The sequence below is a fragment of the Cellvibrio sp. BR genome, assembly GCF_000263355.1.
Classification (GTDB): domain Bacteria; phylum Pseudomonadota; class Gammaproteobacteria; order Pseudomonadales; family Cellvibrionaceae; genus Cellvibrio.
In genome coordinates, this window is the sequence record NZ_JH668201.1 from 1,106,208 (window position 1) to 1,159,122 (window position 52,915).

47 protein-coding genes (1 of these 47 running past the window's edge) are annotated in these 52,915 nt (G+C 47.7%); 18 read left to right on the top strand and 29 right to left on the bottom strand.

Features of this window, described 5'->3' with window-relative positions; all coding sequences use genetic code 11:
- The 8 genes from O59_RS10080 to O59_RS10115 all read right to left on the bottom strand — a co-directional run.
- Positions 1 to 1,001, bottom strand: partial view of an efflux RND transporter periplasmic adaptor subunit gene (locus O59_RS10080; protein WP_157152527.1) — the 5' portion only. It extends 349 nt beyond the left edge of the window; the window shows 1,001 of its 1,350 coding nt (coding positions 1-1,001); it begins with the start codon at positions 999 to 1,001; the stop codon falls past the left edge of the window.
- Between the two features lie 178 nt (positions 1,002 to 1,179).
- Entirely contained in the window at positions 1,180 to 2,556 is a 1,377-nt protein-coding gene (locus tag O59_RS10085) for a sulfite reductase subunit alpha (RefSeq protein ID WP_007642217.1), read from the bottom strand.
- Between the two features lie 3 nt (positions 2,557 to 2,559).
- The gene (locus O59_RS10090; RefSeq protein WP_040391840.1) at positions 2,560 to 3,387 is read right to left on the bottom strand and encodes a DUF4198 domain-containing protein; all 828 of its coding nucleotides are present in this window, start codon (positions 3,385 to 3,387) and stop codon (positions 2,560 to 2,562) included.
- 58 nt (positions 3,388 to 3,445) lie between these two features.
- On the bottom strand, positions 3,446 to 3,958 hold the full coding sequence (locus O59_RS10095) for a DUF2271 domain-containing protein (protein WP_007642220.1): 513 nt from the start codon (positions 3,956 to 3,958) through the stop codon (positions 3,446 to 3,448).
- Between the two features lie 27 nt (positions 3,959 to 3,985).
- The gene (locus tag O59_RS10100) at positions 3,986 to 4,582 is read right to left on the bottom strand and encodes a PepSY-associated TM helix domain-containing protein (protein WP_007642222.1); all 597 of its coding nucleotides are present in this window, start codon (positions 4,580 to 4,582) and stop codon (positions 3,986 to 3,988) included.
- Positions 4,583 to 4,690: 108 nt separating this feature from the next.
- On the bottom strand, positions 4,691 to 7,111 hold the full coding sequence (locus O59_RS10105) for a TonB-dependent receptor domain-containing protein (RefSeq protein WP_198284776.1): 2,421 nt from the start codon (positions 7,109 to 7,111) through the stop codon (positions 4,691 to 4,693).
- Positions 7,112 to 7,228: 117 nt separating this feature from the next.
- Positions 7,229 to 7,912, bottom strand: a complete 684-nt coding sequence (locus O59_RS10110) for a Fe2+-dependent dioxygenase (RefSeq protein ID WP_007642226.1) — start codon at positions 7,910 to 7,912, stop codon at positions 7,229 to 7,231.
- A gap of 69 nt (positions 7,913 to 7,981) precedes the next feature.
- Entirely contained in the window at positions 7,982 to 10,354 is a 2,373-nt protein-coding gene (locus O59_RS10115) for a catecholate siderophore receptor Fiu (RefSeq protein WP_040391841.1), read from the bottom strand.
- A 233-nt stretch (positions 10,355 to 10,587) separates the two neighbouring features.
- On the opposite strand from O59_RS10115, the gene O59_RS10120 reads away from it, so the two are divergent.
- The 3 genes from O59_RS10120 to O59_RS10130 are packed head-to-tail and all read left to right on the top strand — an operon-like array spanning position 10,588 to position 13,320.
- Positions 10,588 to 11,400: an ABC transporter substrate-binding protein gene (locus O59_RS10120; protein ID WP_157152528.1), complete on the top strand. Its 813-nt coding sequence runs from the start codon at positions 10,588 to 10,590 to the stop codon at positions 11,398 to 11,400.
- 2 nt (positions 11,401 to 11,402) lie between these two features.
- A complete protein-coding gene (locus O59_RS10125) occupies positions 11,403 to 11,918 on the top strand; it encodes a hypothetical protein (protein ID WP_040391843.1) in 516 nt (171 codons plus the stop codon).
- 16 nt (positions 11,919 to 11,934) lie between these two features.
- Positions 11,935 to 13,320, top strand: coding sequence for an energy transducer TonB (locus tag O59_RS10130; RefSeq protein ID WP_040391845.1), 1,386 nt, complete (start codon positions 11,935 to 11,937; stop codon positions 13,318 to 13,320).
- A 91-nt stretch (positions 13,321 to 13,411) separates the two neighbouring features.
- On the opposite strand, the gene nfuA is transcribed toward O59_RS10130, so the two are convergent.
- Positions 13,412 to 13,999, bottom strand: a complete 588-nt coding sequence (gene nfuA / locus O59_RS10135; protein WP_007642242.1) for a Fe-S biogenesis protein NfuA — start codon at positions 13,997 to 13,999, stop codon at positions 13,412 to 13,414.
- A gap of 347 nt (positions 14,000 to 14,346) precedes the next feature.
- Between nfuA and metH the strand changes: the two genes are divergently transcribed.
- From metH to O59_RS10180, 9 genes are all read left to right on the top strand, one after another.
- Positions 14,347 to 18,069, top strand: a complete 3,723-nt coding sequence (metH, locus tag O59_RS10140) for a methionine synthase (protein WP_007642244.1) — start codon at positions 14,347 to 14,349, stop codon at positions 18,067 to 18,069.
- A 60-nt stretch (positions 18,070 to 18,129) separates the two neighbouring features.
- On the top strand, positions 18,130 to 18,819 hold the full coding sequence (locus O59_RS21010) for a hypothetical protein (protein WP_007642246.1): 690 nt from the start codon (positions 18,130 to 18,132) through the stop codon (positions 18,817 to 18,819).
- Positions 18,820 to 18,978: 159 nt separating this feature from the next.
- On the top strand, positions 18,979 to 19,200 hold the full coding sequence (locus O59_RS10150; protein ID WP_007642249.1) for a hypothetical protein: 222 nt from the start codon (positions 18,979 to 18,981) through the stop codon (positions 19,198 to 19,200).
- 42 nt (positions 19,201 to 19,242) lie between these two features.
- A complete protein-coding gene (locus O59_RS10155; RefSeq protein WP_007642252.1) occupies positions 19,243 to 19,746 on the top strand; it encodes a hypothetical protein in 504 nt (167 codons plus the stop codon).
- A gap of 327 nt (positions 19,747 to 20,073) precedes the next feature.
- Positions 20,074 to 20,661 (top strand): porin family protein, encoded by a 588-nt coding sequence (locus O59_RS10160; protein ID WP_040391847.1) that lies wholly within the window; start codon positions 20,074 to 20,076, stop codon positions 20,659 to 20,661.
- Positions 20,662 to 20,844: 183 nt separating this feature from the next.
- Positions 20,845 to 21,477, top strand: a complete 633-nt coding sequence (locus O59_RS10165; RefSeq protein ID WP_007642256.1) for a DUF2238 domain-containing protein — start codon at positions 20,845 to 20,847, stop codon at positions 21,475 to 21,477.
- 130 nt (positions 21,478 to 21,607) lie between these two features.
- Complete coding sequence (locus tag O59_RS10170; protein ID WP_040391848.1) at positions 21,608 to 21,964, top strand: helix-turn-helix transcriptional regulator; 357 nt, start codon at positions 21,608 to 21,610, stop codon at positions 21,962 to 21,964.
- A complete protein-coding gene (locus O59_RS10175; protein WP_007642259.1) occupies positions 21,964 to 23,277 on the top strand; it encodes a type II toxin-antitoxin system HipA family toxin in 1,314 nt (437 codons plus the stop codon). The genes O59_RS10170 and O59_RS10175 overlap by 1 nt, the downstream gene beginning before the upstream one ends.
- A gap of 67 nt (positions 23,278 to 23,344) precedes the next feature.
- Positions 23,345 to 24,541 (top strand): CvpA family protein, encoded by a 1,197-nt coding sequence (locus O59_RS10180; protein WP_007642261.1) that lies wholly within the window; start codon positions 23,345 to 23,347, stop codon positions 24,539 to 24,541.
- Here O59_RS10180 and lpxL read toward each other — a convergent pair.
- The 4 genes from lpxL to O59_RS10200 all read right to left on the bottom strand — a co-directional run bounded on the left by lpxL (position 24,535) and on the right by O59_RS10200 (position 27,590).
- On the bottom strand, positions 24,535 to 25,452 hold the full coding sequence (lpxL, locus tag O59_RS10185) for an LpxL/LpxP family Kdo(2)-lipid IV(A) lauroyl/palmitoleoyl acyltransferase (protein WP_007642263.1): 918 nt from the start codon (positions 25,450 to 25,452) through the stop codon (positions 24,535 to 24,537). The genes O59_RS10180 and lpxL overlap by 7 nt on opposite strands.
- 44 nt (positions 25,453 to 25,496) lie before the next feature.
- Positions 25,497 to 26,264 carry a YdiY family protein gene (locus O59_RS10190; RefSeq protein ID WP_007642265.1) on the bottom strand — a complete coding sequence of 256 codons (768 nt, stop codon included), beginning with the start codon at positions 26,262 to 26,264 and terminating at the stop codon, positions 25,497 to 25,499.
- 113 nt (positions 26,265 to 26,377) lie between these two features.
- Positions 26,378 to 26,602, bottom strand: coding sequence for a DUF2789 domain-containing protein (locus O59_RS10195; protein WP_007642266.1), 225 nt, complete (start codon positions 26,600 to 26,602; stop codon positions 26,378 to 26,380).
- 91 nt (positions 26,603 to 26,693) lie between these two features.
- Positions 26,694 to 27,590: an acyltransferase gene (locus tag O59_RS10200; RefSeq protein WP_007642267.1), complete on the bottom strand. Its 897-nt coding sequence runs from the start codon at positions 27,588 to 27,590 to the stop codon at positions 26,694 to 26,696.
- 93 nt (positions 27,591 to 27,683) lie between these two features.
- Here O59_RS10200 and lepB point away from each other — a divergent pair, with 93 nt between their 5' ends.
- Positions 27,684 to 28,313, top strand: a complete 630-nt coding sequence (lepB, locus tag O59_RS10205) for a signal peptidase I (RefSeq protein ID WP_007642268.1) — start codon at positions 27,684 to 27,686, stop codon at positions 28,311 to 28,313.
- 35 nt (positions 28,314 to 28,348) lie between these two features.
- Here lepB and O59_RS10210 read toward each other — a convergent pair whose 3' ends face one another.
- Together O59_RS10210 and fabV are read right to left on the bottom strand one after the other, a co-directional pair.
- Complete coding sequence (locus O59_RS10210) at positions 28,349 to 28,879, bottom strand: 5'-3'-deoxyribonucleotidase (protein WP_007642269.1); 531 nt, start codon at positions 28,877 to 28,879, stop codon at positions 28,349 to 28,351.
- Between the two features lie 100 nt (positions 28,880 to 28,979).
- The gene (gene fabV, locus O59_RS10215) at positions 28,980 to 30,155 is read right to left on the bottom strand and encodes an enoyl-ACP reductase FabV (RefSeq protein WP_007642270.1); all 1,176 of its coding nucleotides are present in this window, start codon (positions 30,153 to 30,155) and stop codon (positions 28,980 to 28,982) included.
- Between the two features lie 227 nt (positions 30,156 to 30,382).
- Between fabV and O59_RS10220 the strand changes: the two genes are divergently transcribed.
- The 3 genes from O59_RS10220 (at position 30,383) to mgrA (ending at position 32,572) form a co-directional block, all read left to right on the top strand.
- Complete coding sequence (locus tag O59_RS10220; RefSeq protein WP_007642271.1) at positions 30,383 to 30,796, top strand: MAPEG family protein; 414 nt, start codon at positions 30,383 to 30,385, stop codon at positions 30,794 to 30,796.
- A 108-nt stretch (positions 30,797 to 30,904) separates the two neighbouring features.
- A complete protein-coding gene (locus O59_RS10225; protein ID WP_007642273.1) occupies positions 30,905 to 31,342 on the top strand; it encodes a hypothetical protein in 438 nt (145 codons plus the stop codon).
- Positions 31,343 to 31,558: 216 nt separating this feature from the next.
- Entirely contained in the window at positions 31,559 to 32,572 is a 1,014-nt protein-coding gene (mgrA, locus tag O59_RS10230) for an L-glyceraldehyde 3-phosphate reductase (protein WP_007642275.1), read from the top strand.
- Between the two features lie 149 nt (positions 32,573 to 32,721).
- Here mgrA and O59_RS10235 read toward each other — a convergent pair whose 3' ends face one another.
- From O59_RS10235 to creB, 5 genes are all read right to left on the bottom strand, one after another.
- Positions 32,722 to 32,922, bottom strand: coding sequence for a hypothetical protein (locus tag O59_RS10235; protein WP_007642276.1), 201 nt, complete (start codon positions 32,920 to 32,922; stop codon positions 32,722 to 32,724).
- A gap of 1 nt (position 32,923) precedes the next feature.
- The gene (creD, locus tag O59_RS10240) at positions 32,924 to 34,297 is read right to left on the bottom strand and encodes a cell envelope integrity protein CreD (protein WP_007642277.1); all 1,374 of its coding nucleotides are present in this window, start codon (positions 34,295 to 34,297) and stop codon (positions 32,924 to 32,926) included.
- Between the two features lie 169 nt (positions 34,298 to 34,466).
- The gene (locus tag O59_RS10245; protein WP_007642278.1) at positions 34,467 to 35,069 is read right to left on the bottom strand and encodes a hypothetical protein; all 603 of its coding nucleotides are present in this window, start codon (positions 35,067 to 35,069) and stop codon (positions 34,467 to 34,469) included.
- 121 nt (positions 35,070 to 35,190) lie between these two features.
- Complete coding sequence (gene creC, locus O59_RS10250; RefSeq protein WP_007642280.1) at positions 35,191 to 36,684, bottom strand: two-component system sensor histidine kinase CreC; 1,494 nt, start codon at positions 36,682 to 36,684, stop codon at positions 35,191 to 35,193.
- Positions 36,684 to 37,394, bottom strand: coding sequence for a two-component system response regulator CreB (gene creB, locus O59_RS10255; protein WP_007642282.1), 711 nt, complete (start codon positions 37,392 to 37,394; stop codon positions 36,684 to 36,686). The genes creC and creB overlap by 1 nt, the downstream gene beginning before the upstream one ends.
- A 123-nt stretch (positions 37,395 to 37,517) precedes the next feature.
- On the opposite strand from creB, the gene O59_RS10260 reads away from it, so the two are divergent.
- The gene (locus O59_RS10260; protein ID WP_007642284.1) at positions 37,518 to 39,725 is read left to right on the top strand and encodes an FdhF/YdeP family oxidoreductase; all 2,208 of its coding nucleotides are present in this window, start codon (positions 37,518 to 37,520) and stop codon (positions 39,723 to 39,725) included.
- A gap of 4 nt (positions 39,726 to 39,729) precedes the next feature.
- On the opposite strand, the gene O59_RS10265 is transcribed toward O59_RS10260, so the two are convergent.
- On the bottom strand, positions 39,730 to 39,993 hold the full coding sequence (locus tag O59_RS10265; protein WP_040391850.1) for a hypothetical protein: 264 nt from the start codon (positions 39,991 to 39,993) through the stop codon (positions 39,730 to 39,732).
- Between the two features lie 348 nt (positions 39,994 to 40,341).
- Between O59_RS10265 and O59_RS10270 the strand changes: the two genes are divergently transcribed.
- A complete protein-coding gene (locus O59_RS10270) occupies positions 40,342 to 41,397 on the top strand; it encodes a TerC family protein (RefSeq protein WP_007642288.1) in 1,056 nt (351 codons plus the stop codon).
- A 47-nt stretch (positions 41,398 to 41,444) separates the two neighbouring features.
- Here O59_RS10270 and cysG read toward each other — a convergent pair whose 3' ends face one another.
- The 8 genes from cysG to O59_RS10310 all read right to left on the bottom strand — a co-directional run.
- Positions 41,445 to 42,830, bottom strand: coding sequence for a siroheme synthase CysG (gene cysG / locus O59_RS10275; protein WP_007642290.1), 1,386 nt, complete (start codon positions 42,828 to 42,830; stop codon positions 41,445 to 41,447).
- A 115-nt stretch (positions 42,831 to 42,945) separates the two neighbouring features.
- Positions 42,946 to 44,232, bottom strand: a complete 1,287-nt coding sequence (gene serS / locus O59_RS10280) for a serine--tRNA ligase (protein ID WP_007642292.1) — start codon at positions 44,230 to 44,232, stop codon at positions 42,946 to 42,948.
- Between the two features lie 47 nt (positions 44,233 to 44,279).
- Positions 44,280 to 44,654 (bottom strand): fluoride efflux transporter CrcB, encoded by a 375-nt coding sequence (crcB, locus tag O59_RS10285; RefSeq protein WP_007642295.1) that lies wholly within the window; start codon positions 44,652 to 44,654, stop codon positions 44,280 to 44,282.
- 1 nt (position 44,655) lies between these two features.
- Positions 44,656 to 46,008, bottom strand: a complete 1,353-nt coding sequence (locus O59_RS10290) for a replication-associated recombination protein A (protein ID WP_007642297.1) — start codon at positions 46,006 to 46,008, stop codon at positions 44,656 to 44,658.
- Between the two features lie 37 nt (positions 46,009 to 46,045).
- Positions 46,046 to 46,675 carry an outer membrane lipoprotein chaperone LolA gene (lolA, locus tag O59_RS10295; RefSeq protein WP_007642299.1) on the bottom strand — a complete coding sequence of 210 codons (630 nt, stop codon included), beginning with the start codon at positions 46,673 to 46,675 and terminating at the stop codon, positions 46,046 to 46,048.
- A 70-nt stretch (positions 46,676 to 46,745) separates the two neighbouring features.
- Positions 46,746 to 49,103, bottom strand: coding sequence for a DNA translocase FtsK (locus O59_RS10300; RefSeq protein WP_007642301.1), 2,358 nt, complete (start codon positions 49,101 to 49,103; stop codon positions 46,746 to 46,748).
- A 165-nt stretch (positions 49,104 to 49,268) separates the two neighbouring features.
- A complete protein-coding gene (locus O59_RS10305) occupies positions 49,269 to 50,777 on the bottom strand; it encodes a sensor domain-containing diguanylate cyclase (protein WP_007642304.1) in 1,509 nt (502 codons plus the stop codon).
- A 34-nt stretch (positions 50,778 to 50,811) separates the two neighbouring features.
- A partial coding sequence (locus tag O59_RS10310; protein ID WP_040391851.1) for a putative Ig domain-containing protein occupies positions 50,812 to 52,915 on the bottom strand: 2,104 nt, incomplete at its 5' end.

Genomic DNA, 52,915 nt, shown 5'->3' on the forward strand with positions numbered 1-52,915 from the left:
CCCCGCGGCGATATAAAACTCACCGCCGACATAGGTACTAACAACACATCTTTTGCTTGGGATTCAATAAAAAATACCTGCGTACTCATTTGTGTCATCAGCAAACGATTTTCATTGGGCACATCAAACAGTGCGTTATACAACACCACGTTATTGAGAATTTCCGGCGTCGGTTGAATGCGATCCAACTTGCTATACCAGCGGCGCCCCTGACTGCCGAGTGTGGTGAAATAAACCGGCATAGTTTTACGCAGTTTGCCGATGTCTGCTTCCGACACCTGCGTCTGCACGGTCATGGTTGAGAGATCGGCGATACGCATAATGGTGGGCGCCATTTGATTGGTATTCAATGTCTGCCCTTGGCGCGAGGTAATTGACACCACGGTGCCATCGATAGGTGCGTAAATGGTGGCATAAGTTAAATTAGCGGCTTCTACACGCAAGGTAGATTCCGTTTGTTCAATTTGCGCTTGTAAGGCTTTTAGTTGCGCCTGCGCCGATTTCAAATTGGCTTCTGCCGTTTGCAACGACTCGTTGGTGGTCGCATCTTCTTTGAAAAGATTTTTTTCGCGCTGGTATTTTATATTTGCCAGCGTTAATTGTGCTTCGCGATCCAGCAACTGCGCTTGCTGGGTGCGCAGTGAAGCGCGGGTTGCATCCACGCGCGCGGCATAAACCGTTGCATCGATTTCCGCCAATAGATCGCCGGCTTTTACTTCCGAACCCACATCAACATGCAATTTCTCCAACTGACCGGATACCTGCGCACCAACATCAACATAATCCTGCGGCTGCAAAGTACCGGTAGCAGTGACCAGGTTTTCAATATCACCGCGCGTTACCGCCTCTGTTGTATAAATGACCGCCTCGTCGTCGCTTGCCCACAGGCTACGCCACAAGCCAAACACCACTAGCAATATCAGTAAAAGTGCAACGGCAATATTGCGCCAGGAGTTAAATATTTTTTTAATTGAGGTTTTAACAAGGGAAGGTTTAGCCATGGAAAACAGCATCCGTTAAATGAGTAAGCGGCTTTATTGGTATGAAAACAAAAGGAAAATGCGTGTAAAAATAAAGGGAAATTATAACCTGCACGCACCGACAGAATAGCCGGCAAAGGGAGGGTTTAACAGTTGTTCCACAATCGTCACGGGTGATCGAACATGTTGTGAACAGTTGTTAATAAACGTCGCGACAGTAGCGCTGTTGATCTGCAAGCTGCTCTACTTGCGCGGCCCCCAGAATAGCCACCAAGGCTTCATCTACTGCTTGTGCCATGCCTTGTAAGCTGCCGCACACATAAATGGCTGCGCCCGCTGCAACCCACTCACGGATTGCCTCGGCATGATAAGGCAATAAATCTTGCACGTAACGCGTCTCACCAGACGCTGCGTCACGTGAAAAAACTTTGTTAACCCGGGTCAATAAACCAGTTTCCAACCAATGTTGAATGTCCGCACTGAAAAAATCATCGGCAAAGTGGCTGCGCTCACCAAAAAACAACCAGTGTTTACCGCGCGCGCGCGCCGGGTTGGCCAAATGCGAACGCAACCCGGCAATACCCGTTCCGTTACCAATTAAAATTAGCGGCACCTGTGCTGGCGGCGAATGAAAATGGGGATTAGAGCGCACACGTAAATGGATGATGCTATTTAATTCCGTCTGGGCGGTTAACCAACCCGACCCCAAACCTAACTCGCCACCGGGCGCACGTACCTGACGCACCAATAAATCGAGTGAGCCCTCACTGGGCACGGAAGCGATAGAATATTCGCGATGAGGCAAATCGGAAGAATTGCGCGGGCCTATCTCCACAATATCTCCCGCACACCATAACGCAGCACCGGATTGCGGTTGTGTCAACACAACTCCATTGGTAGGTTGTAATTGTAAATGATAGGCAGGCGCACCGGAGCTTGCAGGATTTATACATTCGCGCGCGATTAATCGCCATTCCTCGTAGGCCGGTTTACTCCAATCGCTAAAATAAGAATTGCCGGAAATTTGCCCCAAATAATATTGCCAATGGCGCAGTGCGCTTTCATCCAGCTTATCCACGCTAATCATGTCTGCCATTGCGTGGGCACCACAATGGTGGAGTGCATTATGCAGCTGCTGCGCAAAACCACAAAAATGCAGGTAACTGGAATCACCCAAGCCTAGGACCAGATATTCCAGTGAACTGAGCGCAGTGGGACTTAACGATTCAAGTGTGCGCGCCACAAAACGATTGCCGTTATCGGGCGCTTCACCCTCTCCGTAAGTGCTGGCAATAATTAATAACTGTTTTATACAGGTTAATTGTTCAACATTGAGTTGATTGAGTGTAATTAATTGAGTGTTTTTACCAGAAGCATTTAATTGCTGCGCCGTTTGCCGGGCGATACGCGCAGCGTTTCCGGTTTGGCTGGCGTAGGCAATTAGTATTACTGCATCATCGGACGAAGGAACAGCAAGCACCTGTTGTTGCTGTAGCTGACGGCGATGTTTTTGCCAGCAAAACCAACAGAACAACAGGTAAATAAAAACTAACGCACTTGCTGCTAAATAACGCACAACTTATTCCGGCAATACTTCAAAGGTAGCAACGTAACTGCCAGCGCGAACGGTGGCTGGTTTTTTGGCTTTATCATCGCGATAGTTGGCGCTTAACCAGTACATTCCCGCCTGCGGCCAGGTTACAGAAATATTGCCTTTTTTATCGGATTCCAATTCGATGGCGGCTTGATCATTGCGATAGCGCATACCACCAGGGATGATGGTGGCTTTTACGCCAGCAACGGGTTTGCCATCCATTTGAAATTGAAAGGTCGCCACTTCACCAGCAAACAAATCATTCGGGTGGGTTACTGGCACCAATTCCAAACCTTGCTTGGTCGCTTTTAATACTGACTCAGTTGGTGAGCCGGCGGTAACAAAAGTTTCCATGCGCCGCGAGAATTGCGACACTTCCAAGTTCTTGGCTTTTTTAGGCACCATTTTGTCAAAATCGGCGGGATTAGCGCGCTCACCACGACCTGGCCACATTTTGCGCTCACCGGTTTCTGTTTCCCAACGCGCCATTAAACCGCTGGATGCCACTGCAATTTTATAAGTACCTTTTTGCGGTAATTGCACATCAAACGTGCTGCGGTATTTTCCGGTCATCGCATTTTGTACTTGTAGTGTGGCACCATCTGGTGCAGTAACCACAACACCTTCTGCACGCATAGGTGCGTGATCGGCATGAAAAATATCGTTCGACACCGCGGCATCAATACTCACCCAGGCGTCATCACTGGAAAGCACAGTAGCGCTTGGCAATAACCATGCACGATGGGCTTGTGCTGATATCGGCAAGCAGAGAACGAGCGCAGTACAGAGCGTGGTTTTTAGTAAACGATTCATCATTATTCCTCTTAAAAAAATCCAGTTAATAAAGTCTCTGAAACAAAAACACTCAGAGTTAAGGCGTGATTTTTACTTCACCCAATTCTTTTTTTCCGGCAGCCGTTTGCACGCCAGCAATCGGCCAAGTGAAAGGCACTTTTACCAATTCACGACCACCCACTTCACGCGCTGCTTCCACCATAAGCACATAATTACCGGGTTTTAATGTGCCCAGAGGTGCGCTGCCTTCAGTAAAAGTCACGGAGTGTTTTCCCGGCGCGCGGGTTGCACCACTGACACCATCAACGGGCATGTCGGTATCGCGACCAATACGACGCCACCACTGGCGCATATCTTTAAGCCACTCTTCACCCTTATCACTTTTTTCACCGCGCGATTCCAACTGATACCACACCGCCAAATTAGTGCTCTCGCCTTTTTCATTCTCCAACCAAAGCGCCACATAGGGTTTGTGATACTCGGCAACGTCGAGTGCGGGAATCTCTACCGACACATTTAAATCTGCAGCCATTGCGGAGGAAATACTGACTACTGACAACAGCGAACTTAGTGCATAACGCAAACGCATAATTAACTCCCTCACTTCACATCACTTTTAATGGATAAATAATAAAATCAGCACCCAAGGTGCTACCAAACCCAAGCCCACCATCGGCCAGGTTGCGGGGCGGCCACTCGCGTAGCGTTTTAACAACAGCAAACCTGTTATACAAAAAATAATGCAGGCAATTGCGAAAAAATCGAGGAACCAGCTCCATATCACTGGCGTATTTCGCCCTTTGTGTAAATCATTGAAATAGGAAACCCAGCCGCGATCAGTAAGTTCATACAACAATTCACCGCTGCTTAAATCCATACTCAACCAGGCATCACCACCGGGGCGCGGTAGCGAGAGATAAATTTCGTCCTCACTCCACTCTGCTAATTGATTGCGAACTTCAATTTGCTGCGTATCCGCCAACCAAGCGCGCAGCGTTTTCGGCAAAGGTGCTTTTTCTGCGTCCGGCACAGAAATCGCGGACAGTATTTCAGCTGGTAACAATGCTTCTTTGGTGATGATTTCTGGTGTGGCTTTAATATCCGCCGCGTGATTCAACGTAATGCCGGTAATCGCAAATAGCAGCATGCCGATTAAACAAATCGCCGAGCTGATCCAATGCCATTCGCGCACACTACCTACATATTTTTTCATGCTGACTATTTTTGCCTTTCAACAATTGTGCTGTTCACGATTTGTCTTTTTCACATAGCCACCATTTACCCCCGCTGCAGCGAGGGTAAATGTGGAGTGAAAAACGGATTAAAATTTGACGTTCACACCCAACCAAATGTTGCGCGCTTTGTCTTTGTTGTTGTAATCATCAAAGAACAGTGCTTCATTGCGGCCTGAACCACCTACGTTGGTATCAACATAATCGCCATCGTTATTCAGATCGCGGAACTCCGTTTGATAGGTGGTGAAATCGCGATCCAACAAGTTGTTGATGCGCGCATTAAAGGTGACTGATTCACTGGCTTTATAGGACGCCCCCAAATGCAGCACTTCATAATCTTTAAAGTTCAGCTCTTCGCCGGTAATGGCGTGTATTGCACGATAGCGTTTGGAGCGTGCTTCTGCTGTGAGGAAAATGTTAAATACTTCGCTCACCTTCCAATCCAACGTAGTATTGGCCATGTGCTTGGCGCTGTTGCCCAACGGTAGACCTTTCTCCGCACCACTCTTTTGCTCACTATCGGTCAGGGTGTAATTGGCGCGCAGCGACCAATTGGCAGCTATTTGCCAGCGGCCAGCAAGCTCAGCACCTTCAATCACGACCTTATCAATATTGACGGTTTTATTGCTGGTGGCGTAACCCAAGTCGGTATAGTCACCGGTGTTTGAACACTCAATGCTGGTACCTGCACCGCAAGGCTGGGAATCGATTTTGTCTTCAAATTCGTTTTGGAAAAAAGTGATATTGAAGTTGTGCCCCTGCGGATGCTGCCAATAGGCTGCCACTTCAGTGGTCACACTGGTTTCTGGTTTCAAATCCGGATTGCCGTACATCGGAGAAACGCCCTGCCCACCAAAGCCGACAATACCGTCGTAAAGCTGGGTGGTTTTTGGTGTTTTAAAGCCGGTGCTAACACCACCTTTGAAAGTCCAAGCCTCACTCAGGGTGTAGACACCGTAGAGGCGAGGACTCAATTGATCACCAAAGACTTCGTGATCGTCATGGCGCAAACCGGCCGTCAAGGCAAAGGGCTCAGTGATGTACCAGGTATCCTCAGCAAACAGGGAGACCATATTGTGCTCTTGCACGCCGCCCGGTGTGCCGGCTTCCATCCCAAATACACCGTCCTCCAGCTCACCTTGAATAATCTGCGTGCCCACCACCACAACATGCTGGCCAGCCAGTTCAAATGGCATATCCAACTTGGCATCCAATGTGTACTGATTGCTTTGCAACACACGCTCGGGGCGTGGCAGGAAAGTCGCTTCGGCCAGTGCGCGGCGCTCTGCAGTGGTCATGCCAGCGTAAACGCCGGTGCCATCCCACATGGCTTGCAATTGGTTGCGCTCGGCTACGGTAAACGGCAGGGTGCGCCCCATGTTGTCGGTTTCAACATAGGCGAGGGAGACAAAACTATTGCCTACATCCCACTTACCCTCATGAGTAAGCGACCATGTATCGCGAGTGAATTCCTGAGTGGCGCTGTAACCCACTTGCGGCGCTACGCGGGTAGTGCCATTAACGTTGGCAGTACGCCATACGGAGGTGATGCTATCAACAGTGCCTACTGGATATACATAGGCGCCAGTGTCATCTAAACGCGGGGTATTGTCATACTCCTGAGTGGAGCTATCAACATCCAACCACAGGGTTTGATTGTCGGTAGGTGTCCAAGAGAGGCGTAGCCCCACAGCCTTATTTTCGTTATCGACGGTTTTGCCACCGCCACCAAAACTCAGAGAACGGCTACGCTCTAAACCGGCCGGATCAGTAATACTGTCATAGGCAGGGTTAGATGCGAGGCGGTTATAAAAGCTGCCGCGCAGACTCAACCCCAGTTTGCCGGGAACCAGCGGCCCCATCACATTAAAATCGGTGGTGATGTCATCACCAAAGGCATCATTGGTTTCAATGGTACGACTGTGGCTGACTGAACCCTGCCATTTATCAGTCACTTTTTTAGTGATGATATTGATCACCCCACCCATGGCATCGGCGCCATAAAGCGTGGAGGCTGGGCCGCGAATGACCTCAACCCGTTCGATAGCATCCAGCGGTGGTACATGACCGAACTGATTGCCGCCAAAGCTATTAGGGTAAATATCACCGTGGTTATTTTGACGTTTACCATCAACCAGAATGAGCGTGTAATCCGAGCCCATCCCACGCATGGAAATAGTGCCCTGCCCGGTTTTGTCGCGAGTTTCACCGACATCCACACCCTCCAGATCGCGCACCGCATCCAATAAGGTAGTGTACGGGCGCTCGGCCAACTCTTCGGCAGTAACAACGGAAATACTGGATGGTGCATCGGTAATTTTCTGCTCATAACCAGCGGCAGAAACCACGACTTTTTGCAGTATCGGTGCCGCCGCTGTAGCGGCTTGTGCTGTGCTGCTGGTTTGGGCAAAGGCATGAGTGGATGCGACAAATGCACCCAACACCACCATTGATGATGCGGTTAATGGAAGGGAGAAACGACTAGCCTTGTTGTTTTTGGGGTACATCTGCAATCCACCTTATCAATAAAAATACGCAAAGAGTAATAATGCGCGCATGGTATCGATAAGTATTTGCATTTGCAATGATAACAATTCCTATTTAGTGAAATTAAATATGATTACTCAGACATCACCCCACTGGCGCAACAAGTTGTGATAATGCCCCGTCAAACCCAGTATTTCGGCGCTATCACCCACCGTTTGGCGCAGCGACTGGATGTTGCAATCCAACTCATGCAGCAAATTACGCTGCCAATCGTCGCGCACCATGCTTTGCGTCCAGAAGAAACTGCACACCCGCTCGCCTTGGGTGACGGGGGCTACCTGGTGCAAGCTGGTGGAGGGATACAAAATCAAATCACCTGCGGGCAATTTCACTTCGTGACTGCCGTAGGTGTCTTGCACGATTAACTCGCCACCCTCGTACTCGTCTGGCTCGGATAAAAACAAGGTGGATGACACATCGGTACGCAAGCTGAGGTTAGTGCCCGGCACTAAACGAATCGCACCATCCACATGAAAACCGTAATGTTCGCCACCGGCGTACGCATTAAATAGTGGTGGCACGATTCGCAATGGCAACGCGGCCGACATAAACAGTGGGTTGGCGTAAAGCGCCGTTAAAATCATTTCGCCCAACGCGCGCGCGACGGGGCCATCCACCGGCAATTGGCGATTGCGTTTAACCTGAGCCCCCTGCTGCCCTACTGTGGCTTTGCCATCCACCCACTGCGCTTCCTGTAAGCGGGCGCGGCACTCGGCAACTTGTTGTTTGGTTAATACTTCTGGAATGTGGATTAGCATCATATCCCCCGCATGCGCCCAATAAATAAAGGGCGCGATAAATCGCGCCCTTACAAATGACCAAACAATTAATTAGAAGCTGAAATTCACACCCAAACGTGCCGACAAAGGCGCCCCAGGATAATAGCGTGAACCACCATTATTCAGGCTGGCCACATAATCCTCATCGGTAATATTGAGCAGATTAAGTTGCACACTCAGGTTTTGGTTAATCGGATAGGACGCCATAGCATCAAATACCCAATAATCACCAAATTCGTACATAGAGCGGGTGCTCAGGGCAGTTGTATTCACCACACTGGAGCTGACCATAGTATCCACGTAGCGTGCACCGCCACCAATCAACAAGCCGCTGTCAAAGGTATAGCTGTTCCAGAGGGTAAATGTAGTTTTTGGCGACCATTGGATAGCACCACCCTCGTTATTGCCAGAGGCTTCATTGGCCGGGGTATTCGGGTTATCCACCGTGCGGTTACCGCGCGTGATTTCGTTGTCCATAAACGCAAGACCAGCGCTGATTTGCCACTTGTCGGTCAATGAACCCACCGCACCAAACTCCACACCTTCCACTTGCTTTTCACCCAAAGCAACGGAAGAGCCGTCGGGGTTAGTGGCGATTTCGTTTTCATTGGTACTGCGGAACAGGGCTGCCGTCAGGAACAGTTTGTTATCCAGCACATTCCATTTAGTGCCCAGCTCGGCGTTAGTACCCTTTTGTGGATCGAGATTAGGGTTATTAATGTTGTTCGCAGCATTGGTAGTGTTGAGCGCAAAGTTCGCTCCACCCGGTGGCAACTCGGACGTGGCGTAGCTGACATACACAGAGCCATTAGCCGCGGGCTTATACACGCCACCCAATTTCCAGCCAAACAATTCATCGGTGAGATGCGCATCGCTCGCAAGCAATGTACCCACTGGAATAGTTTGCACCGCTGGTGCAGTCACGGCCGCCTGACGGGTGATCACGTCAGTCTTGGTATGGAAGCGATCTGCGCGAACACCGGCGCTTAACTCCCATTGATCATTCAGCGTCACTGTGTCCTGCGCATAGAAGGCGTAGGTAGTGGTTTCACCATCGGTTTTAGCACCGGTGCGCAACACCGGCTGGAACACATCGCCCGTGCTTGGATTGTAGAGGTTGGCATTAGCCTGCTGCACAGTGGTCGATGAAGTCGAAGCGGTAAATGGAAGGCCCAAGGTGTAGTTCAGTTGACTCTCATAGGTGAATTCAACACCGGATACCAAATCGTGTTTGATACCACCCGCCTCAAATGAGGCAGACAAATTAGTCTGATTGGTGAGGATCTGGTTAGTTTGATCCTTACCCTGACGCGAGCGGGAAATTGTCCAGGACGCTGGCTCACTCGGGGTTGTAAAAGTGACCGCATTCACCCCCGTCAAGAGTTGATCCTGATTGGTTCGACCATAGCGCGAAGTATTGCGCAAGGTAACACCCTCGGCCAAATCCTGTTCGATGCGCACTGTCACCATACTGGCTTTGACATCGTTAAAGTCATTGGTAGAGCCGTAGAAATTTTCAGTATCAACACGTTCGGGAGTTTGACCGGCCAGTACACCAGTCGCAAAAATCGCGTTGTAATAACCATCCAATCCGATAGTAGGCACACCACCATCCGGCACACCGGATTGCTCCACTGCAAGAACATTAATGTAGGTGCGAGTATCGGTTCCCAACCCCAACCCGAGAGAGGCGGCAAAACCTTGGGCATTGTTTTCAACCTGGTCACGGCCATCAACACCGGCGTCTTGCTTCATCAGGTTAACGCGTAATGCTGAAGTCGTAGACAGGGTTTTATTCACATCGACAGTTGCACGCTTGTAATCACCGGTACCGCCAGTCACGCTGCCGCTGATGGCATCCTCCTGATTGGCCAGCTTGCTGCTGAGGTTTACATAACCGGACGCTGCACCACGGCCGTTATCCACCCCTGCCGGGCCTTTCGCAATTTCCACTTGTTCAGTATTAAAGGTATCGCGGCTGATGCTACCTAAATCGCGTATACCATCCACAAAAATACTGCCCTGAGTATCAAACCCGCGCATAAAAATAGAATCGCCGGTAGAGGTATTACCGTTTTCACCCATCAACATAGTGATACCGGGCGTGTTGCGCAGTGCTTCACTTAGGGTGGTCGCGGCCTGTTGCTGGAACAATTCCTTTTTTACTACCGCGATGGTTTGTGGAGTATCCACCAATGGCTGGGTAAATTTAGGGGAGCTTACCTGCTCGGCCTTGTAGCTCTCTATCGCCTCTGCTTCAACTCTTACGGTATTCAACTTCTTGGTTGTTTTTGCTGCCTCTTGCGCCACAACCCCAGACGAAGCCAGCAGCAATGCAGAAGACAGTGCCGTTGCCCCAAGCTGTAACGCCTTCACGTGCTTTTTGGACACTATAGGTAAGTGAGTAGATTTTCCGATGGTCATGACAAGCCCTTGTAATAGAAATAAACGGAGCGCCTAGCGCTCGCGCATACTAACGAGAATCATTATCGATAACAATGATAATAATTCTTGTTTCTTTTTGTTAATTTTACTTATTACGGCTTTTTTACACGCCACTCAGGAGGGAGGTCATTTGACTTATTGACATATAACTAAAAGCGATTAACCTTCATTATGTATATTACAATATGCACCAATATTGGAGCTATTAACCCATGCACGTCCCCTATCGCCCCGTCTTGCTCGTGCTGTATTGCCTGACCGCGTTATTGGTCGCGGCGAGCAGCGGAAGCAATGCGGAACAAAAGGCCCCGGTGACAGGGGCAGCGGGTGCAGCCGCATCCGTGGATGGTGTACACCTACGCCTCGGCGCCGAAAACTCCTGGCCACCTTATAGTGATGAACAGGGGCAAGGCATTTCTACCGATCTCATCAAAGCCGCCTTTGCCAATCGTGGAGTAGTACTCAGCTTCCAGGTACTGCCCTATGCGCGCGTCCTGCACGATTTGGCCTCCGGTAAAATTGATGGCGGTTTTAACGTAAGTCGCCAAGCCACCACCGAAAACAAATATATTTTTGGTGAGGTGCCGCTACTCAGCGTCAAGGCTTATTGGTTTTTTATGGCAGGCACTCACAGCAACATCAAATCTTTTAATGATCTGCCGGATAATTTTCGCGTTGGCGTAATCCGCGACTACGAATACGGGGATGATTACGAAATTCATCGCCACCGGTTTAACGAGATACGAGTATCCCAACAGTCGCAAATTATTCGCATGCTAAAACAAGGGCGTATCGATGCAGGAATCATGTTTGAACGCGAAGCCGAATTTGCCATGCGACAAATGCAACTCAAAAGCAGCGTGTTTGATAAACGTTTTTTAAATCACGAGGGCGATGTATACGTCGCCTTCTCACACAAAAGCCCCAGGGCACGGTGGATGGCACAAGAGTTGGACAAAGGGCTGTTGATGCTCAAGGAGACGGGGGAGTATGATCGCATGCTCGCTAATAAAAACAGGGACTAACTATGCCAAGAACGCTACTCAAATCGCTCGTGCTAGGTGCAATTTGCCTGCAACTGCTCGCCTGCACAACCTCCTCTCCACAAACCACAAACATAACCACGCCTATCCACACTTCGGGTTGGGAAACAGCATTACCTGGAGAGCAAGGCAGTGCCATCATTACTTTCAGCCTGCCCCAATACGCCACTGCAGAAATACACTTACTTAAAGGCAAATCCGAACGTACAAATCCCCCCATTGCACGTATTAGTTTGACCAATGAAAATTGCACTGTTGGTCATCTGGCTTCTCTAAGCACATTTAATAACTCCATAGAAAAGATCCGCTATTTTGAGAAAGAAACTCTCTGGAATAGCACTCATCGCCTTACGCTGTCGTGGGATAACCAACGTCACTTGAGTGTTCAACTAAATGACGAAACAATTGACTCATCACTTGAGCGCAAGATTGATAGGCTGCGCCTTAGCAGCTCACACCAACCTATTTACATAGAACATATCGAATTCATAACAAAATAACAGCAAGGAGGCTCATATGCTTATCTCAAACAAAATCAAACTGATGGTTGCAGTAACACTCGCCTTTTGGAGCCATTTCATCCATGCCGATTTTGAGCTTGGAATGAATTATTACAATGCCGGTAATTTTGAAAATGCTTACAAGGAATTTTATGAAGCTGCGCGCTATGGTGATCACGATGCGCAAAATAATATTGGAGTTATGTATTACCGTGGTGAATACCAGCCCAAAAATATTACCCTGTCATATGCATGGATGGCACTCGCCGCGCAAAATGAGCCCGCAACGGACACGGCGTTGCATAATAAAATTCTGGCAAAAATGACAGAAGCCGAACAAAAAATTGCCAAAGAAGAATTTCAAAAACTATTAGCAGAGTATGGCGACGCTGCTATCGAAGAAAAATTAACACCGGCATTTTCTGGTACTTCGCTTGACGTGAAAAGCCAGCGTGCGATCAAACGGGTTCCGCCCAGATACCCGGATGCCATGCTCCAACAACGTGCCTCTGGTTTTGTGGACATGGTTTTTACCATCGACAAACATGGTTTTACCCGCGACCACACACCAACTTATTCCGTTTCAACATCATTTACAAAAGCAGCAATCACTGCCTTGCGTCAATTTCAATTTGAGCCCATGAAAGTGAATGGAAAACCGGTGGATGTTAATGGCATGCGCATGCGTTTTACATTTGAAATACAAGGGAATAGCTATAGCAAAAGTAAACTCGATAAAACTATCGTCGATATGCGTGAAAAAGCAGAATCCGGGAGTGATAAAGACAAACTGGGTTACGCGTATTTTTTAGAGCTACTTCCCTCTTTCGCCAGCGACTACAAAATTGATGACAACCCCAATAAATGGTATGTGGAGGCCGCCAATCAAGGCAATGGTGTAGCGAGCTACTTCCTCGGACGCAATATTCTCTATGGCAATATGTGCACCCAAGACTCAGCGCAAAGTATGGGATGGTTGTTAAAAGCAGCTAAATCCGGGGTTGTGGATGCGCAATATATGCTAGCAATAGAGTCCTTCAGCGGAGCTCGCTTTGAAAAAAATGAAGATAAAGCTTTTTATTGGCTAACACGCTCCGCGACCACTAGCCCTTATGCAAAATTACGCTATGCATGGATACTCGCAACCCACCCTAACACCAAGCGCCGCGATGGAAAACTGGCAAACCAGTACCTATCCCAAATTGCTAAAAACCATCTGGATCGCCAAACCTATTTACGAACCCATGCCGCTGTCGCCGCCGAAAATGGCGATTTCCGAAAAGCGATTAAATGGCAGAAACAAGCATTGAAGGATGCGCAAGAGCTGGATCTACCCGACGAGTATCTCCAACAACAACTCGCCAGTTATTCCGCGCAAAAGCCGTGGCGAGAAGAAATTTAATCGCTAATAAATCAATTACACAGAGAATAAAAAAATCCCGCTCCGGAACACCGCAGCGGGATTTTTTATGCCCTTAACAATACGCAATGAATTACATATACGCGTTGGAGCGATCCGTATGGTCAGTCACATCGCGAATGCCTTTCAACTCGGGCAACTTGTCCATCAACTGCACTTCAATACCCTGCTTGAGGGTAATTGCCACTGAGCCACAACCCTGACAACCGCCGCCAAACTTTAATACGGCAATCATATCTTCAGTGATTTCCACCAAACTCACGTTGCCACCATGGGAAGCGAGACTGGGGTTTACATCGTTGTAAAGCACGTAGTTGATGCGGTCTTCCAGTGGGCTATCGTCGGTCACGCGCGGCATTTTGGAATTGGGAGCACGAATAGTGAGCTGGCCACCCATGCGATCAGGGGAGTAGTCCACCTTGGCATCTTCCAAAAATGGCAGGCTGCGCTCTTCAAAGTGAGCGTTAAAACCCTTGAGTGGCACAATCACATCACCTTCTTTTTCCTCGCCGGGGCGACAATAGGCAATGCAGGTTTCCGCATTGGGTGTACCTGGGTTGGCCACAAACATACGAATGCCTATGCCGTCGTTGTCTTTTTGCTTGTCGAGCAGTTCTTTCAAGTAGTCTTGAGCGGATTCGGTGATATCGACGTTGACCATATAAACCTTTCTACAGAATCTGTGGGAGTCACCACTACATACGCTTAAACGTATATAAAAGGACAAATAATACCCGATTAAATTACTCAGGTATTCTACTGCAAAGTCGCGGCACAGGCACTAGCCAAGCCTGAAAAGAAGCCGCTAAATTTTTATCGGCGCCATAGCCAAACCCTACAACACCCCTTAATGCTGCACAGAAGCAGGCCAAAACGGGCGCCCTTTGGCTGCTTTTCTGCTAGAATTCGCGCCAATTTTCTATATCAATCTTTTTTGATATTGCTTCAGCAATTCTTATTCTATTCAAGCCTTTTAGCGAAAGGTTTCACATGACAGACAGGTTTCCCATGACTGCACCAGCCGCCCTGCAAGCCCGCATTGACTCACTGCACACCGCCATTAAAGAACGCATCCTGATTCTGGATGGCGGCATGGGCACCATGATCCAAAGCTATAAGCTGCAGGAGGCGGATTATCGCGGCGCGCGTTTTGCCGATTACCACATGGATATCGCCGGCAATAACGATTTGCTCAGCATTACCAAACCGGAAGTCATCCGCGAAATTCAACGCGCTTACCTGGAAGCCGGTGCCGATATTCTGGAAACCAACACCTTTAACTCCACGCGCATCTCCATGGCCGACTACGACATGGAAGACCTGAGCCATGAGCTCAACTTTGCCTCTGCGCGTTTGGCGAGAGAACTGTGCGATGAAATGACCGCGAAAAATCCGGCCAAGCCGCGCTTTGTTGCCGGTGTACTCGGGCCAACCAGCCGCACCTGTTCTATTTCGCCCGATGTAAATGATCCCGGTGCACGCAATGTGACTTTTGATCAATTAGTAGAAAACTATCTGGAATCTATGGATGGTTTGGTCAAAGGCGGCGCCGATATTATTTTGATCGAAACTATTTTCGATACGCTCAACGCTAAAGCCGCGGTGTTCGCGGTAAAACAATATTTTGACAATGTCGGTTTTGAATTGCCGATTATGATTTCCGGCACAATTACCGATGCCTCTGGCCGAACGCTGTCCGGCCAAACGACTGAAGCATTTTACAATTCACTCGCACACGCCCGCCCACTCAGCATGGGTTTGAACTGTGCACTGGGCGCAAAAGAATTGCGTCAGTACGTGCAAGAACTTTCACGTGTCGCCAACTGTTTTGTGAGCGCGCACCCCAACGCCGGTTTGCCCAATGAATTTGGTGAGTACGACCAAACCGCGCAAGAGATGGTCGATATTGTTGAAGAATTTGCCGCAAGCGGATTTCTAAATATTATCGGCGGCTGCTGCGGCACCACACCGGCACACATCAAAGCACTTGCGGATGTGATGAGCAAATATGCTCCGCGAAAAATTCCCGAAATCGAACCAGCATGTCGCCTGTCCGGTTTAGAACCCTTCAACATCACCAAAGATTCGTTATTCGTAAATGTCGGCGAACGCTGTAACGTTACCGGTTCTGCACGCTTCAAAAAATTAATTGTGGAAGAAGATTATTCCACCGCACTCGAAGTGGCACTGGAGCAAGTGGAAAACGGTGCGCAGGTAATCGACATCAACATGGATGAAGGCATGCTCGATGCTGAAAAAGCCATGGTACGCTTTTTGAATTTAATTGCCGGTGAACCGGATATCGCCCGTGTACCGATTATGGTGGACTCGTCCAAATGGGATGTTATCGAAGCCGGTTTGAAATGTATTCAAGGTAAACCGATTGTAAACTCCATCAGTTTGAAAGAAGGCGAAGAAGAGTTTCTGCAAAAAGCCAAACTCTGTATGCGCTACGGTGCCGCGGTAGTCGTAATGGCATTTGATGAAACCGGCCAAGCCGATACTATGGCGCGCAAAAAAGAAATTTGTGAACGCTCCTATCGCACATTGGTCGATAAACTGGATTTTCCACCGGAAGATATTATTTTCGACCCGAACATTTTTGCGGTCGCAACCGGTATTGAAGAACACAACAATTACGCGGTAGATTTTATTGAAGCCACACGTTGGATTCGCACCAACCTGCCTCACGCGGGCGTAAGCGGTGGTGTGTCCAACGTGTCCTTCTCGTTCCGTGGCAACAACCCGGTGCGCGAAGCCATCCACTCGGTCTTTTTATACCACGCGATTAAAGCCGGTATGAACATGGGGATCGTCAACGCCAGCCAGTTAGCTGTGTATGACGATTTGCCGCAAGAATTAAAAGATAAAGTGGAAGATGTCATTCTCAACCGTCACGGAAACGGTACCGAAGCATTGCTCGATATCGCTGAAAAATATCGCGGTGATGGCTCTACCGGCGACGTAAAAGAAGACGCCGAATGGCGCTCACTGCCGATTGCAAAACGTATCGAACACTCGCTGGTAAAAGGGATTTCAACCCATATCGTTGAAGACACTGAAGAAGCGCGCCAACACTATCCACGTCCACTCGATGTAATCGAAGGCCCACTCATGGACGGCATGAATGTGGTGGGTGATTTATTCGGTGCCGGTAAAATGTTTTTGCCGCAGGTAGTGAAATCCGCACGCGTAATGAAGCAGTCAGTAGCTTATTTGCAGCCATTTATTGAAGCCGAAAAAACCGAAGCCTCAAAACCCAACGGCAAAATTCTGATGGCGACAGTTAAAGGCGATGTACACGACATCGGCAAAAATATTGTCGGCGTGGTATTGCAGTGCAATAACTTTGAAGTGGTTGACCTTGGGGTAATGGTGCCCTGCGATAAAATTATCGACACCGCCATCGAGCAAAACTGCGACATTATCGGACTCTCGGGTTTGATCACACCGTCGCTGGATGAAATGGTGTTTGTCGGCCGCGAAATGGAACGCCGTGGTATTAATAAGCCGCTGATGATCGGCGGCGCAACCACCTCCAAAGCGCATACCGCGGTAAAAATTGATCCGGTGTTTAAACTCAATCAAGTGGTCTACGTTGCGGATGCCTCACGCGCTGTAGGTGTGGCCAGCACATTACTGTCCGACGAATTGCGCCCCAAATTCATGGAAGACCTCAAGCAAGAATACATAGATGTACGCGAGCGCAACGCTAACCGCAAACCACGCGGCACAGTGCGCTCCTACCCCGAAGCTATCGCCAAAGGTTTAAAACTGGATTGGGATAATTACACCCCTCCCGCCCCCGCATTTACCGGCGTAAAAGTATTTGAAGATTATGATTTAAATACGCTGGTTGATTTTATCGATTGGACTCCTTTTTTTATCAGCTGGGATCTCGCCGGAAAATATCCAAAAATTCTGGAAGATGAAATCGTCGGCGAAGCTGCACGCAATTTATTTGCCGATGCACAACAGATGCTGCATAAATTGATCGATGAAAAACTTATCCGCGCCAACGGCGTGATCGGCTTCTGGCCAGCGAATACGGTCAACAGCGATGACATCGCCGTATATGATGCGGATGGAAAGCAAATAAATACTTTGCACCACATCCGCCAGCAGCATTTAAAACAAGGCATGGAATCGCGCCCGCATTATTCACTCGCGGATTTTGTTGCACCGAAAGAAACCGGCAAACAGGATTACATCGGCGGCTTTGCGGTCACTACCGGCATAGGCGCAGAAGAACTCGCCAAGCAATACCAGGACGCGGGCGACGACTACAACAGCATCATGGTAAAAGCCCTCGCCGACCGTTTGGCTGAAGCCTTTGCAGAACACATGCATCAACGCGTGCGCAAAGAATTTTGGGGCTACGACCGTGATGAAAATCTGTCGAATGAAGATTTAATCAAAGAACAATACAAAGGCATCCGCCCTGCTCCCGGTTATCCAGCCTGTCCGGATCACACTGAAAAAACACAGTTGTTCGCATTGCTGGATGGCGAGAAAAATACTGGTATTACCCTGACTGAGCATTTCGCGATGTTGCCGACCGCTGCCGTTTCCGGCTGGTACTTTGCGCATCCGCAAGCAGAGTATTTTAATACAGGGAAGATTGAGAAAGATCAGGTGGAGAGTTTGGCGCAGCGCAAGGGGGTTAGTGTGCAGGAGATTGAGCGGTGGATGAGCCCGGTGTTGGCTTATGAGCCGGGGATTACCGAGTAAATTGGATTTGTAGGGCAGGTTCGCGGAGCAACCCGCCGCATCACAATTAGAGGAAAGCAGATGATTCCAAAACCTTTAAGCCATGATGAGTATACAATTGGTGATTCTGCTAGCTGGGTGAAGATCGAATACGAGTCATTCATCGATCCTGCGAAATACCTATCCTTTTCAAAAAAGGATCTTGAGATTGAAAAATCTGAGAGGACATTTATAAACGCGATATCTAACGCTAAAAGAGCGCTTCACCTTCAAGTCGAAACAATATCTAAAGCCTTTGGTTTCAAATCTAGAAAATCTAAAAACAATGTCAACTTCCATGATCATCTTGAATATTGTGAAAAATGTGGAGTACTGACACCAAAAATTCTTAAATCTATAAACAAGATAAGAAATGCCGTAGAACACGACTATTACATACCAACAGAAGTAGAAACCGAAGAGTTTATAGACATTATTGAACTTTTTTTAGCTGCGACTGACAAGTATGTCTGCCAATTTCCCGAAAGCCTTGATATAGCAGTGAGCAGCGCATCAAAAAATAACCATCCAGCTTTAGATAAAATATCTTTGGAACCATACACTGGAGAAATTAAGCTACAACTATGCATTTTCGAACCAAGTGACGAGGACTTACAAAGTATTGAGTCTTATAAAATATATTTAGAAAAAAATTGTCTAACAATTCCATCAAGTAATGAAGAATATTTTTTATGGATTAAATTATTAATTAGCAAATTTAGAGAATGGTAGTGGTTAGAACGAGAAATAATATCCAGCATCACACTCTCCCCCTGCCGAGCATATCTACCCAACCTACCAAACGAAAAATAATTTATTGTTTTTCCAACCCGACAATTCGCTGTTGCGGTTCGTTCCTCACCGGCAACCTACCCGCACAAGGAAAACGCCATGACCAATCAAACAAATGACGAGCTGATTCAAGCGTTAAAAATTGCCTTTTGTTATATGCCAAAAGCTATAGAGGTGAACAAGTACGAATACGGTGATAGATACCAAACCGTGCTCGACCATATTCAAACGGTGCGAGAGACTTTACTCATTAATGAGATAGACCCAGAAGAAGTGTATGGTGAAATTAATCCCGACAGCACACCGAACTCTTCTTATTAAGCGTTGCGTAAAAACAATACGCAGCCGGTTAAATAACCACCTATGAAAATGATTGGACTTGGATCGCACCACAGCAGCATTAAATTTTATATCGCCAATCGCCCACCGATTGATGATTATCCGGTAATGGATGAATTGCGTGGCTTGGCGATGGGCGAGCTTACACATATTGTAAAAAACACCAGCAACCACTGGCGCAAGGTGTTTAATGTTTACGCCAAGCTACTGTTTGATTGGTACCAGTTGCAGCAACAGAAAAATTTACCCGATACCTGGCAAGCTTATCGTGACCTTGAATTATTTCAGGCACACTCACAAGAGGCACTGTTGTTTAGTGCACCGCAGTTTGAATCGGATGGAAACTCCATCCATATCATTGCCGGTAAAACCTACGCGGCACAGTTAGCATTGCCACCACTGGTTTGGCTGGATGCTTATTTTGCGATTAATAAAGAACAGCGCGTGATTGTTGCACCTTACCCGGATTATCGTCAGCTTTCCAATGAGCGAATTGCGCGCCTGCTTGAGCTGATGCGATTCAGTTGAAATATAGAGCGAAATCCCCACCTCCCCTTCCATATCATGCTTTTCAATCACTCTTTTAAATCAAGCGCCTTTTCGATTTTAAGTTAATTTTTTGAATCTGAATGTACGTTAAATAACATAATAAAAAATATAAATTTCACCAAAAAACCATGGTTGTAAATTTTACTTTTTTTGTAAAAAAATAATTAGAATCCAATAAAAATTAATTTTAATAACTCAACAAAATCGCTTAAAAGCTACGCAATAACTAACTTCAAGCTGATTGGCACAAGCATTGCTCCATCTACTCTGTAGGTTCAGTCAATCACAGAAAATGGAGATTTAATTATGTTTACTAAAACATCTGCCATCCTAAGTATTGCTATGATTTCATCAGCAGCCGTAGCGCAATCAGACACCCAGGAAAACAACAACTGGCGCTTGCATCCGGAATTTTCTATTGGTGCCGGCTACGGCCTTACCAAATTAAAAGATGATGAATTTAAAGAAGATGAGGCCGCTAAAAAAATATTTGCCTTGGTAAAATTTAATGAATACATCGGAGTGGAGGCCTCTTATATTGACTTTGATGAAGCCGGAAATGATGTATTAACTCTGGATGCGGACGGTAGATCACTAGCCGTTATTTTTGAAGCCCCGTTCAGCGAGTCATTTTCTCTTTACGCCAAGGGCGGGCAATTATGGTGGGATGCAGATGCTGCAATAACACCAATTAATGCCAGCGACAATTACGATGGCGATGAGGCGTTTTGGGGTGGTGGTGCAAAAATTCGCTTATCTGAAAACCTTGATTTGCGCATCGAATATGAACGCTTTGATTTCAATATCTCGCGGGACGAAATCGATGTATTGCAACAAGACGACATTGATATGGATGTGGATTTTGCCAGTGTAAATCTGCAGTTTACTTTTTAACGCATCACTCCTCCGATAAACGCAAACCTTATTAGCGGGAGCCTTGTGCTCTCGCTACTATGCCTGTTCTATCCAGTCCCCTTTTACCAGCAAACGAACACCAACCTCAGCACCAAAAACCCTGTTTATAACGTAATATGGCCGTCATTTACGCAACCATTACATTATTATCAGGGACACAAAATGCGCCAAACCCCATTATCACTGCTGGTATTTATGCTTATCGCCACAGGCATAGCTTTAATTGCCTCCGGCTGGCAACCCTATGACCGCGCCACCTGGTTAATGGAGGTGATGCCGGTATTAATCGCGATTCCAATTTTGTGGGCAACGTATAAAAAATTCCCGCTTACCACCCTGCTCTACTGGTGTATTTTTTTGCACGGTTTGATTTTAATTCTGGGCGGGGCTTACACCTATGCGCGGGTTCCAGTGGGTTTTATGGTGCAAGACTGGTTTGAATTGTCACGCAACCCCTACGACAAACTTGGCCACTTTTTTCAGGGCTTTGCCCCCGCATTAATTGCGCGGGAAATTCTTATCCGCCACCAGATTGTCAAAGGCGCCAAAATGCTCGCCTTTATTATCGTGTGTATTGTGCTGGCAATTAGTGCCACTTATGAGCTGATCGAGTGGGCCGCTGCGCTGATTATGGGGCAAGGCGCGGATGAGTTTTTGGGCACCCAGGGCGACCAGTGGGATACCCAATCGGATATGTTTTTTGCCCTTATCGGAGCAATCAGTGCTTTGCTACTACTATCGCACTGGCACGACATCCAACTTCAACAGATTAAACAAAAACTTAAAGGGTATTAAAATACCTATAAAAAGAAAAAATCGCATTAAAAGATATTTATTTACCTGAAATTTGCAAAATAACATTAATGAGTATAAATTTACTCTTAATTGATTATTTTCACCTATTAGGGGTAGATAAATATCTATTATGAACTATCACTCAATGACCAATAGTGCCATTGCTACCGAGCTAGGCGAACGCCTTGAACGTTTGCGGCTGGCGCAAAACCTGACCCAACAAATGCTGGCAGATGAAATAGGCATTACTGCCAAAAGTTATCGCCAATTGGTGGCTGGCGGCGGCAAGCTGGAAAATATGATTGCCGCCTTACGCGCGCTCAATGCCTTGGAGCAACTGGATAACTTCCTACCCGATACCCCACCCAGCCCACTCGAACAATTAAAACTGCGCGGTAAACAGCGCCAGCGCGCACGGACTAGTAACTATAAAGCAGCCGAGGCGCGCACTGCCGAGGGCATAAAAGAACCGGGGTTGGACTGGTAATGCTAAACCTCGCTGAAGTGTGGCTATGGGACAAATTGGTCGGCGCCCTTGCCTGGGCACCCGACACCGCAACCGCGACCTTTGAATATACGCCCGAATGGATAAAAACCGGGGTGCAAATCGCCCCACTGCACATGCCTAGCCACGCGGACGGCACACATATTTTTCACTTTCCCCAACTCAACCGCGACACCTATAAAGGGCTGCCCGCGTGTTTTGCAGATACCTTGCCCGACGATTTTGGCAACGCGGTAATCAATGCCTGGCTCGCACGCAACGGCCGGGACGCGCAGAGTTTTAATCCACTCGAGCGCCTGCTTTACAGTGGCAACCGCGGTATGGGGGCGCTGGAATACGCGCCTGCCCTGCGGCAAACTCAACAGACCAATAGCAAGCTGGAGCTGGAATCGCTGATCGCTATGGCGCAACAAGTACTGGATCAACGTGTCGGCCTAAACGGTTCGCTCCAACACAGGGGGAATGACGATCTCACAGCGATACTGCAAGTGGGTACATCCGCCGGTGGCGCGCGCGCCAAGGCCTTGGTTGCGCTCAATAAAACGCGCACTGAAATCCGCTCAGGGCAAGTAGATGCACCTGAGGGCTTTAAACATTATCTGTTGAAATTTGATGGAGTCATTGAACAAGGCAATAGCCGCGAAACCTTTGGCGACCCACAGGGTTTTGGCCGTATGGAATACGCCTATTATTTAATGGCAAAAGCGGCGGGCATTCGTATGGCGCCTTGCGAATTATTAATGGATGGTGAGCGCGCGCATTTTCTGACGCAGCGCTTTGATCGCATTGGCAATCACAAGGTTCACTATCAATCACTTTGTGCCATGGATCACGCCGATTTTAAAAAGCCGGGCTATTACAGCTATGAACAACTATTTGCCGTAGCGCGCCAACTGCGTTTAACGCGCGCTGAGGCGGTGGAAATTTATCGCCGCATGGTATTTAACATAGTGGCGCGCAACCATGACGATCACAGTAAAAATATCGGTTTTATTCTGCCCGGCCCGCGCATGCAGTGGCAATTAGCGCCCGCGTTTGACATAGCCTACAGCTACAAACCCGGCTCACCCTGGGTGAATTCGCACCAACTGAATTTAAATGGTAAACGCGATAATTTTACCCGCCGTGATTTATTAAGTGCTGCAACCTTAATTAGTAATTTCACCAAAGAAGCAAAACTGATTATTGAAGAGGTGCTTGATGTTGTCGGCCAGTGGCCAACCTATGCAAGCACGGCGGGTGTATCGCCGGAGTTTACACGCGAGATAAATAACAACTTACGCCTTTCGCTTTAAACACTGAGTTACCAACAGTCGATAGCCAAACAAGTCACCACAACTTTTATTGAATAAGGAATTGGCAATGCAAATCACCACCCTGGTATTTTTTGCGCTACTTATTTTTTTCACCTGGCGCGGTTATCAAAAAGGGTTTATTGGCTCTATTACGCGCATATTGAGTTGGATAGTCGCCTACCCTGCCGCACTTATTTTTACTCCAACGGTTGCTACATTGTTAATGCAACACACGGCATTAACGGGTTTGATTGTTTATTTTATTGCCGGTGCAGGGATTTTTTTGCTGGTCAGTTTTATTGTTTCATTATTGCTAAGCGGCGTTGGAAAATTGGTACCGGAAAACCATGTTACTAATACCGGCTCAAAAATAGGCGGTGCAGGTGTGGGTGTACTGGTAGGTGCACTGGCCGGTTTACTCGCGGTTTATGTGTTAGGGCTAGTCTTAACACCGAAGCAAAATACCATCACCGAAAACCTCACTACCGACACAACAACCAACGCTCCGCTCACCCATACCCCTGCTAACAGTTCAACGAATCCCCCCATTCCAACGCTACGCAATTTACAAAGCGCTAACGATTCATTTATTGAAGCAAGCGCTAAAAAATTAATGGGCGCCGCCGCCGCAACCGCGGTGGATTTGGCGGTGGAAGATAAAACCGCCAGCCAGGTCGCCAAAGCCTTTGTACAAGACCCACAAACCATGCTTGGCCATGTGCAGCAGATGACCAACAGCGGCCAAATGCAAACGCTGATGGCCGATGAAAAAATCCAATCGCTACTCACCACGGGCGACACTCATGCACTAATGCGCGACCCGGAATTTAAAGCCTTAATTGATAACCCAAGCATGCAGGCGCTAATGGCGCAAGCTGATGTGAACACCGATGCGGGCGCGCAGGCAGCGGCAGAAAAAATGGTTTTTGCGTGGAATCGAGTGCAGATAATTAAACATGACCCGCGGGTGATTGCGATAGTGACCGACCCGGAGTTTCAACAGCAATTAAATTCACCCAATAAATTGCCACTGATGCTGAACCCAAAATTAAACCAGCTCACGCAGATTATTTTTAGTCAGGAAACTATCGCGGCAAATGGTACGAATAATTACGAGGTGATAGAGGTAAAACAAAACAATACCGGCAACCAAACAACGCAGGAAACACCGAGAACACCTACCCAAATTTATCGCTGGACCGATGAAAAGGGGCAAGTGCATTATTCTGACCAGCCAACAAACCCGGCTGCAAAACCTCAGTAAACTTTTGCCAAGCCCTCGGGCCGCGTTTTGAAACGCGGCTGGGCCCACAAATACTGCTCCGGTGCTTTTAGGATTTCCTGCTCTACAAATTCATTTACCCGGCGCGCATCCGCCAATTCATCCCCTGTGGGGTAGTTTTCAAAGGGCGGGTGAACCACCACATCATAACCACTGCCATCGGCACGGCGGTATTGGGAGAAAGGGATAATTTTAGCGCGCCCCATGCGAGCAAATGTTGCCGTGGCAGTCACGGTCGCGGCGGGCACACCAAAAAAAGGCACAAATACTGACACTTTTGCACCCAGGTCGCGGTCAGGGGCATACCAAATCATTCGCCCTTTGCGCAGCTGTGTCACCATTCCGCGCACGTTGTCACGGCTAAGGGCAATACCTTCTTTTACATAGGCTTCACGACGCTTTTTTTGCACATAATCAAACACTTTGTTTTTATGCGGGCTGTACATCCCATCATAATTTATACACGCCCCCAGCATCGCACTGCCTATATCCAGTGTGGTGAAATGTAAACTAAGCAAGAGCGCGCCCTCGCCATCTGCCTTGGCTTTTTCAATGTGCTCAAGCCCGGTGATGGAGAATAATTTACGCAACCGCGGTTTTGACCAAAAATAACCAATCCCGGTCTCAAAAGCTGCCATCGCAGTGGATTGCAAATTGGCATTTAATAATTGGTCAATTTCCGCGGTTGTTTTTTCCGGAAAACAAAGTTGCAAATTAGTGCGCGCCATTTTCACCCGCTTTTTATTCAGGTGAAGCAAAGGTGCCGCGCGGCGAGCCAACGCCATCTGCCAGGAATAAGGTAATTGCGCAATCAAAAACCAAACCCCAAAACCAATCCAGGTAGGCCAATGACGAGGAGCCAGTAAAGCACGATCAAATTGCGATGAAGCCATAGTGATAAATAATCTAGATTGAAGTAGCCAATATCGGCAATAACTTAAAAGCTATAAACCAGATTGATAAAGGTGGTGGTGTCGGTTTTTTCTTTACCGTCTGCCACATCCGAGTCATTCGCAATCGCCACGCCCACTTTCATTTTCATGTGCGCATTAATACTTGTTGCCAGCGAGGTTTCGCTTTGGGTACGAGTATTGTCTGCACCGGATTCAACGCTAATTAATTGTTTGAAGGTGGCGTTGTCGCTAATTTTCCATTCCAGTGCGGTAGCTGCACGCAACATCGCACCACTTTCATCGGTGATGGTATCCGGCAACAAAGGATCCGTGCTTTCGGTCACTTTTTCACCTTCAAAATAACCAGGACCCGCTTCTATAAACCAGTTAAACGTGGGGCTGTAGTACAACCAGTTACCATAACCCAAAGCCAGGGTTGCATAAGTACGATAAGCACCAAACTTATCTTCGGTGTAGGAGCCATAACTAAATAAATAAGACTCTTCCACTCCAATCAAATAAGCAAACTTGGCAGAACCAAAATATTTTTCCGCCGTTTTCTCTCTCTGACTGGTGTTGTCGTCTTGTTTGACACTGTCCTCTTTGAACAGTGAATTAAAAATGTATTGGTTTTCCCATTTCTCCAAATTCTGCTTGGCATCCACTTTAAATTGGAGACTGGTGGTGTCGGTATTACCCGAAGTAGCGATAGCACCTATATCCACTTCTACTTCCCAAGGTTTTTTTGCATCCTCGGCAAAACTGGCAGTGGCACATGTGGTGAGAACAAAAGCAGCGGTCAATTTATACATAGTCAATCCTGTTACCTCTATCTAGGGAGGTGGAACCATAACATAGAAAAGCTGACTCCCAAATGAAAACGACCGGCCAATGGCCGGTCGTTTCTGTTAGGGGTGATAAGCGCTTAGTCGCGCAACAAACAGTTCAGCTCATCCACAACTTCAGCCCAATCAGAGTACTCCTGTCGAGCCTCACGCAGGAATGCCGCTTGTTCGGCAGTCCAAAAGGTGGCGCTCGCCAAGGGTTCGGCTTGCGGTAGCGGGCGATGCTTTTCAATAAAAGCCTCTATCGCGGCGGGAGAGTTGGGTAGACCTAATTTGGCAAAAAGATCATTCAGCGTGTAGAACATGCGGCCCTCCTGTCGATGTTATGGAACAATTCCACTCAAATATTCCACCACTAGGATAGCGGCAAGACAAGCAGTCTCCTAGCTTAATTTTCTATCGCCTTTTTTCCTCGGCCATCATTGCATGCAGTAGCTCGTCTTTTTCCTGCCAGAGTTGGTTGACCCAGAGCTGAAAACGCGCGCGAAACGCAGCATCCTCACTGTAATCCCCAATAAGTTCAGGTGGGATGGGCAATTGGCGAATGTGTACACGAATACGCTTCACCCGCCCACAGGCGTATTCCCAGTAAGTGGGAATCCCCTCCGGGTAATAGATGGTGACGTCCAACAAGCGATGCAACTGCCCACCCATGGCAGCGAGCGTAAAGGCCAAACCACCAGCTTTAGGCGGCAATAAGTGGCGATAAGGCGACTGCAACTGGTTATGTTTGGTCTCTGTAAAACGCGTGCCTTCCAGAAAATTAATAATCGTGACCGGGTGATGGCGAAAACGCTCGCAGGCCTTGCGCGTCTGCTCTATATCCTTCCCCTTGAGTTCAGGGTGTCGCTCAAGCTTGGCTTTGGAGTAGCGACGCATGGAGGGGAAATCCAGCCCCCAGAGCGCCAACCCCAATACCGGCACCCATAACAAGCTGCGCTTGAAAAAGAACTTTACCCCGGGAATACGCGCATTAAAGGCACGCACCAATACCAGAATATCGGGCCAGGACTGATGGTTGGCAATCAACATATACCATTCGGCACGGCTCAAATTGCCCAGCCCTTCCACTTCCACCTGAGTGGGCAAGGTATGCTCTTGCTGCCAGGTATTAAAGGTAATCCACAGGTTGGAGGCCGAATCCAACAGTCGGTCAATCGCGCGCCGCAAGGCGGTTACAGGAATCAATAATTTCACCAGCCCCAGCACCACTACCGGAACAGAAATCATAATAATGGTGATGGAGAAAATCGCAGTGACTAGCACCGCGCGCAGATGATTGAATAATTGCATATTACCAACCTGTGAACTTGCCTGAGACCCTAGTGTCATAAAAGCTGCGCATTTTTGTGCATTACCCACACAGGATCAAGAGAGGGACAATGAATGAAACGTTTTTGGATGGAAAACCGTTCACTGTTTATATTTTTAACACTGATGTTTTGCTTCCGCAGTGCTGTCGCTGATTGGAATCATGTACCCAGCGGTTCAATGAAACCCACAATTATTGAAGGCGATCGCATAGGCCTGAATAAGATGGCTTACGATCTACGCGTCCCTTTCACCCATATTTCACTTTATAAAATAACTGATCCACAACGCGGGGACATTGCAATATTTGATTCAAAGGTCGCCAATAAACGCTTGGTTAAACGCGTGATTGGCATACCCGGTGATACAGTCGCAATGCAGAACAATCGCCTTTATATCAATGGCGAAGCAATTACCTACACGCCCGCTGCTAATGGCGACTGGCTGGAACACTTACAGGGCAAAAACCATATAGTTCGAATTGACCCGAATACAAAAACCTATGCGAATTTTGCTCCGGTAAAAGTACCCGCAGACCATTATTTGATGCTTGGCGATAACCGCGATAATAGCGCCGACTCGCGCGTAATAGGTTTTGTGCCACGTAGCGAATTTGTCGGCCGTTCCCGCAGCGTTATTATGTCCTTCGATTATGAAGACAATTTTTTACCGCGCGCAGACCGTTTTTTTCATAGACTTGAATAGCCACTGAACGCTAGCGCACTTATTGCCACAAGAAATTAGCGTAAAAAATAATTGCGCACATCCAACCAATCATTCATACGCACCGCTGCAGCCTCCTCCATATTATGCGCTGCAGAAAACAGTAGGCCCTGCCCCACAAAACCTTCAAAGTGACGCGAGCTGTCATCAATTAAATAATCTGCTTGCACCACATTTTTCTTACCGCAAAAAATAAAATTCATGGGCGACAAAAATGGCAAATGTTTTACCAACCACTGGTATTTGGGTGTAAAGGATGTGGGATGCTCCATAGCGGCGGTGGCGATGACTATTTCATAGTGTTCATGCAACTCCCGAATCACCTCGATTGCATTTTCATAAGGAGGGATATCCTCAAAAAACGCCGGAATATCAGGGTAAGCTCTCACTCGCGCGACATGGGCTTCAGGCACAGCCTTATAAATCTTGGTTGCATATAAATCAGCCTTGGTTAGCTTTTGCTGAAACTCGCTGTTGTACCAATCAAGGTGACGGGCCAAGGTGTCGCAGATGGTTTCATCCATATCAATGGCAATACGTTTACGCATTTTTGCTCCCGAAACAATAGACCTACAAAACAATATACCGAAAACAATAGCTTGATAAAAAAATCCCCCGCCAAGGCGAGGGATTTTAGTGCAATCAACCTTAGAAGTTAGTTGGCACTAGAGGTGTCGTTTCTGCATCGTAGTCCACACCGTCGATACCGAAACCAAACAGACGCAAGAACTCGGCCTTGTAGCCTTCAAAGTCAGTCAGTTCAAACAGGTTTTCTTCAGTGACTAAATCCCACAGCTCTTCCACTTTGGTTTGCACCGATGGGTCTAATTCCAACTCGTCAACGCGGTAACGATTGGCATCGTCCAGACGCGGGGTGGCGGAGTACAGACACTCTTTAAACAAACGTTGGATCTGCTCGATACAACCTTCGTGAGTGCCCTGTGCTTTCATCACTTTAAACAGGATTGCCAAATACAGCGGCATTACTGGAATCGCAGAGCTCGCTTGAGTCACAACGGCTTTTAATACGGCAACACGTGCATTGCCACCGTGTTTTGCGCTCAGGGTTTTTGCCGCGCGATCCAAATCTTCTTTGGCTTTACCAATAGTCGCTTTACCGTAAATTGGCCAGGTTAATTTGTCGCCAAGGTAGGTGTAGGCAACGGTTTGGAAATTGTCAGCGAGCAGATCTGCGCCTTTGAGTGCATCGATCCACATTTCCCAGTCTTCACCGCCCATTACCTTAACGGTATTGGCGATCTCTTCGTCGGAGGCCGGCTCGATAGTGACATCAGAAATTTTCAGCGTGTCAGTATTGAGGTTTTTAGAGGTGTACTCCTTACCGATGGGTTTTAAGACCGAGTTAAACACTTCGCCTGTTTTAGGGTCGGTACGGCGTGGTGACGCAAGGCTGTAAATCACCAAATCCACTTTTCCCATGCTGTTTTTCAGCTCAGCAATAACTTTGTCTTTACAGGCATCGGAAAAGGCATCGCCATTAATAGTGTGGGCGTACAAACCTTCGGCTTTGGCTGCATCGTGAAATGCAGAGGTGTTGTAATAACCAGCGGTTGCCGTTTTAGCTTCCGACGGCTCTTTCTCAAAACACACACCCAAGGTATCTGCACCACCGCCAAAGGCGGCAGTAATCCGTGAAGCCAAACCAAAACCGGTTGAACAACCCAGCACCAGCACCTTTTTTGGCGCACCGGCAACGGGGCCTTTGGCTTTGGTGAAAGCGATTTGCTCTTGAACATTGGCAGCACAACCCTGTGGATGCGCATTGGTACAAATAAAACCGCGGACTTTTGGCTTGATAATCATGAATCTACCTTGTGGTGATGTTTATGAATTAGCGGGTGAATCAAACGGAAATGAGCACCAGAGGTGGCTCGCAAAGGCGGCCATTATAGTGCCAGAAAGCGCGAATGTCCCCTGCACCCGCTGCAACTCATCAGCAAGTCCAGAGCTACTCGCTCAAGCCGCAACAAATCTGCACAGGATTTGAACTATAGTTGAATCAATTCCCCACAGGATCAAGGAGCAATTTCATGATTTACCCCATGTTCGCCATGGTTTTACTGACTTTTTTGGTCGCCTTTCGCTTGCTTTTTTTGCGCCTCAAGGCAATTAAAACAGGCAGCGTTAAGCTGAGCCAATTTCGCCTGAATACCGGTGAGATGCCCGATGAAATAGCCCAAACCGCACGTAACTACAGCAATCTATTTGAAATACCCGTACTTTTTTACGCAGCGGGCGCCACCGCGATCGCCATGGGAACAGAAAGTACAGCCATGATGGTCGCCGCCTGGTTGTTTGTGTTCGCGCGCACAGCCCATAGCATCATCCACTTAACGATCAACGATGTAATCAACCGCTTTCGTACCTATGCCTTCGGTAATCTCTGTGTATTGGCGATTTGGGGTATATTGCTAATTGATCATGCCACTCACTATGTGGGGTAAATTGCACCAATAGCAGCACTTTTGTGTCGCCATATGCGCTGGCGCACCGAATTAACACCATTGAGAGGCTAAGCTAAACGCTGTTTTACTACCCAGAGGTACTACATTGTGAACAAAAAAATTATCGCCAGTTTATTACTCAGCTTGAGTGCCCTACCGGGCTTGCCCGCCATGGCCGACGATCTGGGCATTAATGTGATATTGGAAGGTGAAGTTGCCCCCGGCGTTTATGGCCGGGTCGAATTGGGCAATGACTCGCGCCCGAACATTTACTACCGCGAGCCCATGATCATCGTCAGCGATTCAAAATATGCACGTAGCCGACCTGTGTATTTACATGTCCCACCGGGCCATGCAAAAAATTGGGGTAAACATTGCAGTAAATATCGTGCATGCGACCGTCCGGTGTATTTTGTGCGTTCAGCAGAATATGACGAGCACTACAGTGACGATCATGGTCATGATGAACACAAGCATGAAAAAAATGATCGCCCAGGCAAGGGCAAGGGACAAGGAAACGGCAAAGGAAAAGGCAACAATCACTAAATACTGTGTTTTCACCACCCAGACAATTGCAGCACAACCTTTGCGCTGCTTGATCCCCGCCAGAGTGCGGGGATTTTTTTATCTGCTGCAAAAAAACCAGCCACCTTTCTTTACACTCCCGCCACACGGATTTACTGCTTTTCAGGTAAAATCCGGTAATAAATTTAATGCTTATCGGTTTCACTCTCCAACACTACATATTCGGCAGGAATACGCATGATTACCCACGAACCCAATCCGCTTTACGTTGCCCACCCCGATCGTTACAAAACCATGAAATATCAACGCTGCGGCAAAAGCGGCCTGCGCTTATCGCGCTTATCGCTGGGTTTATGGCAAAACTTTGGCGCGGTGGATTCACAAGCCAACGCGCGTAACATGCTGCGCCGTGCGTTTGATTTAGGCATTACCCATTTTGATTTGGCAAATAATTACGGCCCGAATTTCGGCTCGGCGGAATCCACTTTTGGCAATATTTTTAAACAGGATTTTGCGCACTACCGCGATGAATTAATTATCTCCAGCAAAGCGGGTTACGACATGTGGCCAGGCCCTTATGGCATTGGTGGTTCACGCAAATATTTGGTGAGCAGTTGCGATCAAAGCCTGAAGCGTACAGGTTTGGATTATTTTGATATTTTTTATCATCACTGCATGGACCCGGAAACACCGCTGGAAGAAACCATGCAAGCGCTGGATTATATTGTGCGTTCAGGTCGCGCACTTTATGTTGGTATTTCCAATTACCAACCCGAGCAGACCAAAGAAGCTGCACGTATTTTGCGCGCATTGGGCACACCACTACTCATTCATCAACCGCGTTACAACATGTTTGATCGCTGGATTGAAAATGGTTTAACCGACGTTTTGAAAGAGGAAGGTATTGGCTCGATCGTATTCTCCCCACTTGCACAAGGTGTGTTAACCAACAAATATTTGAATGGTATTCCCGCCGATTCACGCGCAGCGCGCCCTGAATTAATCTACCTGAACAACAAAGACATCACACCGGAAAAATTACAAAAAGTACAAGCCTTGAATGCGATTGCAGAATCACGCGGTCAATCACTGGCACAAATGGCCATCGCCTGGACTTTGCATAATGATGCGGTGACCACCTGTTTGATTGGCGCCAGCCGCCCCGCGCAAATTGATGACTCGGTTGCTGCCTTAAACAACCTTGATTTCAGTGCAGATGAGCTTGCAAAAATTGAAACCATTTTAAAATAAACCGCACCGTAGGTTGGGTTAGAGGCGAGCAGCGCGAGCCTCGTAACCCAACAGCAGTGTCGCCGCCCACCGAATGTTGGGTTACGCGACTCGTTAAACTCGCCGCTAACCCAACCTACGATTTAACAACCAACATTCCATTTATGCTATCAACTAATAACCCGCGCATAATTCTCCTTCAATTGTTTCTGCGGATACTTCAACGCATAAACCTCTGACCCCATCAACAACACCACAGCAAACAAAATTATCCGCGCTCGCCAGCCCCGGCTCCACAAACAATAAGTGAATAACACTGCTAACAATACGGGCAGCCCCACAATCAAAAACGATGCAATAAGCTCAATCATTTTAGTGTTCCTTCACTGTCGCACTGGCGGCTTTACTACTAGCGCCCAATGAATACCAATCCACCTTGCGTGTAAGCAACATAAATGCGCCAAGCACAACAAACAATAACAATGCGCCCATTAACAATGCGTAATCCTCCGCGCTTAACAGGCCATATAACAACAGGTATAAAAACCCCAAGCCCAAGCTAAATCCCGCACCGCGTATAAAACTTTGCAGCACATAGGACACGTAAAAACCAATCAGCACCACGCAGGCAAATGAGGAAATAGCGTAAGCCGCAACAAAAGCGATATGTTCAGATAACGCCAGCAGCAATAAGTAGAAAAATGCCAATGCCAACCCCACCAAACCGTATTGAACCGGGTGAACCTGCAAGCGTTTTAACACTTCAAATAAAAAGAAACTGGCAAAGGTGAGCGCAATAAATAACAACGCATATTTAATCGCCCGATCACTTTTTACATACAAATTGACCGGTTCAACCAAGCTCACACCAAATTGCCGCTGTTGGTATTGATCACACTGTGTGGTGCGAATACAGGCAGTAAAATATTCTGCAAAATTGGTGGAAAAATAGGATGTCTGCCAACGCGCAGTAAATCCGGTGTTATCAATACTGCGCTCCGCCGGTAAAAAATCGCCCAGAAAACGCGGGTGCGGCCAATCGGAGTGCAATTCAACATGGGTTTCCTTACCCAAGGGCGCTATGTTGAATTGCTCCGTGCCTTGCAACATCAACTTGAAAGAAAAAGGTACTGACTGCGCTTGTGAATGGATATCTGAAAAAACAGTTGGCGATAACCGTGCATGCACACCATCACCCAGAATTTTTAGTTGCGAGCCAGGTTCAAAGTCATAGGTTTGCTGATTCAGCTGTAACTGCAGGGAATTTTTAATGCCGCGGATATCGCTAATACCCACCGCCACAAAGGGACTGTTAAAGGTGTAATCAGCGAGATTGGTTTTAATGCCGTAATTGAGCGGCAAGGTAAAGTACCCGTCGATACTATTGTCTGCATGGTAAAGCCGCGCAGTGTAAATACCCAACTGGCGCGACTCGGTAGTCATATCACCACTCAAACGAAAGCGGTCAGGTAAAAAGTAGAGATTGTCTTCAATTACCCGCTCATGAAATACTTTTTCCTTAGCCTCATTCAGCGTCCAATAGCGCTCCTTTTTAGAATATGGGACAACTAATACGGGGCCCACCAGAGTTTGGCTATAGGCTGAGCTGCGCGCTATATCGCGCACAACTTGCTCGCTGTACTCCCGCCGCTCATCAATGGAGTTGCCAATCATTACCAGTGGAATAAGTAACAACAACATTAAACAGCCAATAGCTAAAAATTTGAACAATAGTGAACGATTCATGGTGATCTCCTTGGATTAATTAGGGATCACTATGCCGATGCTACATGGATTCTTTATGGAGAGTTGGCGGTGCTGTATGGAGATTGTGTGAATTTTTCGAGGATATTGTGCGAAGCTGACGAGCGCCCTGCCCTTTGCACAACTGCAGAGCGCTTGTAGTAACAGTAAACTACCGGCGGTTAAATACCACCTGATTTTTGCTCGGGAAAATAGTGCGAAATTTTTTCATAAATTCATCATTAAACTTGCGCATCCGTTTGGATAATAACAAATTACCCGAGGTAAAACTGGCAGTACAAAGCTCCAAAGTCTGGTTACACAGGTTTTTAGTATTCATTGGGTATGCAAAAAAATAATCCGCAAAGTGTTGTTCAAATTTGTCCATCTGCGCGGGTGATACACGTAAATTCTCATTGTTGACTGCGGCACCAAACAGCATATACACCGGAGTTTCAGAGTTGACGACGGGACGCCCGTTAATCCGCACACTGACTAAATCAACATTAAATACCATGCGCTGTTTAAAGTAAGACACCACAAAACGCCCTTCCGTTTTTTTTGCTTCCTCCGTGTAACGAAAGCTATACCAGCCCTGATTACCCGCCTTGGTAATGCTTAACTGCTTGCTGCCATCTTCACTTAACCAGTCACCGGCTACTGGGCGGGGAGTATCCGGCACATTGGCGCTAGCAAGTGGTTTGGACAAAAGATCTTTACAGGCAGTGAGCGACAAGAGAACAACACAACACAAAAGCTTGAGCGGCGACAGCATTCTTTTAACTCCAGCGATAATCGGTATTTTAGTAGGCACTTACAGAGCCATTTTTTAAAACCCGGAGCTTATTTTTTTACCGTCGCCAGAGCTGTAAATAATTGTACTTTCAGGCAGCCTTTCACACACCAGGGAATTCCAATATCACACTTACACCAGTTGTGGCTAGCGAGTGCGCATGCGGGACATTGGGGGATAAATCCTGAAGCCGGGTGTTCATAATCGATAATTTTCCAGCGTGTAAGTCCATTACCTCCTGCACAAAACTCAACCCCAATCCGGTACTTTTTTTGCCCGTTTGCGGGCGCGGCAGTGAAAAGAATCGCTCGGTTAAACGCGCAAAAGCAAATTCGGGGATTGACTCACCCTGATTGAAAATAGATACCTGTAAATGTTCGCCTTGTTTAATTGTCTGCATAAAAATAATGCCACCATGAGGTGTAAAATCAAGTGCGTTTTCAAGCAAGTTATTGAATGCTTGATGCAATAAAAACACTTCACCAACCACCACTGCAGAGGGCGTATAGTCTTTGTGGATTTGAATCGACTGTTGGGCAATACGCGCTATCTGGTTATCCAGCAACTCATCGCACAGTCTATTAAGATCGATAGATTTTGGATCATGCAGGCTCTGCTGCTGTTCAACCAAAGCAAGGTTCAATAATCGCTCGATTAGATGTTGCAAACGCAGACTTTCAGTATCGATATTGACGATAAAGCGCTGCCGCTGTTGCTGGTTTTCAGGTGTTTGCAACAGCGGTGTCTGCAATAATTCAGCGGCTGCACGAATACCCGCCAGCGGGCTTTTTAATTCGTGTGCCAATGTTTGTACATAGCGCTCAATATAGGCTTTACCATCCAACTCGCTGCGCATGGATTCTAACGCCTGCGCAAGTTGGCGCAATTCACCGCTGGCAATTTTGCTTTCAGGAATTATTGCGCGCTCGCCCTGGCTAACACTCACCGCATACTCGCGCAACTTGCGCAGTTCGCGGCTCAACCACCAGGAAAATACTGCACCGCTGAGCAAGCCCAGCAAAATTAAACTGCCCCCCAAAATACCCAAACGCTGTTGGGTGCGATCAATAAAGGGTTGCACACTGCGGTTCGGTTTGGCTACCGACACCACACCGATAATGTCATCGCCATTTTTAATGGGCGCGGCCACATACATAATGCTGGAACTTTCATCGCCCTCCTGCTCATGGGAAGAACGCGCACCGTACTTACCTTGCAAGGTTAAATACACGTCATTCCAGCGCGAGTAATCTTGCCCTACCGCAATGTTATTGGAATCCAACAACACTATGCCATTGCGGTCAGTAACATAAATACGGTGGTTCACCGCAAATTTATTCACGCCCCAAATGTTGGCATTGGGCGTTCGCTGACCATAGGCACGAAAAATATCCGCATAAAAATCTTTATTGATTTGATTATTTAACATTGGTTCGCGCAAGAATTCCGCCAGCAAATTGGCAGTATCAACCAGTGTTTCCTCGGTTGATTGGCGCACGCCCGGGCGAATTTCTTCCATCACCGTGCGCAATACAAAGTAACTGCACAGCGCCACAAACAGCATGTAAATAATAAATATGCGTAAACTCAGCGACATCAATGAGCTTCCGGTTGATAGCAATAACCAAAACCACGTTGGGTTTTAATGGGCTCTGCAGCAGGGTTTACACTGCGTAGTTTGGCTCGCAGGCTTTTTATATGGCTATCGATACTGCGATCGTAACCTGCATCCACCGTAACACCCACCGCTGTGAGCAACTGTTCGCGGCTAAATACCCGCCCCGGCTGCGCCAACAGGGTTTCCAACAAACAAAATTCAAAGCGGGTTAGTTGTAACAATTGTTGGTGGTAGTGAATAGTTTTACGTTCATGATCTATCGTGAATTCAGCTGAAGTCGAGGTGCGGGCCGAACTAACCGCAACCGTCGGCACCTCCTGCTGCGGCACGCGTGTGCGCTTTAAAATAGCTTTAACGCGGGCAGCCACTTCCCGCGGGCTGAAAGGTTTTACCACATAATCATCTGCACCAATTTCAAGCCCCACTACCCGATCCAGTTCATCGCCACGGGCGGTTAAAAACATCACCGGAACTTCGGAAAATTTTCGCAGTTGCTTGCAGGCTTCAAAACCGGTCATGTCGGGCAGCCCCACATCCATAATAATCAGATCGACCGGTTGCTCCTTAGCGTGAACCAATGCCTTGCTCGCCAGACTTTCCCAATGGGTGGTAAAGCTCTCTGCCTGCAATACAAATACCAGGCTTTCAGCGATGCTGGGCTCGTCCTCAAGAATCAAAATATGGGGCATGAAGTCAATCCGTAAATAGATAAGGGCTGGGGCGATTCTACAAGAAAGCCGTGATTTAACGTATTGCAATAGCGAGAAAACCGCCCTACCCTCCAAACATATTCCCGTTTCCGGTCAGAGATTATGTCTTCACACAATTCAACACCTGCCGAGCCTATTAGCATTGTCGGCGGCGGCCCTAAAAAAGTGCTCTACACCTTAAAAACCGTGGCGCGTATCGGCCTGCTTAACTCAGCCAAAGCGCTCAACAGCAAAAACACCTGCAAAGCCTGCGGTTTGGGTATGGGCGGTCAACGCGGCGGTATGACCAATGAAAAAGATGAATTCCCGTCGGTGTGCAATAAAAGTATTCAGGCGCAATCCACCGATATTCAGGCGCCCATCCCCGAGGATTTATTTACTCACACGCTGGACGATTTTAAACAACTGAGTGCCTACGAAATTGAACATCTGGGGCGGTTAAATACCCCGCTGTTTAAATCTGCCGATGGCAATAAATACACGCCAGTAAGTTGGGAATTTGCACTGGATAAAATGGCACGCAGTTTTGCAGCCACCCAGGCGGAGCGCACATTTTTTTATTCATCGGGCCGCTCCTCCAACGAAGCGGGTTTTGTGCTGCAATTACTCGCGCGTTTGTACGGCACCAATAACGTCAACAATTGTTCCTACTACTGCCATCAAGCTACCGGCGTTGGTTTATACAATGTAATCGGCACAGGTACGGCGACAGTGTCATTAGAAGATGTGGGCAAATGCGATTGTATTTTTGTGATAGGTGCAAACCCATCCTCCAATCATCCACGCTTCGTGCATCAATTAAAAAATTGTCGCGAACGCGGCGGACAAGTGATTGTTATCAATCCGGCTAAAGAACCGGGTTTAGTACGTTTTGCGGTACCCAAGAGCGCTAAATCCATGTTCAGCGGCGGAACCTGGATTGCATCAGAATATGTGCAACCCAAAATCGGCAGCGACCTTGCGTTACTCAAAGGTATCGCCAAAGCATTGTTGGAAGCGCAACACATCGATGAACAATTTATCGCACAGCACACCGATAATTTTTTAGTGTTTAAACAGGATATTGATAATACGTCGTGGCAAACCATCACCACTCATTGCGGTATTGATCAGGAAATAATTCGACACCTCGCACAGGCCTACGCCAAAGCTGAGCGCGCTATTTTTGCCTGGGGCATGGGCATTACCCATCATTTACACGGTGTTGAAAATGTGGAGGCGATTGCCAACCTTGCGTTGCTGCGCGGCATGTTAGGCAAGCCCGCCGCCGGCTTATTACCGCTGCGCGGTCACAGCAATGTGCAGGGCATTGGCACTGTGGGTGTTAAACCCATTTTAGCGGAAGATGTTTTATTACAACTGGAAAAACACACCGGTGCACAATTACCGCGTAGCGCAGGCATGGATACCCTTGCCTGTTTGACTGCAGCACACGAAGGAAAAATAGATGCCGCATTGATTATGGGCGGCAATTTATTTGCGGCAACTCCGAATAGCCACTGGGCGCAACAAGCGCTGGATAAAATCCCCTTTAAAGTGTACTTGACCACTACACTCAACCTGGGTCACGTGACTGGCATGGAAACCAGTGAAGCATTAATTTTACCGGTCACCGCGCGGGATGAAGAGTGGCAACCCACCACCCAGGAATCCATGTTTAATTATGTGCGTTTAAGTGATGGCGGTATAAATCGCTTGCACAATGTAAAACCGGAAGTAGAAATTCTGTGCGAATTAGGCAAACGCTTATTACCTGAATGCCCACTCGATTTTAATCAACTGAAACAACACGATTCTATTCGCGCGGCGATTGCCGCGACCATTCCCGGCTTGAGTGAATTAAAAGATATCGCACACACAAAACAAGAATTCACGATTCAAAATCGCTTACTAAGCACACCGGAATTTGCCACGAAAAACGGCAAAGCCCAATTTCAAACCAACGTATTACCCGAGACTATCACCAACAATGATTTTCCGTTTGTATTAGCGAGTATTCGCAGTGAAGGTCAATTTAATTCAATTATTTACGAAGAGACGGACTCTTATCGCGGGACTAATACCCGCTGGTCGGTATTGATGAACAAGGAAGATATTCAAGCGCTGGGAGTTGCCGCCGGTGACCCCGTAACCTTGCGTTCGGCGCAAGGTGAAATGAAAGCCGTCACTGTTTTTGCGTTTGATGTGCCGCGCGGTAATGTCCTGGCTTATTACCCGGAAGCCAATGTCCTGATTGCCACCACTCACGACCCGCGCAGTAAAACACCGGCCTTTAAATCGGTGCCAGTACAAGTGACTCCATGCAAATAGTTTGTTAGATAGAAATATTGATGGTGGTCTTCGGGGCTTTGCGGCGGTCGCGCCCTGCGCGGGTTTCAACAATGGTCTGGTCTGCTTTATGGCGACGATCCTGCTTGCGACGTTCAACTCCACCGGGTGGACCTATGGCATCCAGGCCAGCAGAACGCTGTTGCTGCTGATTTTCATTGGCATAGGGGCTCACCGCCGTAGTCGTTGAAGGACGACTGGGCGCTTTAACCGATACCGGTCGAGGCTGGATTGGTCCAAGGTAAACCATGATTGCACCTGAATTCGCAAGTTACAGTCAATTTATCGGCAGCATTCAATCGCCCTTTAACCTTAAGTGCCCAAGATACGTAAAACTGACGCCAAGGTCACATTTTAACCAGAAATTCGGTCAAATTTCCGCCTAAAGAAACACTTGACCATCCATTTCAGTCTTTTATACTCGCTTTACGAAGGGGAGTAGTTATTACCGCGCAGGTCGTCAATACGAGTCAAAGCTCCGGTCGCGCGGGCAAGGTAATACCTTGTAAACGAGACCTTTGTCGCAATGACAAAGGCTTTCGTATATTTCCAATTTGCCCGTCATTGCGTCATTTAACCGACTTTGACGGAGCCTTTCATGCTAAACATCCTTTCTTTTTCATCGCTACCAAGCGCCGAAACCGGGCAGCTTGCTGCAGCAATCCAAACTGCAAATGACACAACGACATCTCTCCAGTCTATTGGCACCTGGTGGATGTGGCTGGCTTTTTTCACAATTGTGCTTGTAGTACTCGCTATTGATTTGATTTTTGTTGGTGGCGGAAAACAACACCGCGTTTCACTTAAAGAAGCAGGCAGTTGGTCACTGGTGTGGGTTAGCCTTGCGTTAAGTTTTGGGGCAGGCTTATGGTTTTATCTGGACGCCCACTACACCCGTGAATTTGCAAACACCAAAACTATGGAGTATTTGACCGGTTATCTGATTGAAAAATCATTGGCCGTGGACAATGTGTTTGTTTGGTTAATGCTATTTAACTTTTTTGCCATACCGCTCGAATTACAAAAACGAGTGTTAACCTATGGGGTGCTCGGCGCAATTATTCTGCGCACTATTATGATTTTTGCTGGAGTTTGGTTAATCGCACATTTCCATTGGTTACTGTATGTATTTGGTGCGTTTTTATTACTGACTGGTATAAAAATGTGGTGGATGGCAGACAAACAAATAGACCTTAACAATAACCCTCTGCTTAACTGGTTTAAGCGGCATTTTGCCATTAGCGATCACTTGGAAGGCGAGCGCTTTTTTGTTGTCGTCAATGGTGTGAAGCTCATGACACCATTATTTTTGGCATTAATTATGGTGGAAATCTCGGATATTATTTTTGCAGTGGATTCGATTCCGGCTATTTTCGCTATTACTTCTGATCCATTTATCGTACTCACATCCAATATCTTTGCAATTCTTGGTCTGCGTGCCATGTATTTTTTGCTGGCTGATATTGCAGATCGCTTCGCTTACATTAAATATGGTTTAGCCTTGGTGCTCATTTTTATTGGAGTAAAAATGTTGTTGATCGACATTTATAAAATTCCAATTGGCGTATCACTTACCACTGTTGCTTTTTTAATTGGGGGATCAGTGCTGATTTCCTGGATAAAAACCAAGCCAGCAGCTTCGGGAATTGAGTAACAAAAACGCCTCCCTCGCATGTAGCAAGGGAGGCGTTTACTGGTTTATCACGCCGGATTAAACCATTTTAAACTATCATGCAATTTTACTACTTCACCCACAATAAACAGGGTTGGAGCATGCACATCATTTGCTGCCACTACATCGGCAATCGACTGTAAGTCGGCAATCAAAACACGCTGCTCCTGAGTCGTACCTTTTTCAATCAAAGCAACCGGTGTTTGTGGTGAACGACCATGACTGATGAGCGATTCACAAATCTCTTTTAATCCAACCAAACCCATATAAAAAACCAACGTCTGTGTTGGGTTGGCCAACTCCGGCCATTGCAAATTGGTATTGTCGGACTTTAAGTGCCCTGTTACAAAACGCACCGATTGGGCGTAATCGCGATGTGTCAGTGGAATCCCTGCATAGGCAGAACAACCCGATGCCGCAGTAATACCCGGCACCACTTGAAATGGAATATTGTTTTGCGCAAGTAATTCAATTTCTTCACCGCCACGCCCAAAAATAAACGGATCGCCCCCTTTCAAGCGCAACACCCGCTTACCTTCTTTGGCTAAATCAACCAACAGCTGATTGATATTTTCCTGCTCCATTGCATGTTCGCTGCGACGTTTGCCCACATAAATCCGCTCGGCATCGCGGCGCACTAGCTCCATTACACCATCTGATACCAAACGATCGTAAAGCACCACATCGGCTTGTTGCATTAAACGTAGCGCTCGCAAAGTTAATAACTCTGGATCGCCAGGGCCGCCACCGACCAAATAAACTTCGCCTTGAGTAATGGTCTGATCTTCTTTGGCAATTTCAGTGGCGATAATATTTTCTGCCGCTGCTTCCTGACCATTCAAGGCTAACTCCGCTGCCGGGCCTTGCAGAATTTTCTCCCAAAAGCGACGCCGACTATCACCATCATCAAAACGCGCCTTAACACGGTCGCGCCAACTGCTCGCTATTTGCGCGAGGCGACCGTAGCTAGTGGGAATCAGTGTTTCAAGCTTCGCGCGAATTAAACGCGCCAATACCGGCGATTCACCACCACTGGAAATTGCAATCACCAAGGGAGAGCGGTCAATAATTGCAGGAGTGATGTAAGTGCAAAGCGTAGGGCTGTCCACCACATTCACCGGTAAGTTACGCGCTTGGGCATCCGCAGAAATTTGTTCATTGAGTGTTTCGATATCCGTCGCGGCAATGGCAATGACACAATCATTTAAATCACTGGTTTGATATTCACGCTCACGCAACTCGCCATTATTTTGCGCAACCAGTTCGCGTAATTCACTGGAAATTTCCGGCGCAACCACCCGCAAACGCGCACCCGCCTTGGAGAGCAATCGCCCTTTGCGCGTTGCAATATCGCCACCACCGACTAACAGGCAGAGGCGGTTCTTTAAATCGAGAAAGACGGGAAAATATTCCATAATAATCTACACGGTTTTATTTAACTCCAGTCGAACTGCAGTTAACACAATAATCAGATGAATGTAAAAATTAAGATGCAGAAATAAAAAGGGTGGGCAATGCCCACCCTTTTTATTATTTTTTAGCAGAATTCAACACTTCTTGCCCACCCATATAAGGGCGTAATACTTCAGGAATAATTACACTACCATCTTCTTGCTGATAATTTTCTAACACAGCTAACAAGGTGCGGCCAATGGCCAAACCGGAACCGTTGAGGGTGTGCAGCAGTTCAGGTTTGCCGCTTTCTTTGTTGCGGTAGCGCGCCATCATGCGGCGGGCCTGGAAATCGCGGAAGCTGCTACAGGAAGAAATTTCGCGATACTTATCCTGTGAAGGCACCCATACTTCTATGTCGTAAGTTTTGGCAGAGGAAAAGCCGATATCACCACCGCACAAAATAACGGTGCGATGGGGCAAGCCGAGTTGTTGCAAAATCGTTTCTGCATGGCCAACCAAGGCTTCCAGCGCTGCATCGGATTCTTCCGGGCGCACAAACTTAACCAGTTCCACTTTTTCAAACTGGTGTTGACGAATCATGCCGCGGGTATCACGACCATAGCTGCCCGCCTCTGAGCGGAAGCAGGGAGAGTGGCAAACCAATTTGATCGGCAGCTGGGTTTCGTCAACAATTTCATCGCGGTAAATATTAGTGACTGGCACTTCGGCAGTGGGAATTAAATAAAATTCACGGTCGTCGGTCAGTTTAAACAAGTCTTCTTCAAACTTGGGTAATTGGCCTGTGCCAAACAGTGAATCGCGATTCACAATAAACGGCACGTTAACTTCTTCGTAGCCGTGTTGATTGATGTGAGTATCCAACATAAATTGCGCAAGAGCGCGATGCAAACGCGCTACGCCGCCACGCAAAACCGCAAAACGAGTGCCGGTAATTTTGGTGGCCACCTCAAAATCCAAACCACCTAATTCTGCCCCCAGATCAACGTGATCCTTGATGGGAAAATGGAAACTACGCGGCATACCCCAGCGGCGAACTTCAACGTTATCCTCTTCACTTTTACCATTGGGGACTTCATCGGCAGGAATATTGGGAATTGCCTTTACAAAATCATCCCACTCAGCTTGTACTTTTGCCAATTCAGCTTCGGCGCCTACCAATTCCTGTTTGATGTTTTCTACTGCTTGCATCATAGGTGCAACATCTTCTCCGGCTTGTTTGGCTTTGCCAATGCCCTTGGAAATAGAGTTGCGTTCACTTTGCAAATTTTCCGTTTTTATTTGAATCGCTTTGCGGGTTTCTTCCAGAGCCTGAATTTTGGCAACATCCAACTCATAGCCACGTTTGGCCAAACCCTGGGCAACTTGTTCGGTAGCAGTGCGAAGTAACTTTGAATCTAACATGATGAGTAATTTTCTATTTGAAGTTGAAGAACATGAATAATTAATAACTAAAATATTTTTTGGGTTAATGCCATACCAACAAAGGCCATTAATAAACCCAGAATCACCGAGATGCTGGCATACACAAGCGCGTTTAGCACGTGCCCCTCTTGCCACAACTGTAAAATTTCCAGCGAAAAAGCTGAGAAGGTGGTGAAGCCCCCTAAAATTCCGGTGATAAAAAATAAACGCCATTCGACAGGCAAGGTGGTTTTTTCTACCAGCAGTACATAAGCCACGCCAATCAAAAATGACCCGACAATATTCACCACAAAGGTGCCGAGTGGAAACCGGTAATTCAATAGCGGCGTTAAATAACCGACGGCAGCGAATCTAAGCACTGAGCCAAGAGCACCACCTAATGCGATTGCTAACCACTGCATATTATTTTCCGGGCGATTTTTTGTAGCGTTTCTTTTTACTTTGCTTATCCAACTCGCGTAGATGGGCAAGCTTTTCCTGAATTTTTAATTCCAAACCACGTTCGACCGGTTGGTAGTAACGCGCTTGGGCGATCTCTTCCGGCAAATAATTTTCACCTGCCGCATAGGCGCCGGGTTCGTCGTGGGCGTAGCGATATTCCGCACCGTAATCCATGCTTTTCATGAGCTTGGTCGGTGCATTGCGTAAATGCATGGGAACATCAAATGCGGGTTGGGAGCGAACATCAGCCATGACCTGATTGAACGCATTATACACAGCATTACTTTTGGGTGCGCAGGCCAAATACACCACGGCTTGGGCGATGGCCAACTGCCCTTCCGGGCTACCTAAACGTTCTTGTACATCCCACGCCGACAAACACAGCGGCAACGCGCGTGGGTCAGCATTCCCTATATCCTCACTTGCCATACGCACCACCCGGCGGGCGATATAAAGTGGATCGCAGCCACCATCAAGCATTCTGGCAAGCCAGTAAAGTGCGCCGTCGGGCGATGAACCGCGCACGGATTTATGCAAGGCGGAGATTTGCTCGTAGAAAATATCGCCGCCCTTATCGAAGCGACGCACATCGGACGCCAAGACTTCAGCAATCACTTGTTGATTGATGATTTTGTGATCGCCGGCGTCTTCGGCGAGATCAGCGGAAATTTCCAGCAAGTTAAGCGCTTTGCGTGCATCGCCATCGGCGGCTTGCGCGAGAGTCATTAGCGTATCGTTATCGATACGAATGTCCTGCCCGCCCAGGCCGCGTTCATTATCGTCGAGCGCCTGCTGTAATACGTCTTTTAATTGCTCGGGCTGCAGACCGCGCAGCACATACACACGGCACCGTGAGAGCAGTGCGTTGTTTAATTCAAACGAGGGATTTTCAGTGGTTGCACCGATAAAAATAAAAGTGCCGTCTTCCACATAAGGCAGAAATGCGTCCTGTTGGGATTTGTTGAAGCGATGTACTTCATCGACAAATAAAATGGTTTTGCGACGACTGGAGATGCGCTCTTGCTGCGCGGTTGCGACAGCGGCACGAATTTCTTTTACGCCGGACAAAACCGCTGACAAGGATTCAAACCGCGCATCTGCCTGCTCGGCGAATAATTTGGCAAGCGAGGTTTTACCCACACCGGGCGGGCCCCACAAAATCATCGAGTGCAGTTGACCGCGAGTGATAGCTTCGCGCAGCGGTTTGCCCACACTGAGCAGGTGCTCCTGACCAATATAATCATCCAGATTGCGCGGGCGCATGCGCGCAGCAAGCGGTTGATATGCAGGGGCACTGCTGGCAAAAAGATCCATGGGCTTACATCTTTATAGGGTTAGATCCGATCAGTGTTTAATCCCTCAGGATCTCAACACCTTCGGGCGGCACAAAGAAAAAGTTTTCTTCCGGCAGTGCTTTGTTGCGCTGCACATTGCTCAATACACAGCGGGTCAACTGGCCCAGGCTGTCTTGAATCGCAAACTCGCTCAGCTGTCCGCTTTTAAATACCAGAATTAAATGCTGGAACATGCCCTCAGTCACCTTGGGTGTGAGGGTATATTTTTCTGCACTGCCATCCTGTTGATCACGTGCGACAGAAAAGTTTTTACGCAACTGTTCGATGTCCGCACTCAACAATAATGCAGGCGTTTCGCGCAGGTCATCGGTAAATTCGCGGATATTCACCGTTTCCAAATCCGGATCGTAGAGCCAAATAGTTTTATTGTTGGATACCAACAGCTGTGGCATAGGCTCCAGGGTTTTCCAATAAAATTTACCTGGGCGCATCAACATAAAATTGCCGCTACTGGATTCTTGCTCGACGCCAGCCTTGTCGTAAGTGGTCTGTACAAAATCACCTTGCAAGGTGTTCATGGCATCGAGTTGTTTGCGGAGCTGTGCAGCCGCCTGATCGTCAGCCGCATAAGTAGTAACCGACAACACCAACAGCAAACCAGTAAAAATGCGTGCAAAAACGTTCATATAAATTCCAACAAGAGTATTAAGTTACTGACACCGGAATCCTATCGGGTGCAGATGAACCTGAGATAAATCAATCGCGCCCGCCCGGCACCAAAACTTCACGGTTACCATTGTGACCCGCCGCGGAAACAACACCCGCCATTTCCATGGTTTCAATTAGACGTGCGGCACGGTTATAACCGATGCGCAATTTTCGCTGTACCGAGGAAATGGAAGCCTTGCGCGATTCGATCACAAAAGCCACAGCTTCATCGTACAGCGCATCACTTTCATTATCGCCGCCCTCTTCACCACCTTCGCTCGGCATGCCAGGCACTGGAATCGAATTATTGCTGTCATCGGTAATGCCATCGATATAGTTGGGTTCACCACGTTTTTTCCAATCGGCTACCACGCGGTGAACCTCGTGGTCATCCACAAAAGCGCCATGAACACGGACTGGCACGCTGGTGCCGGGCGGCAAATAAAGCATATCGCCATGCCCAAGTAACTGCTCTGCCCCGCCTTGGTCGAGAATGGTACGCGAATCGATTTTGGACGAAACCTGGAACGCCATACGCGTCGGGACATTGGCCTTAATCAAGCCGGTGATTACATCTACCGATGGGCGCTGGGTAGCCAAAATCAAATGGATACCCGCTGCACGGGCTTTTTGCGCAATACGGGCGATGAGCTGCTCTACCTTTTTGCCGACAATCATCATCATATCGGCAAATTCGTCGATCACGACCACAACGGCTGGCAGGGTTTCCAGATCAGGCGCAGTGGCCACTTCAGCACCGGGTTCAAAGTTCTCTTCCGGTTTGAATAGTGGGTCTTTAATTGGCTCCCCCGCTTTGATGGCATCGTCCACCTTGCGGTTAAAACCAGCGAGGTTACGTACCCCCATGGCGGCCATGAGCTTATAGCGACGCTCCATTTCCCCCACACACCAGCGCAGCCCGTTGGCCGCGTCTTTCATGTCGGTAATAACCGGCGTAAGCAAATGCGGGATACCTTCGTAGACCGACAACTCCAGCATTTTCGGGTCCACCAACATCAAGCGTACTTCTTTGGGCGTGGATTTATACAGCAGGCTGAGCAACATCACGTTTACACCCACAGACTTACCAGAGCCGGTAGTACCTGCGACCAACAAGTGCGGCATTTTGGCAAGATCAGCCACCACCGGCTCCCCGGAGATGTCGTGACCCAACGCCATGGTAAGCACTGATTTGGAGTTCTCGTAGAGTTCAGATGAAATCACTTCCGACAGGCGCACCATTTCGCGGTGTGCGTTCGGGATTTCAATCCCCATCACTGATTTGCCGGGAATAACTTCTACCACCCGCACTGAGACTACCGCCAGCGAACGCGCCAGGTCTTTGGCAAGCCCGGAAATACGGCTGGCTTTAATACCTGGCGCAGGTTGGATCTCAAACCGGGTCACCACCGGGCCGGGCTGTACCGACACCACCTCAATCTCGATACCAAAGTCTTTTAGTTTGAGTTCCAGCATGCGCGACATGGCTTCCAACGACTCTTTGGAATAGCCTTTGTCACTGCGCTTATCGGCAGGATCAAGCAAGTTCAATGGCGGTAAAGTACCCACAGCCGGCTCGATAGATTCAAAGAGCGACGGCTGCTTTTCCTTTTCAATGCGCGGACTGGGCGCAGGCTTCTTTTTGGGTGGCTCGGTGATAATTACCGGGGCCACGCGCTTGGCTTCCTGTTTAACGTGCTGCTCCACCACTTCGCGGCGATGCTCCTGCGCTTTTACGGCGATTTGCTTTTCCGCCCGCTCACGCTGGTAAACCTGCCATTTTTCCAGCCCACGATTGACGCCGATGCTAATCCATCGCCCAATATCCTCAGCGAGCTTAAGCCAGGAGAGATCGGTAAAAATTGTCATGCCCACCAAAAACATACTGAGCATCAACAGTGTGCCGCCGGTGTAGTTGAACGCGTCAAAAATACCGTCAGAGACAGCAGCACCTAACAAGCCACCATTGGAATAAGGTAATACCGAGGCACCGTCGCTGTAATGCATGGCAGCGATGCCAGTACCGGCAACCATAACCAATACCAAGCCCACCGCACGTAAACCAAAAAACAACCAATCGATAGCATCCTGACGGGTGCGATCCTTAAGCACTAACCAGGCGCGATAGGCAATCATCACCGGAAACAAGTATGCGAGGTAACCAAACAGCGAGAAAAATACGTCGGCAATCCAGGCGCCGAAGGAGCCACCCGCATTTTGTACCTGGGTATTTTCGCCCGTTTTGGACCAACCCGGGTCCAGAGGGTCATAGCTGACCATGGCGATCAACAGGTACAGACAGATCGCGCCCAAACCAATGAGCGCCCCCTCTTTCAGCAGGCGAACGAGCAAGCTGGAAGCTTGTTCAGATGCAGGAGTACGGCGTTGCGGAGTTACTGATTTCAATGGAAATGTCCCGATTGAGATACAAAGGCACTAATTAATAAACGAGGGCTATTGTAATTACTGGCGGCAGATTTACCACCGGCAAGATCACTCTGCGGGGAAATGAATGAAAAAACCCGCACAAGTGCGGGTATTCATGGTTGTTTTGCGAGCAACCAAGGGAATTTAATGCTGCGTTTCAGCAATCAGGCTTTCCATACCGGGTGCCCAACGAGTCACCTGATTGCGCCCATGTTGTTTGGAGTAATAAAGAGCCTCGTCTGCCTGCTGGATGAGCTGACTGGAACTTATCGCCCCCATACGCATGGAGGTCACACCAAAACTGCCGGTTACGCTGACACCGTTGGTGACTTGTGAAGCGATTTTTTCGCGGCAGCGCTCCGCAATCATCTGCGCTTGTTCAATAGGGGCACCGGGTAAAATCACACAGAATTCTTCACCGCCAAAACGCGCTACCATATCCATATCGCGCACTACTTCGCGCAAACTGTTAGCAGCCATTTTAATCACTTCATCGCCCACGGCATGACCATAGGTATCATTCACTTTTTTGAAAAAATCGATATCAGCCATGATGCAACTAAACTCGGCATCGGAAGCGCGTGCACCGTCAAATTTACCATTGAGATGTTCGTAGAGCGCGCGGCGATTAAAACAATTAGTCAGTGGATCCCGTGTTGCGAGGTAGGTAAGCTCTTTATTTTTGGTTTCAATCGCTGCCTGGCTCGCGGCCAGTTGCTGCACCATATCCTCCAACAAACGGTTTTTCCCCTCCAGCTCTGTAATATCCTCAAATACCGCAATAGTGCCTTGTATTGCGCCTTTGGCATCCAGAATTGGCACGGCATTTACATGAAAGATTTTTTCGCCATCATCGCCCATAGGTAATAAAACGCGAACCCCGGTTTGTTTGATGCCCTCAGCGATAGCACGCATCCAGGGGTATTCGTTATCAACACTCTTGGGATCGACAAACCAACCCAAGTTACTGGCTTTTTTGCCTAGCAAAAATTCCTCCGTGCGGCGCAAATTTTCCAGTAAAGCAGTATTAGCCAGAACTATCTGTTCGCGCCGATCCAAAATTAACACGCCCTCCGCCAAAATATTTAATGCATTGCGCACTCGCGCTGGCACCACTGCACTCGGGTCCAAATGTTTGAGTGCACGTTTGATGTAAAACCAAAACCCCACAAAACCACTGAGTGAAATAAAAATAATCAGCAGTACAAAAGTAGGCACACCAAAAACAGGGTGTCGGTCATGCAACAATGGCTCAAAACTAATTTCAAATTCGGCACGTTTTGCGCCATTGGTCATTACCGGGAAACGAATATGCGTGGGTGTGGATTCATGTTCTTTTGCATCAGCCCAAAATTTTTCATGCGCATTGGTTTTCGCCACCAGGTTTCCATTATTGTGCCTGACGGCTACCGATAAGATCTCCGGATTGCGCTCCACAGAGGACTCAAGTAAATACTGTAGCAATAACTCATCGCCCCGCATAATCGCCACGCTGACTTGGGACGCCAGAGTTTCAGCTAAACGTTTGCGCACATCCAACTGCTGACGCTCAGCACCGGGCGCCAAACCAATCGCTTGCGCGAGAATCAATAAAGAGACGGTGAGAATCACCAACCCCACACTCAACCTCACGGCAGGTGTAATAGTAAACATTCAAATTCCTTAACAGCGTTGAGTAGAAAAATAATTACACATCTTTGGTTTTTTGTTGGGCGTGATCAAAAAGATACCCCACTTCTTTAGCATTTTTATCTTCATGTTTACGATCTTTGCGCTGTTGCTCCAATTCTTTTTTGCGCTTATTCACTTCATCAAGAATAGGCAGCGGATCTAAGCCGCGCCACAGAGGCAGCATAGAAACCATTGCCAGCAATAAACTGCTGGCACGCAGCGACCAAATCAACAAACCGGTAGTCAATGAAAAACTAATGCCAGCAATCAGTGCTTTACGATCATGCTCTTCCTCTAGTGCCTCATCCATTTGCGCACGAATACGCCGCACTTCACTATCAAACTCCGCGGCTTCCCACGGCGCAAAACCGGCATCGGGTACAATCAAACTGACCAGCGATGTGGACGCCGTTAAGCTAGACACCTGCAGTGCATTAGAATTAAGTAGTTGCACTACACGTTCATAATCCTGTGCAGATTTATCCTCCACCACATTGTATGGAGAGTCATACTCATCCCCATTCACAAGTAGCTCCTGGTCAACCCCTTCGCTTGTAATATCAGGTTCATCCGGCAAAGCAGGCGAAAGTGTTGACTCGTCTCCATTTGTTGGCGGAATAACGCCGGGATTTTGAGTTTCAGGCAACACAACAACAGGAGGAATAATGGGATCAGGGATTGTCGGCGGTGTAGTTTCATCAACATCCGGAGTAATAATAGGCGGGGCGACAATCACGGGCGGAATAATTACTGGAGGCGCAACTGGCGGCTCTTTAGCAGACACAGTGACTTTAAAACTGGACTCGACCCACGCGCCATCAGAATCAATTGCTCGCAAGCGAATAATTGATTCACCCGCATTCTCGGATGACACCACAATCGTCATCATCCCGGTATTCTGATCCATCTGGACATCAATTACCGCGTCAGGATTACTATTCCCCATTAATTCAAAATTAAGCGTTACTACATCTTCGATATCAAAAAATTTATTTCGCAAATCAATTTGTTGCGGTGCATCACCTGCAACCATCGTCATATTATCAATTGTAATTGCCGTAGGCGCATCATTCACATTTACGACAGCAATCATAAACGTATCAGTCGCTGCGCTATTACCATCATTGGCAATAACATCAATCAATATAGCCCCAACATCACCATTCGTTGGTGTACCGCTAAAAGTCCGAGAAACAGGATCAAAACTCAGCCATGCGGGTAATGCTCCCCCGCCAGCTAATTGCGCGGTGTAAGTTAAAGTGTCGCCAACATCAGAATCCGCAAATGTATTACTGTTAAACTGGAAATTAAACGCAGAATCTTCGGCTGTGTTTTGATTGGGGATGATATTCGCAACTATAGGGGCATCGTTAGTATTAGCGACAACAATATTGAACGTGTCCGTTACGGTACCGCCATTACCATCATCGGCAACAACATCAATCGATACCGTTCCAATATCGCCATTTACGGGTGTACCGCTAAAAGTGCGAGTAGCGGGGTCAAAACTCAACCATGCAGGCAATGCACCGCCGCCAGCCAACTGCGCGGTGTAAGTTAAGGTATCCCCCACATCAACATCGGAAAATGTATTGCTATTGAATTGAAAGTTAAACGCAGAATCTTCCGTCGCGTTTTGATCAGGAATAACATTTTCGACAGTGGGAGCGTCGTTTGTGTTAGCCACAACAATATTGAACGTGTCTGTCACTGTACCGCCATTACCATCATCGGCAATAACATCAATTGATACCGTTCCAACATCGCCATTTGCAGGTATGCCGCTAAAGGTGCGAATAGCGGGGTCAAAACTCAACCATGCAGGTAATGCTCTCCCGCCAGCCAACTGAGCAGTGTAAGTTAAAGTGTCGCCAACATCGGCATCTGCAAATGTATTACTGTTGAACTGGAAATTAAACGCAGAATCTTCGGCTGTGTTTTGATTGGGGATGGTATTCGCAACTATAGGGGCATCGTTAGTATTAGCAACAACAACATTGAACGTGTCCGTTACGATACCGCCATTGCCATCATCGGCAATAACATCAATTGATACAGCTCCAATATCACCATTCGTTGGTATACCACTGAAAGTACGGGTTACTGGATCAAAACTCAGC

What these genes read in the sequence shown, in the direction of transcription:
- O59_RS10090 (WP_040391840.1), bottom strand. Translation starts at nt 3,387, where the DNA reads ATGAATCGTTTACTAAAAACCACGCTCTGTACTGCGCTCGTTCTCTGC.
- O59_RS10095 (WP_007642220.1), bottom strand. Translation starts at nt 3,958, where the DNA reads ATGCGTTTGCGTTATGCACTAAGTTCGCTGTTGTCAGTAGTCAGTATT.
- O59_RS10100 (WP_007642222.1), bottom strand. Translation starts at nt 4,582, where the DNA reads ATGAAAAAATATGTAGGTAGTGTGCGCGAATGGCATTGGATCAGCTCG.
- O59_RS10105 (WP_198284776.1), bottom strand. Translation starts at nt 7,111, where the DNA reads ATGTACCCCAAAAACAACAAGGCTAGTCGTTTCTCCCTTCCATTAACC.
- O59_RS10110 (WP_007642226.1), bottom strand. Translation starts at nt 7,912, where the DNA reads ATGATGCTAATCCACATTCCAGAAGTATTAACCAAACAACAAGTTGCC.
- O59_RS10115 (WP_040391841.1), bottom strand. Translation starts at nt 10,354, where the DNA reads ATGACCATCGGAAAATCTACTCACTTACCTATAGTGTCCAAAAAGCAC.
- O59_RS10120 (WP_157152528.1), top strand. Translation starts at nt 10,588, where the DNA reads ATGCACGTCCCCTATCGCCCCGTCTTGCTCGTGCTGTATTGCCTGACC.
- O59_RS10125 (WP_040391843.1), top strand. Translation starts at nt 11,403, where the DNA reads ATGCCAAGAACGCTACTCAAATCGCTCGTGCTAGGTGCAATTTGCCTG.
- O59_RS10130 (WP_040391845.1), top strand. Translation starts at nt 11,935, where the DNA reads ATGCTTATCTCAAACAAAATCAAACTGATGGTTGCAGTAACACTCGCC.
- nfuA (WP_007642242.1), bottom strand. Translation starts at nt 13,999, where the DNA reads ATGGTCAACGTCGATATCACCGAATCCGCTCAAGACTACTTGAAAGAA.
- metH (WP_007642244.1), top strand. Translation starts at nt 14,347, where the DNA reads ATGACTGCACCAGCCGCCCTGCAAGCCCGCATTGACTCACTGCACACC.
- O59_RS21010 (WP_007642246.1), top strand. Translation starts at nt 18,130, where the DNA reads ATGATTCCAAAACCTTTAAGCCATGATGAGTATACAATTGGTGATTCT.
- O59_RS10150 (WP_007642249.1), top strand. Translation starts at nt 18,979, where the DNA reads ATGACCAATCAAACAAATGACGAGCTGATTCAAGCGTTAAAAATTGCC.
- O59_RS10155 (WP_007642252.1), top strand. Translation starts at nt 19,243, where the DNA reads ATGAAAATGATTGGACTTGGATCGCACCACAGCAGCATTAAATTTTAT.
- O59_RS10160 (WP_040391847.1), top strand. Translation starts at nt 20,074, where the DNA reads ATGTTTACTAAAACATCTGCCATCCTAAGTATTGCTATGATTTCATCA.
- O59_RS10165 (WP_007642256.1), top strand. Translation starts at nt 20,845, where the DNA reads ATGCGCCAAACCCCATTATCACTGCTGGTATTTATGCTTATCGCCACA.
- O59_RS10170 (WP_040391848.1), top strand. Translation starts at nt 21,608, where the DNA reads ATGAACTATCACTCAATGACCAATAGTGCCATTGCTACCGAGCTAGGC.
- O59_RS10175 (WP_007642259.1), top strand. Translation starts at nt 21,964, where the DNA reads ATGCTAAACCTCGCTGAAGTGTGGCTATGGGACAAATTGGTCGGCGCC.
- O59_RS10180 (WP_007642261.1), top strand. Translation starts at nt 23,345, where the DNA reads ATGCAAATCACCACCCTGGTATTTTTTGCGCTACTTATTTTTTTCACC.
- lpxL (WP_007642263.1), bottom strand. Translation starts at nt 25,452, where the DNA reads ATGGCTTCATCGCAATTTGATCGTGCTTTACTGGCTCCTCGTCATTGG.
- O59_RS10190 (WP_007642265.1), bottom strand. Translation starts at nt 26,264, where the DNA reads ATGTATAAATTGACCGCTGCTTTTGTTCTCACCACATGTGCCACTGCC.
- O59_RS10195 (WP_007642266.1), bottom strand. Translation starts at nt 26,602, where the DNA reads ATGTTCTACACGCTGAATGATCTTTTTGCCAAATTAGGTCTACCCAAC.
- O59_RS10200 (WP_007642267.1), bottom strand. Translation starts at nt 27,590, where the DNA reads ATGCAATTATTCAATCATCTGCGCGCGGTGCTAGTCACTGCGATTTTC.
- lepB (WP_007642268.1), top strand. Translation starts at nt 27,684, where the DNA reads ATGAAACGTTTTTGGATGGAAAACCGTTCACTGTTTATATTTTTAACA.
- O59_RS10210 (WP_007642269.1), bottom strand. Translation starts at nt 28,879, where the DNA reads ATGCGTAAACGTATTGCCATTGATATGGATGAAACCATCTGCGACACC.
- fabV (WP_007642270.1), bottom strand. Translation starts at nt 30,155, where the DNA reads ATGATTATCAAGCCAAAAGTCCGCGGTTTTATTTGTACCAATGCGCAT.
- O59_RS10220 (WP_007642271.1), top strand. Translation starts at nt 30,383, where the DNA reads ATGATTTACCCCATGTTCGCCATGGTTTTACTGACTTTTTTGGTCGCC.
- mgrA (WP_007642275.1), top strand. Translation starts at nt 31,559, where the DNA reads ATGATTACCCACGAACCCAATCCGCTTTACGTTGCCCACCCCGATCGT.
- O59_RS10235 (WP_007642276.1), bottom strand. Translation starts at nt 32,922, where the DNA reads ATGATTGAGCTTATTGCATCGTTTTTGATTGTGGGGCTGCCCGTATTG.
- creD (WP_007642277.1), bottom strand. Translation starts at nt 34,297, where the DNA reads ATGAATCGTTCACTATTGTTCAAATTTTTAGCTATTGGCTGTTTAATG.
- O59_RS10245 (WP_007642278.1), bottom strand. Translation starts at nt 35,069, where the DNA reads ATGCTGTCGCCGCTCAAGCTTTTGTGTTGTGTTGTTCTCTTGTCGCTC.
- creC (WP_007642280.1), bottom strand. Translation starts at nt 36,684, where the DNA reads ATGTCGCTGAGTTTACGCATATTTATTATTTACATGCTGTTTGTGGCG.
- creB (WP_007642282.1), bottom strand. Translation starts at nt 37,394, where the DNA reads ATGCCCCATATTTTGATTCTTGAGGACGAGCCCAGCATCGCTGAAAGC.
- O59_RS10260 (WP_007642284.1), top strand. Translation starts at nt 37,518, where the DNA reads ATGTCTTCACACAATTCAACACCTGCCGAGCCTATTAGCATTGTCGGC.
- O59_RS10265 (WP_040391850.1), bottom strand. Translation starts at nt 39,993, where the DNA reads ATGGTTTACCTTGGACCAATCCAGCCTCGACCGGTATCGGTTAAAGCG.
- O59_RS10270 (WP_007642288.1), top strand. Translation starts at nt 40,342, where the DNA reads ATGCTAAACATCCTTTCTTTTTCATCGCTACCAAGCGCCGAAACCGGG.
- cysG (WP_007642290.1), bottom strand. Translation starts at nt 42,830, where the DNA reads ATGGAATATTTTCCCGTCTTTCTCGATTTAAAGAACCGCCTCTGCCTG.
- serS (WP_007642292.1), bottom strand. Translation starts at nt 44,232, where the DNA reads ATGTTAGATTCAAAGTTACTTCGCACTGCTACCGAACAAGTTGCCCAG.
- crcB (WP_007642295.1), bottom strand. Translation starts at nt 44,654, where the DNA reads ATGCAGTGGTTAGCAATCGCATTAGGTGGTGCTCTTGGCTCAGTGCTT.
- O59_RS10290 (WP_007642297.1), bottom strand. Translation starts at nt 46,008, where the DNA reads ATGGATCTTTTTGCCAGCAGTGCCCCTGCATATCAACCGCTTGCTGCG.
- lolA (WP_007642299.1), bottom strand. Translation starts at nt 46,675, where the DNA reads ATGAACGTTTTTGCACGCATTTTTACTGGTTTGCTGTTGGTGTTGTCG.
- O59_RS10305 (WP_007642304.1), bottom strand. Translation starts at nt 50,777, where the DNA reads ATGTTTACTATTACACCTGCCGTGAGGTTGAGTGTGGGGTTGGTGATT.